This window comes from Mucilaginibacter sp. (assembly GCF_028288205.1).
Classification (GTDB): domain Bacteria; phylum Bacteroidota; class Bacteroidia; order Sphingobacteriales; family Sphingobacteriaceae; genus Mucilaginibacter.
In genome coordinates this window covers 114,799-172,469 of record NZ_JAQBOD010000056.1, presented here as the reverse complement: position 1 = coordinate 172,469, position 57,671 = coordinate 114,799, and the positions used below count along the sequence as shown (strand labels likewise).

The following is a 57,671-nucleotide window of genomic DNA, read 5'->3' as shown; positions in this document are numbered from 1 at the left end:
CTACCATTGATCTGGTAAAATTTAATAAAGCATATTTAGAAAGCATTTTTCTAAACCTGATAACAAATTCTATAAAATATACTAAGCCAAATACATTCCCTGTAATTTCAGTTTATAGTAAGCGGGTAAATGAGACCAACCTGTTAGTTTTAAAAGATGAAGGAATTGGATTTGATATGGAAAAAGTAAAAGATAGAATTTTTGGGTTTAACCAAAAATTTAATAGCAATGAAGACAGTAAAGGAATTGGTCTTTACTTAGTCCATAATCATATAACAAGTTTAGGAGGGCAAATTAATATAGAAAGCCGCGTTAATGAGGGAGCAAAATTCACAATCTCATTTAAGGACTAAATAAAATTGTAGGATGTAGCAGGTGTAGTGCTACACTACACCCTGTTTTTTACTTATGCATAATAGTAAAATAAATCTCTTTCCGGGCAACAAAGCCTGTGCTTTCGTAAACTTTAATGGCTCGTTCATTATCATAACGCACGTGTAGCATCGGGATCTCGCCCGCGGCTTTTATGCGGTTTATATGATGCAGCAGTAGTTGTTTTGCATAACCTTTGCCTGTATAATCCGGGTGTGTACAAACCGCGCTGATCTCTGCATATGGTAAAGGATGCATGCGTTGTCCGGCCATGGCCACTAATTTATCGCCGTCAAAAACACCTTTGTAATGGCCAAAATCTATTGTTTGTGGCCCAAATGGGCCGGGGTTAGTTAATTTGGTAAGAGCCAGCATTTGGGATACATGCTGGTTTGTTAAGGGGATTAATTCCACTTCGTTATATTCCTGAGGTGCTTCTCCATCAAATATCATTTGTAAGCATTTTATCGTATTTGCCACCTTCCATTGTTTTGGTATGTCTATCTCTACCGGTGAAATGAAACCTACGGGGCTACTATGCGAGATCAGGTCATACAGCAATTGGAAACTGTTAGTCGTGTTTTCTTTAAATCCAACAAATGGCGATACTTCTTTATCGAAATATTTTACCTGCTTATTGCCGTTAGCCAAATGCTTGTTGCCGGATATAAGGGCGTTATATGCAGGATTATCTAATACATGGAACATTATTGGCAAACCTATTAAAAAAAGAGTTTTAATTTGCGTCGGGAAAAAGGTTTGTACAAACTTTTACTGTTTAATTACATCCGGTCCATATCACGGCCCTTACTGTATTTACGCTCATAAACTTCGCGTAGGGCTAACCCCATTATTATGCCAAAGGCTACGCCTAAACCCAGGTGATGTAAAGCTATCCCAACTGCAATACCTATAACTAAGCCTATTGCAAATGAAGCATCTTTTTTCTTTTTGAAGTTCATGGGGTAAATGTAGGTATTTCGGAAACTTTTTCTTAGCGCGCCTGCTAACTGTAAAAAGATTCTTATACAAATTAGCAGATCTTGTTTCACGCGAGTGTGAAACAAAATGTAACAAGTGAAACAAGATTTTGACTTAAAATATTGTTTATGAGTGAATTACAGAAAAGTGATGAAACAAAATGTAACAACTTATTCGTCAGTATTTTTAGGCGTGATTGCGAGTTTGTTCATTGATAATCAAACAATTACAAAACACCTATTTTAAAAGTGGTGAAACAAGTTATTGAAACAAACGCCTACTGACCCGTGACATGTTTGGTAACTCTGCGTGCGGAGGCATACTGAGCGTAGAAGTATGAGGGCAAAAACTTACGAAGTTGAAACTTTGTAAGTTTGACCGGTGGATATTTTTTCATCTGAAACAATTTGTAACATTGGAGGCCCGCCACCTTGCATATGACCTTGTGGATATGTACATTCCCAATATCTCCCGTCTTTTGGATCTTGATAAATTTTAGTCCATCCATCGTCTGTCGTACTTGTTTTTTTTAAGTAGCTATCAATTAGCCATGCTATACGTTGGCAGTTATCATCGGCTGTCATTTTCCCTTTACTGTATATCCAACTGCCAATTATAGCTGTTTCAGTTGGCAAGGGTTTTATTAATATACTATCTGAATAATTAGACTCAATATCAATTAATTTTTGAGTCATTGATAAACCTTTATTTTTTATTAAAATAATATTTCCCATGAAAACTAATCCTGTTAGACAACTCAAAATAAATAATAGAAATAAGCCTAAATCGGCATGACCAAAGTCAATGCTAATAAGTTCTCTATTATCTAAATCTCGAACAAAGTAAAATACTCCATTATAATAAGCTCCGATTAATAGTAAGTAGGATGGGATCAATAGAAACAACCACATCCTTTTAGCCATCAACATTACTTTTCTTGCGACCAATGATATTGCTATGAAAATCAGGTATATGATTAACATAGCAATTTTGTCGTTCATTACTATAGTCTTAGTTATCAGCATCTTACCTCATCACCCTACCTAACCCAAACTGGTCGCCGGCTTTAACCGGTTTGCCATCTTTAAAATCAATCTCCAGCAGTTTTTCGCTTGCTACAGTATTGTAATTTTCGTCTTTAAGTACGGTAAGTATTTTACGGGTTTTTACATCTATTACTTCGCCGCTTGATGGGTAGGCATATTTGCCATCTAAAGTAAAGGTAATCCAACCCGGCATATCCTGTACCGGTATAGTGGTTAATTGCTGGTAAGGTTCAACTCCGCTAAATATATGCAGGCGCATGTTAAAGCCATCGCATAACCATATCTCTTTTTCATCAGGCGTTAAACCTATGCCGTGGCTTGGGCAGCCGTGGCGTCTAACAGGGCCTTTATCCCAACCCTCAACTACCACATGGGCTATCTTTTTTCCGGTTGTCAGGTCGCCAACTTCAAAACCCAGCAACTCGTTACAGTTTACAAAAATGCGTGTACCCTTGCCATTAACCGTAAGCGGGCGTATAAAATTAGCAAACGGTCCAACCTCGCCTACAACGGTATTTGTTTTCGGATCGGCAATTTTTACCATTGTATTTTTAAGATCGGCCAGGTAAACACGATCGCCATTTAGGCCATATATGGTATTATGTGTAGCGTTAAACCCATCAATCCGTTTAATAACATTGCCTGTTTCGCAATCAATCACACTCCAATAATGGTTTTCCAACGAGGGCAGATACATGGTTTTACCATCCGGCGCTACAGATAAACGATCACAGCCAAACTCAATTGGTTTCTCCCATACCAGTTTACCGGTTACAATGTCTATCCGCTGCAGGCTCTCAAGTGTTGTAACATATACGCTATGCAACGGGATGCTTACCCCAATACCTTTAATATTTGACGGCAGGCCATTTTTGGGATGCAAGCCGTTAAATGGGATGCGTTTTATAAACTTGTGCCCGTGGTCTATATCAAATATCAGCAGGCCATGCCCGCCGTAGCCTAAATAATCGCGCACGCCCGGTACTGCTACAAATAAATAGCGTCCGTTCATTAAAGGCGCAGCGACCCTTGTTGAGCTTGCCTTAGCTAATGGTTTCCATGCTGCAGCAAAAAGTATAATTGCTCCTGACAGGAGCGCGATAAACAGGCGAATCTGGGTTTTCATAAATTGCTTTATTTGAGGTTATATTGGTGAGGTTAAGATAGGTAGCGATTTTGGAAACTGCAAGAGGTGGTTTGTAACAGGGTGGATATACAGCCGATAGTTTATTTATTATTTGACGAAAGGAAAAATATTCTTCTCATTCAAAAATACTATACATTAATTAAAATATATAGACATAAACTATAACCTATTTAAAATTGAAATATTGTTGTAGTATAAAATGCATTATATTTGCACGAAACTTAAAAAACACATATTATATATGATTACTATAGGAGAAAAATTCCCCGGGTTTTCCAAAACCGCAGTTGTTAGTTTAGAAAAAGGAAAAGAGTTTGAAACATTAACTTCTGATTTTTTGGTTAATGATGATAACGTTTGGACAGTAATGTTTTGGTGGCCAAAAGATTTTACTTTTGTTTGCCCTACAGAGATTGCCGAATTCAATAAAAACTATGGTGAATTCCGTGATCGCGAAACCCGTTTAATTGGCGCTTCTACCGATTCGGAATTCGTACACGCCGCCTGGAGAACACATCATGATGATCTGCGCGACTTGAAATTTCCAATGTTGGCTGATACTTCAAAATCATTAGCCGAAGAATTGGGTATTTTAGAGCCTACCGAAAAAATTGCTTATCGTGCCACTTTTATTATTGACCCTACCGGCGTTGTGCGTTGGGTATGTGTTAATGACCTAAGTGTTGGCCGTAACGTAAAAGAAGTTTTACGCGTACTGGATGGTTTACAAACCGACGAGCTTTGCCCATGCAACTGGGAAAAAGGCCAGGAAACGCTAACCGTTTAAACTTAAAGAATCCCCAATAAAACGGGGATTTTTTTATTAATTATAATTACCATGAGCGAAAGCACAGAAACCATAACCGAATTATTGCAAAGTATAGGTATTGATACAGCTTACCGTACCGCCAGCCTTTCTTTACTTGAAAAAGGCGATTCGCGCTATTTACGCGATTTAAAATTAAATTTTACAAGCACACTAACTTCTGAGCATTTGAGCACTAAAGAATGTGCCTTATTGGGCCTTAGTGTAGCGGTTAATAATAATAACAACCCGTTAATAGCTTTTTACACAAAATATGCCACAGAGCAAGGCGCTAATGATGCAGAGATAGCCGAGGCAGCTGCCTGCGCGTCATTATTGGCATCAAATAACATATTTTATCGTTTCAGGCATTTTACGCAGAAAGAAAAATACAGCCAAATACCTGCACGTATACGTATGCAGATAATGATGAAACCGGTAACCGGCAAAGAGTTTTTTGAATTAATGAGCCTAACTATATCAGCAGTGAATGGCTGCGAAATGTGCGTTAATGCTCACGAAGACTCGTTAATTAAAATGGATGCTACCGAAGAACGTATATTCGATGCTGTCAGGATAGCATCATTAGTAACCTCGGCAGGCACAATTATAAACTAATTACATTACTTGTTTAAGGCATTTACCTGAATAAGTTGTATAATAATTATTTTTGCTGTAATTTGTAATTAATTAGATCAATGACAGTCTGAACAAATAAAGTTTAACTGGTGTTGATCTAATTAATTGCAAGATACCCCGGGTTAAACGGATATCAAATATTATCTCATGGCCGATAAAAAAATAACAGTACTATATGTGGATGACGAAGAGAACAACCTGTTTTCTTTTAAAGCCACTTTTCGTATAAAATATAATATTCTTACTGCTATAAGTGGTGATGCGGCCCTTAAATTGATGGAGGAAAAGCCGGTAGAAATTATTATTACCGACCAGCGCATGCCGGTAATGACCGGGGTGGAATTTTTAGAAAAAGTAATTGAAAAATTCCCGGATCCAATTCGGATACTGCTTACAGGTTATGCAGATATGGGCGCAGTGGTTGATGCCGTTAATAAAGGCAAAATATTCCATTACCTTACCAAACCATGGAACGAAGAGGAACTGGACATGACCATAGGCCGCGCTTACAATGCCTATTTGGTGAAGATGAAATTAAAGGAAGAGAATGAAAAGCTGGGCACCTCTAATGATCAGCTTGAATTTTTGTTGAGGCAAAAGCTTCTTTCTTAAATCTTATTCGGGTAATTGTATGTTAAATTCCTTACAAATTTTATTTAATAGCACAGATAGCGCTTCGGCAGTTATTGGTTTGGTTAACCAGGTTTTGAATGATCTATACGATTTGATGCGATTAATATCAGAGACCTCTCTTGATGATGTAAGCGCCACTATGTAATATTTATCCTGTATATCCGGATGAAATTTCTCAAACTCTTCAATAAACTGGAAACCATTCATGATAGGCATGTAAATATCCAGGAAAACCAGGGTAACTTTTGTACTTGCATCACCCCGCTCTTCAATTATATGTTCAAGCGCAAGGGTAGCATCCATAAAGCTTTTTACATGGGCCGTTTTATGCCTGTTAGTAATCACTCTTTTAGCTATAAAGTGATCAAGCTCGGTATCATCAATAATTATAAATGATAATTCCATGCGTTTATTTACTTAGTAGGGAGAGTTACCTTAAAAGTGGTGCCTTTGTTTAAAATAGAATTAACCTCTATCTGTCCGTTCAATTTCAGCAAAGCACTTTTTACATTATATAATCCAAAACCAGAGCCCGACTCCTGCGAGCTTGCACGATAAAACAAGTTAAATATCTCACCAATATGATTACCTAAAATACCAATACCTGTATCCTTTACCTGTATGGTTGCTACGCCTTTACGTACATCAATTATTAGCTCTACCTCCTTAACGCTATTATGTTTGTTTTGATACTTAAACGCGTTTGATAAAAGGTTATTTAATATAAGCTTTAATGGTGCTACATCATTGCGGAAAGGCTCATGCTGGTTAATGTTTATTTTAAAATTGATGTTAGAAGTATTGGCAAAAGCTGTATAGATATGCTTAAATTCATCAGTCAGGCTATTAAAATCAACATCGCTTATCTGTAATTCGCCACGCTGCAGGCTATAATAGTCATGCATACTCAGAATATAGGTATCCAGTTTTTTAAGGGATTTTTCCATCAGGAAAAGCATCTCTTTCATTTCGGCAATATCATACATTTCGCGGGCCACATTTATTGCCCCTAAAATGCCGGATAGCGGCCCCCTTATATCATGGCTAACACTATAAGCAAATTTATCCAGCTCACTATATGCTTTTTGCAGCTCATCGTTTTTTATAGAAAGCATGGAATTTGCCAGGTAAAATTTATTCGCCTCCTCAATGGCCGAAATTATCTCTGCTTCATCCCATGGCTTCTTAACAAACCTAAAAATATTACCCCGGTTTATTGAATCAATTACAGCTTCTATATCGGTATAACCGGTCAATAATATCCGCATCGGGAGCGGGAAGGTGGTGCGTATCTCTTCAAAAAACTCAACGCCCGTTTTAAGCGGCATTCGTTGATCGCAGAATATCACCTTAATATCCGGGTGGTTTACCAGGTGCTCAATAGCTCCCGGAATGTTTATGGAAGTGAATACCTGGTAATCAAGCCTGAATGAGGCTTTAAAACCGGTGAGATTATCCATCTCATCATCGATATACAGTATCTTAATTTTGTCTGCCATTGTTATGAAGATTTTGTGCAGTATTGCATAAGGGGTCTAATTAGTTTTAATCAGGTGGGCCTGTTTACGATAACTGCGCAAGTTTTGTGTCAAAAACAATCGGTATTTTTAAAATAAACTCAGTTCCCTTATTTAATTCAGATTTGACCGTTATTTGCCCGTTGTGTTTTTTAATGGTATTATAGGCAATGCTCATCCCCAGGCCAGTGCCTTCGCCAACCTCTTTAGTAGTAAAAAATGGTTCAAATATTTTCTTTATGGTTTGCTCATTCATGCCTATACCATTATCTGCTATTTTAATGATAACGCTTTCACCATCACAATCCGTACTTATCTTTATTTCGCCACCTTCTTTATCATCAAATTTTTTATTAATAGCGTATATGGCATTTGATATAATATTTAAAAATACCTGGTTAAGTTTGCCGGCATAGCTTTCAACCAGTGGCAGGTCGCTATATTCTTTAATCACTTTTATTTTATCATTTAGCAGGTTATTAGCAACAACCATAGTTGATTCCAACCCTTCGTTAATATCGGCCCTTTTTAGATCATCCTCATCCAGGCGCGAAAATATCTTAAGGCCCTTCACAATTTCGGCGGTGCGCGACGCGCCTTCGTAAATTCCTTTTATCAGATGCTTCACCTCTTCTACCAGGTAATCAAAATCCAGCTCTTCTTTATAATCTTCTATCTGCTTTTTCTTATCAGCCGGCGATGCATCAGACATGCTTATATTTTCTATAGTTGTCACAGCTTCCAATATCATCTCCACATCGCGTTTTAATGGGTTAATATTGGATGTTACAAAGTTGATAGGGTTATTGATCTCATGTGCTATACCTGCGGTTAACTGACCCAGCGATGCCATTTTCTCTGACTCGACCAGTTGCGATTGCGTTTGCTTCAGGTCCTCCAGTGATTCATTTAGTTCATACGTGCGTTCACTTACCTTTAATTCCAGGATCACGTTTTGTTCGCGGATGATGCGTTCGTTTTCTTTGGCGATGCTTAGCGCCTCTGCCTGCGAAGCATCTTTTTCTCTTTTTAGAATGTTTATTCTATCAGCCAAACCAAATGATAACAAGCCCATTTCAATTGCCGATGCAAATTGCATAGAATAACTGGTGAAAGTATTATATGGCAGTACGCCATAATCTTTCAATAAAAAAACAATTGCCCCAGTTAAAAGTATGGACCAGGCTATAAAAAAATATTTAGCCGGCGCCGATCCTTTTATCATTATCATGAATGATACAGACAACACACCAATAGTTAGCAAGGTAGTACTGGCCTGCATTAACTGGAAACCTGCCATTCCTTTACCTATATATACCAGGAGTATGGCAACAGAAAACACACCTATGAGCAGTGTAAGTGCAATATCAGACTTGGGTGCTGCGTTTTTTGTGCCCAAAAACTTTTTGGTGAACATTAAGGCCGCGATACTGCTCACACAGGCAAACAGCACAACACTTTTAAGTTCGAAAACGGAGTTGGCGGGCCACAGGTATTGAAACGTATAGCCCTTTATTCCTATTTGGGTAAAACCTACAAATAATACATATATAACATAATACAGGTAACTGCTATCCCTTACAGAAAAGAAGATAAACAAGTTATATAATACCATAATTAAAACCACGCCCAGATAAATACCTATAATTAAATTTTCTAAACTGAGGTTTTGCCAAAGACTTTCGGGTTGATTTATGGTGATTGGCAGGATGATCTGCTCGGTGCTTTTTGCCCTTAAATAATAGGTTTGAGTTTGGCCCTTACTAAGGTCAAGGTTAAAAATATAATTTGGGTATTGATACGGTCGTTTATTAAAATCAACAACTTCGCCTAATAACAATGACTTACCATTTGACGTATAAAGCTCAACCTCATCTAATATAGGGTAGGCAACTTCCAATAATAATTTATTATCGCTTTTATTGGTAACGGTAAAGCGGAACCACACACTATTGGTAGAGAACCCCATGTTGGGTACATCTTTATTACCCGCGATAAAATGAGTTGATTTAACTGCTTCGGCAAAGTTTATTTCTTTTCCAGGCTGCAGTGTTTCAAGGTTTTTACCTAATGATATTCTCCCGTTGTCATTTTTAACTATAAGCTCGCCCTTACTTTGAAGACTTGTAAAAATAAAAATCAGGATGTAAAGCCATTTAACCATTATTGATGCGCTTATTTTATAGATGATACAATGACAACGTTTATCGAACAGGCAAAATAGTTTTTGATATCAGCCTCATGCATTGCGTTTATAAAGATTTCTTTTTCTTGTTGATTGATAAAGCCTTCGGTTTCTGCCTCATCAATCATTCGTTCAATCCAAAGGTATTCATTAGCTTCTTTAAGTGTGCGAATAATAAATGGGAATATTTCTATTTTAATATCCTTAAAACCGGCACTATTCATATAAGCGGTTAGTTTTTTGGCAGCTATGCCATTATTTATTTTTTTATCAGTTAAAAAGCTGATGATCTTTTTTTCAACGGGCAAATATTCATTGTAAAAAGTAAGGCTTGCCCAGTCTGTTTCAATTATAGCCAGTGGGTACCCCGGCTTAAGTACCCGGCGCATTTCAAGCATAGTATTTTCAGGCTCTTTTAAATGCTGTATCAACCGCTCGGCCCGTAAGCCTGCTATAGTTTCCGCTTCAAAAGGGATAGTACTTGCCTCTGACTGCAAAAACTGAACGTTTGCCTGGTCGCTGTAAGATGATCTTCCTTTATTTAGCATAGTTTCATCATGGTCAATACCAACAATGGTAACCTTATCGCCCAGTAATTTACCTAAATTACTTACATCCATGCCTGTACCGCAGCCCAGATCAATAACCGTACCTTCACTTATATTGGTAAAAGGGTTATATGAATACTCTTTTAATGTTTTTAAAAACCTACCTGTTTCTTCCAGGTAATTAATATTATAATGTTTACTTGACATATCGTTTTACGTATTTTAAACTATTGGGTATATAATAGTTGCCTTATTCATAATATATTAAGCGGGCTATCGTCTACCTCCTTATTTATATCTGATTTATTAAATGCTGTTATTGTTTGCTTTAAGTTCCATTTTTCAAGATTAGGTATCTTTATTTCGTAATGTATTACTATGGTTTTTTTCCGCAACTGCTCTGTGCGTATAATATTTAGCTCGTTGCGTAACTTAAATATAGCGGCACGCTCTTCATCATCAGCGCTGCTTAAGGTATCAACATCCTGTAATATCATTGATGTTGCCAGTAAATCTAATTTGGGATAATAAAATGTACCCTCATTACCAATACTGGTTTCAATATTATAGCCTACCATTTGTGCCATTTTTACTGTGTACGGGGCGCATAGGGCAAAGAGCGATCGTAGCCCTATTTGTGACGAAATTGCAACCGCGGCCCTAGTTAAAAATATACTTCCAATACCATAGCCCGCTATTTCTCTTGAGTTCCACAAGCCGCATATTTCGCCCGTACCATGTTGTGCATATTCCCAAACCATAGGATAAATAGCAGGGTCAAGCTTTCCTGTTGCCTGCTCTATAGGTAGAGCCTCGGTTCCACCTGCTACATGTACGCGTGCGCCACCATATATTTTTTTTCCGTCTAATGATTCTACAACTATTACAAATACCGCGGGATTATATATCCATTCAATTTTTGAAGAGGTTACTTTAGTTACCCCAATGCTCGTTAAAACATAGGCATGACCCTCAACAAACAGCGCGCAAGTATCCGGTTCATCAATGGCTCTAAATGCCCTGAGCCTAACTTCTGGAATCTCTTTATTTAAACTATCATCCATTTGTTACTATATAAGCATATCAATAGTATTTCTATTAAATTAAAAAGGTAAGCCTTAAAACGATAAAATAATCAGCTATGTTTCATTATAAACCCTTTAAAATTAAACTGGGAAGGTGATCAATTTTAAAGCATATTGCTTGTATAGTTAATTACGGAAATTTACCAATAAATTTTATTAAAAAATTACCTGCTAAATGTAACATTTAAGTAAAAAACAGTCATCAAAATTTAGCATATATTGAATTATTATAATAGATTTTAAGTATTACTTAATATATATTATAATGTGTTAAAAATATTATTAAATAATTTTAATTTTGTATTATACAGTTAGGCAATAAATTAACGTTATTGCATATAATATTTTAAGATACAGTGCGCCTGTTAAAAAAAGAATGAAAAAAAGCTACGCAACCCATACGCTAATTTTATTAGGCTTATTTTTTATAACGCTTTCTGTTTCCTGTAAAAAGGATAACAACCCTGCACCGCCTGTAAATACTATATCAGATCCGGTTAATTTTGCTAAACTTGGCTTATATGAGCAAATTGGTGGTAGTACAAGGCGAATATTTATTGCCGTTTCACAAATGGGTAGCCAGCCATTCGCAAGTCCTTATGGTTTAGTTTTTGATACCGGATCTACCGGAATGACTATTGACGCTAATGGGATATTACCTGCATCAATGATTACTGCAAATGGTTTGATTGTAGCCGGCGATTCTGTAAACGTAAACGGTATTACGGTTACATCGCAACAAGCTCTAATTACCTACGGTGGTGTTGATGGCTCTGTACAGGAATACGGCAACCTGGCTTATGCTACTGTGCAGCTTGGTGATGGCCATGGCAGTATAACTACCCCACGCATACCTTTTTTTCTATACTATAAAATTGTTAATACAACTACAGGTAAACAATTAGCTGCCCACTCTGCCGATGTTTTTGGCGTGGGGCCGGGTGTTAGCTATGCCAGCCGGTTAATAGGAAGCCCGTTAAGTTACTTTAAGCTTGGTGCTAATATTACCAGCGGCTTCAGGTTGGCCGTTTTACCCTCATCAGGGTTTAATGCTACTGCTACTTATGTGCCCAATCTGTTATATATAGGATTAACCCCCAGAGACTTGAGCGGATCAAACTTTATTATGCACCCGCTTACTTACAATGCAATAAGTGGTTATTTGCCAAATATCGAATCAACGGTAACCTATGGTGGAACAAGCATTGCCGCCAGTATATTATTTGATACCGGAACCCCCACAACAAGTATTATTGAAAATAGCGCTGCTACCGCTAATGTGGCAAACTTACCTGCTAACACCGTAGTAAGCTTTACAACCAGCCAGGGCTTTAATTATCAATACACGGTTACCAGCACGGCTAATGCTACAGAGGTTGAAAATCCATCCTACTCGAACGATACAAGAACCATATTTAGCATTGATTTCTTTTTAAATAATGAATACCTGATAGATTATACCAGTCACCGTATAGGTTTAAAAAATAATTAACCAGGCAGGTTAACCACCTGCCCAATAATAATTATAGATGGAAAAGTAAGCTGCTTGCTTTCGGCCATAGCCACCAGATCTTTAACCAACCCTTTAACTGATTTTTGATGCGGTAATGACGCATGCTGAATAATTGCCGCCGGCACATGGCCATTACCGGCTTCGGTATAGGTTGTTGCTATTGTGGCCAGCTGTTTCATTCCCATATAAATTACAACCGTTGCGTTGCTTTGCATAGCAAGTTTCAGATCGGCAGATAGGGTGCCATCTTTTTTGGTGCCGGTAATTATCCATATACCTTCACTAATTGCGCGGTGTGTAAGCGGAATATCTTCAAATCCGGATGCCTGCATACTGGTAATGCCCGGTACAAAATGAGTTTTAATGCCTTGTTCGCGCGCATACAGTATTTCTTCAAACCCCCTGCCGAATATAAACGGATCGCCGCCTTTTAAACGCACCACCTTGCCTTTAGTAAAAGCAAAATGCTTTATCAATTCGTGAATTTCTTCCTGCGGAGTATACTTACCATAAGGTTGTTTACCTACATATATATGCGTGCAATCTTTTGGTGTAATGTCTAATAATTGTTTGTTTGCCAGGTTATCATATAGCACTACGCTTGCGCTTTGCAAAATTTTATAGGCTTTTACGGTTATCAGGTCCGGGTCGCCGGGGCCTGCGCCTACAATAAATAATTCGGGGATGATAGTATCCGGCATCGCATTGGGTTTGTATGTACAAATATAACCAATACATTAAGAGTTGCAGGTGATACGCTCATTCGGTCAGGAATGCAGGAGGCTCCTATGGAGCCAAAAAATAAAGATTATTGTTTGTTATAGAAAAAAATGAAAGAAGACAGGCTCTAAGCGCCCTGTACCGTTAGCTTTAAAAGATTATCGTAATTAGCAATAGAGATGCTTTTGCCTGAAAGGGCAACTAATTTATCATGGACCAACTCATTAATTACACGGAAAACGGTTTCGTAAGTTGCACCTGCAAAAGAGGCAAGGTCCTGCCTGCTTAGGTCAATATTTAAAAACCCCGAGTTTGTTAAGCCAAATTGATTTTTTAGGGTGATAAGCGCCTCTGCAACGCGGCCCTTTACCGGCATGTGGGCAAGATTGCGCATTTTCTTTTCAGATTCGCGCAGCTCTTCGGCAAAAAACTTTAGCAGTTTGTAGGTAAATTCGCTATTTACTTTTAGTGTGGCCTCAAAAAACTCCATGTCAATATAACATACAATTCCATTCTCTAATGCCGTAGCCGATACCGGGTAAACAGCTACATCACCCAATCCGCGATGACCTAATATAGAACCCTCTTTAGCAAAACGAATGATTAGTTCTTTATCGGCATCCCAACGTTTATGAATCTTTACATTCCCAGCATTTACAAAAAACACGCCCGTTACCTGATCGCCTTCTTTAAATATCGTTTCGCCTTTTTTAACCTTAAATGTTTTTTTGTGCTGCAAAACAGAAGGCAACCATTCTTTTAAACAGTTCTTGGTTAAAAAGCAGTTATCCGGATTGCACTCTATTTTTCCCTTTTTCATCAGTTAATAATTAATGCAATATTAATTAAAAAATTAATGTCAAATGCGATTAAGCTTATAAAAAGTATAACATTTTTATAATTACTTTATTTTTAATGCGCTATAAATCATAATTTAATTGATAAAGACGCCAATAATCTAAATTACATTCAAATTTCTCCAATTATTTAAATGCTCTTTTGTGTTAAACGTTAAAAACGACTAAAAAGATTAAGTGATTTTCAAAAAAAATGTGTCTTTATTAAAAATTCGGTCAATTTTTAATAAAGACACATTAATAAATATCGCTATTTTATTATAATAGCGATATTTAAGTGTTGTAATATTAAATCTATCTTAATAAATCAATAACTAAATAAGGGGTTTCTTTATTCAGATCAGGATATATTAGCCCTTTGTTATTGTTGCCAAACAATTCAATAAGGTACATTATATTCCATTTGGGGTTGATCTGATCGGCGGGGATGGTTGCCTGGTAAACATCCTTTTGTTCTGTTGGAAGCATTTGCAGGGTTTGGTAATCTTTGGTTTGATTTACTGCGCGGTAGCGCAAACGCACCCATTTTATTCCGGCAGTTGCGGTAGCCTTTACAGTAATGGTAATGGGTTTGCCAACCGGCGCGCTTAATACCGGCCGGTGGTTAACCGTAAAATATTTATTATTATCGGCATCAGCAGCCACTTTGTAGTTTGGTGATTGCTTTACCGGACCGGTAGCTATAAAGTTTTTACGCTGATTCTGTAGCTTTATCAACCCTTTATTTAAAGCAACCAGTTCGTCACTCCAATGCCCCGAAAGATTTTTGCTGCCAATTAATATATTATCGGCATAAACATCGCCGGCTGCATTAACAATTTGCTGCCATGCGTTAATGGCATTTTGCTCGTGAGCTATTGCCGCGTCTAAAGCCGCCGCATCCTGCGTACGCAAAAACAAGCAGTAACTAACTGCCGCACCTACCCTGCGTGAGTGATAAAGCGCCAGGTTTGATAGCATTTTAAGATCAACCATAGTTGAGTTAAACTCTTTATTATTTTTTGTGCCGATTGTTTTTTCAGCCTCCTCAACTTTTTTATTAATATCTGCTGATAGGTGTGCCAGCCATGCAGCGCTTGTTGAAGGCAGTGTTTTAGCAGTTTCTAAAGTGCCTAACAGCACCTGGGCCTCTTCATCAAAACTGGCAAATTGTTGTATGTCGCTCCCTTCTGCTTTGGCATATAATGGCAAATCGCCCAACCGTTGCTTTTCGGGCCAGGCGCTTGTTGTAGGGAAAAAGCTATAAGGATAACAAGATGCAATAATGCGTGGCATTACCCAACTTGCCTCGTGCAAGGCCGATTCTACAATCGGCGCGGTTTTACTGCCAAATCTATGCTCAAATTCTTTGTCCCATGTATCAGTCGGCGTTTTTGGGTTATAGCCTATCAGGCCAAACATCTGGAAAAAGTTCCAGTAGCGTTCAAATTCATAATCATAGTATTGGTACTGTGGTTTAAGCAATTCAAACGGCTTGGCATCATGCGCCTGTGCTTCCATTTTGGTAGCCAGCGGCTCATAAACTTCGTAGGCATCGCTGTTATAAAAATGCGCGCTTTCTATAAAACGGCGCGTGTATTCCGGGTCTCCCCATAAAAACACGCGGTTGGTACCGCCGTTCCATAACTTCCATAACATTTTATATTGCTGCGGATAGGTTAGCATATCGGCATAGCCATGCCTGCGGTTTTTTTGATCTTCGCGGTTAATGTGCGTAGGGTGATAAGGCAACCCCATTTGCTCCATCCAAAACTTAGGTGCTATCCTGAATTTTATACCCATGTTTATAGCGGCATGTATCAATGTATCGGTTAACCCCTTGGCATGAATATCTACCTGCAAATTTGGTGCGCTCTCTTTAACTGTCCGCAAAAAGTTTAAGCCAAACTCCAGCAGTTCACTGTCTTTTAGGCCCCCTTCGTTATTATCCTTAAATAATATGGCGTCAAGTTTAGGTATCACCTTAACAAATTTATCAAAGGCAGCTTTGGTATATTCTTTCAAATTACCTGCATCAAGCCCTCCAACCTGCCACGGCTGGGGCTGGCCCTCTTTGTAAGCAAAATTCGGGTTACCGCCTGCCTGCACACCGCCTTTATAAATATGATCCCATATACCTAACCGCACGCTTATGCCACGTTCATGCGCCATATCTATTATATGGTTCATGGTGGTCAGGTTGCGCTGCTGCTGTTCGGGCGTAATGTCTGCCATCTTTACATTAGGGAAGCCATCAACATTAAAAAAGTAAGGATAGCAAGGCGCCAGGAAACCGCCATTTTCATAACCGAACATGATCTCAAGCATATTGAACCTATTCTTTGCCATCATATCAAGGTAACGTGTCCAATACGCATCATTATAAAAATGGCTTTCCCAATAGGCGCGATTCATGGTGTATATAGAAAGGCCACGCTCTTTCATATCAGGTTTTTCGGTAATCTCTTTTACATATTGCATGGGGTTTACCTTGCCAGTACTCCAGCCAATACGGTTAGCTACATCTAATAGGCCATACATCACACCTTTGTTGTCATATCCACCAATTACCCAAACCGTTTTATTTTTTTGAACGGTCTTATGGATGGTTAAAGCCTCTGATACCCGGGCAACTGTATAATTTTTAAGCAATTGCGCAGCTGCACCATCACCCGATGCAAGGCCTGTAACTATAATCCACTTACCCTTTGCATTATTTATAGATAAAACCTGCTCAAAAGTTATATGCTTTGAATTAAAAGCATCAATTAATTTAGTTAGGCCATGGGCATAAGGTGCGCCCCGCGTTTTATCAACCACTAATGATACCTGCGGAACTATGGCAGTGTAGCCCGGTAAATTGGCTGTCGAAATAAATAATACAGTAATTAAAATTGCACGTTTGGCAAAATTTAGCAGGTTCTTCATTATAATACAGATAAGAATTTGATTTTATTGGTTAGCACTAATATAGGCTAATTGTGCAACTGCCATAGGTAATTAACTCAAAAGTTACATTGCAAAACATTAAGTGATAATCTTTTATATTGCTTTAGAGAAATTTAAAACTATCTTTAGCACTTTAAATTAAAAATATAATGCAAGGAACAGTAAAATTTTTCAATGAAAGCAAAGGCTTCGGATTCATTGTACCAAGTGACGGTAGCAGCGAAGTTTTTGTACACGCCTCAGGCCTTATCGACAATATTCGTGAAAACGATAGTGTTACCTACGATGTAGAACAAGGTAAAAAAGGGGTAAATGCGGTGAATGTAAAAGTAAGCTAACGCTATCATAAACAATCGTATCAAGCATCCGTCATTTTGACGGATGCTTTTTTATACCCTGATTTTAGAATTTTATCCGCGCAACGGGCCTATTATAAGTTTTAAAAATTATTATTAAAGCTATAATGTCATAAACAAAAACATTTGCTCATTGTTATCGTTATATATGGCTTCACACTTTACCATTTTAGTACATGAATAACGATAAGCGTAAGATCATTATATTTGATGATGATGAAGATATCCTATCCATTTGCAATTATATTTTAGAAGAACAGGGATGGGAAGTACATACTTTTACAGATTGTAATGGCATTACCGATAGAGTAGCGGCTATTATGCCCGATGTTATTTTGATGGATAACTGGATACCTGATGCCGGCGGCATTATTGCTACCCAGACCTTAAAAAAGGTAAATGATCTTAAAAATATCCCTGTTATTTACTTTTCGGCAAATAGCGATATCCAGCTCCTGGCAAACCATGCCGGTGCCGAAACTTATTTAGCAAAACCTTTTGACCTGCAAGAGTTAGAGCGGGTTATAAACACGGTAATATAATAAAACACCTAAAAACAAAACCCCCATGCTGCTAATCAGATGAGGGTTTTGTTTTTATAGTGTAGTATTATTGGCCGCCGCCAAATCCGCCACCACCGCCACTATTACCGCCGCCGCTATTACCGCCGCCGCCACTATTACCACCACCGCCGCCGCCAAATCCGCGGTTTCCACGCCCGCCGCCATCTCTTCCGCCGCCGTCTTGTTGTGTTGGCGCCCGGCCGGCAAATTTTTGCAGGCGTAATGAGAAGGTTAGCATATAATAACGACCAAGCCTGTTGGTATTGGTTTGTACAACACTGCTACCGGTAGTACTGGTTGAAAAGCCTGTATTTTGATTAAATAAATCAATCGTTGCTAATCTTACAGTTGCCCTGTTTTGTTTCAGGAACCTGCGCTCTAAATATACGTTCAGAATATTAGGGTTGGTTACATTAAGGCTGCTTGCATAACCATAGTTATATAGCTTGCTGTATTCATAGTTAAATGTCCAGTTACCAAAATAATTTTTACCGGTTAACCCTAAAGTCAACCCCCTGATGTTTGTATTTTGATTAAATACTCCGCCCGACAAAGAGTTGTCTGTTTTACTTACAGAATAGGTTGCAATGGCCTGTGCATCAATAACATTGGTCACATCTACTCTAAAACGTGCATTAGGGCTAAGCGTAAGTGTTTTTGCAATGTTTTTTAGCATTGGTCCGGAAACGTTGTTGCTATCAACAGTTGTTGCAAAAGCAGGGGCTACAGCATAACCGGCAGCAGCTCCAAAAGATAAGGTGTATTTGCGTTCTTCCCATGGTTTTGAAATTAATCCTTGTAAGGTAGCGCTGTAATAACCATCAGTATTTAAATATTTAGTGAGGATGGTATTTTGATAACGTGACAGCTCAGGATTAGCCAACAATACCCCTTTTGTAAATTTAGGGTAAGTGATCTGGTTAGATGCAACATAATTATTAATTGATGAGTATGACGCGTTGGCAAAGAATATGTTTCCTGAGGCAATACCGAATGACTGGTAGCGCATAGAGAAGTTATTGGTAAACTGCGGTTTCAGATCAGGATTACCTTGTATTAAATACAACGCATTAGAAAAATCTGTAACGGGTTGTAACTGGCTAAAGGTTGGCTGGCTGCTTGTTCCGTTATAGTTAGCGCTAAATGATTCATTACGGGAAAAATTGTAAATATAACGAGCCGCAGGTATAAAATTAAATTGAGTAGAATGTGTGTGCAAACCGGTAGTTATTGATTGCCCGTCTAAAACAGAGGGTTGCACGCCTACACCCAAAGTATAATTGTATTTAGCAGCAATTACACGGTAGTTTAAACCAACCTTATTAGTGGTAAACGTAAAGTTGTAATTATTGCTTAACAAAGCATAATTATTAAAAGTATTAGCGGCTGATAAGGTATCTGTTTCCTTATCATTCGAAGTATATGAATGATTAAAAGTATAATTAAATTCCAGGTATGATATTTTACCAATTGGCTCCAGGTATGAAAGGTTACCCCCAACAGTTGTAGTACGGTTATTAGTATTAATTACCTGGTGGGCCGGCACGTTTGATACACCAACGGTATAAGTATTTACCGGGCTATCGTATGAAGTGGTTTGCGCAGTGTTTGCATTTAAGTAAATGCTTAAGTTACGGCGGTTAGGAAACCTGTGGTTATATAAGGCATTTACACCAAAACTTGGTGAACTTGAATTATTAACGTCAACTGTTGAGTACTTCTTTGCTACAATACCACCAACTGTATAAAGTTCATTATCTAATGATGATGAATTGGTACTGGCATAAATGAATGTGGGTGTTATTTTAAGGTAGTTAATGGTATCGGGCTTGTACTCAATATTAAAGTTAAACCTGTGATTTATAGGGTTATCTTTTGATTGCTTATCAGAGCTACTTGCAGTACCCGAGCCGCTGTTGGTTGTTAAAGATGTTGTAGTGGTTAAAGTTGAATTATCAGAGAAGCTGTAACTGCCATACACAGATGTATATTTTCCCCATTGATCGCGGTAGTTGGTGCCTATAGCATGCGCGTTGGTAATACCATCTTTAGTGCTGGCTAAACCGTTGCCGCCTCTTTGACCACCCCGGCCACCGCCGCCATTTCCACCACCGCCGCCGCCATTATTTCCACCACCACCATTGTTACCGCCACCGCCACCACCGCCAAAATTGAAGGTATTTGTATTGGTGTTATTAATATTGCCTAAAATGGTTATTTGCCTGTTGCCTTTAAAATTAAAAGCATTTACAGACCCTATATAGCGGTTGCTATTAACAACTCCCGGCGCTTTAGGTAAAAAATCTTCCCCATCACCCGCGGTAGCCTGTAAAGAATAACCGTAGTTTTTATCGGCACGTATAGTAAAATTTAATATTTTGTTGGGTTCGCCAGTTTTAACACCGGTTAAATTGGCCTGGTCTCCATAATCATCAATTACCTGTACGCTTTCTAATATATCAGCAGGTAAATTTTTTGTAGCGGCCTGTACATCGCCACCCATAAAATCTTTACCGTTAATACGCACTTTTGTTATTGTCTTTCCCTGTGTAGTAACATTACCGTTTACATCAACATCAACTCCCGGAAGCTTCTTTAATACATCTTCCACAGGTGCATTTTCACGTACCGGGTAAGCTGCAATTTTATAGTTAACGGTATCCTCGGCAAACTTAACAGGGTTAACGCCAACTATTACTACCTCTTTAAGCTGTTTGCTTTCGCTTTTTAGCATAATAGGCGGAATAGTTAGTACGCGGGCAGTATCGGTAGGTAAAAAACTAAAATGCTTCTTTACTCCTGTGTAGCCAAACGATGAAAGGTATAAAGTGAATTTATTGCCCTTAATATTCAAAAAAGAGAATTTTCCGTTAATATCGGTCATAACAGTTGTACTGTCAATATCTGTTACTATTTTAACAGAGCTGCCTGGCAATGTTTGTTTTGTAGTGTCAATCAGCGTTCCGTGTATCTCACGGCTTATTTGTGAATAAGATTTACCGGCAAAAAGAAAAAGAAGAATTAAAGGAGTAAAAATATATTTCATAAGTTTATTATGCTCGAATTATTTATAGATAATTATTAGGTTTAAAAGCAATTAGATGCAAAGGTTCAATTTATATTACAGTTAATAATTAAATTTAATACTATTGTTACATTATTTAAGGGCCGTATATTAGATAATACCACAATTGTTACATTTATCAGTCTATAAATCAATTATATCTGTTTGCAACAAGGCGCGTTTTAACATTTAACACACAATTAACACAACTAAAATTGTTTACGCTGTTAATTAACTAATATTGATATTTGCCATTTGTAAGCACATATAGCTATGACCCGATTATCTGTAAATATAAATAAGATAGCAACGTTACGCAATTCGCGTGGTGGTAATAACCCCAACCTTATACAAGTGGCCAAAGATTGCGAAAGATTTGGCGCGCAGGGAATAACTGTGCACCCTCGCCCGGATGAAAGGCATATCCGCTATAATGATGTTTTCGAACTTAAAAAAGTAGTAACTACCGAGTTTAATATTGAAGGCAATTGCCAGGAGCAAAAATTTATTGACCTGGTACTGGCCAACAAACCAGAACAAGTAACGCTGGTGCCTGATGCTTTGGGGCAAATAACATCTAATCACGGCTGGGATACTATTAAGAACCAGCAATATTTAAAAGACATGATAGCGGTATTTAAAAACACAGGCATACGTGTCTCTATTTTTGTTGACCCGGTTGTAGAAATGGTTGAAGCAGCAGCCACAACCGGAACTGACCGTATAGAATTATATACCGAGGCTTATGCCCATCAATATCTTAATGATAAAGAAGCGGCTATTGCGCCCTATATTAAAGCAGCCGAAACTGCGCAAAAAGCAGGGCTGGGCATAAACGCGGGCCATGATCTCGATTTGAACAACCTGAAATATTTTGCCGATAATATTCCGGCATTGGCAGAGGTAAGCATAGGCCATGCCCTGATAACTGATGCTTTATATTATGGATTGGAGAATACTATACAAATGTATTTAAGGCAGTTGGTTTAATTCATCATTTCTAATTTAGATTTTCGGCATACGAAAAATGCTTTTGCTTGCCAAAAGGCTCATTTTATTTTGCTTTAAACACTACTAAACAAATTTAATTTCCTATATAAAATTAAGATTAGATAATTGTTTATCAATTGATAGTCAATAGGTAAAAATGTACCTTTGCACCAACAAAATAACGGATACTTTTTTCATGACATTAAACACCGCTTACCAGGAAAAATTTGAGGGCAGGCACATAGCGCCTAATGCGGCAGATACCGCAGAGATGTTACAAACCGCCGGCGTTAAAACCTTAGATGAATTAATAGCGCAAACAGTACCGGCAAAGATAAGGCTGAAAAGCCCGCTAAACCTGCCGGCAGCTAAAAGCGAATTTACCTACCTCAATGACCTGAAGCAAACTGCATCAAAAAACAAAGTTTACCGCAGCTATATTGGCCAGGGGTATTATGATGTTATTGTGCCGGGTGTTATCCAAAGAAACATATTAGAAAACCCTGGCTGGTATACACAATACACGCCTTACCAGGCCGAAATTGCACAGGGCCGTTTACAAGCCTTGTTAAACTTCCAGACCATGGTTATTGATTTAACCGGGATGGAAATTGCCAACGCATCTTTATTAGATGAAGGCACCGCGGCTGCCGAGGCGATGTTTATGCAATACAGTCTGCGTAAAAAAGAAGAAGCCAAGGTGTTCTTTGTATCAGAAGAAGTCTTCCCGCAAACTATAGATATTTTAAAAACAAGGGCAGAGCCTTATGGCATACAACTGCAAATTGGCGACCACCGTACCGTTGAGTTAACTGATGATATGTTTGGCGCCATAGTACAATACCCTGCCGGCCACGGCGCTGTATATAATTATGCTGATTTTGCCACTAAAGGTCACGAAAAAGGCATTAAACTTACTGTAGTTGCCGATATTATGAGCTTAGTGCTCCTAACGCCTCCGGGCGAGTGGGGGGCTGACATTGTGGTAGGTTCTACCCAGCGTTTTGGCGTACCTATGGGCTTCGGCGGTCCACATGCTGCATTTTTTGCAACTAAAGAAGAATATAAGCGCTCTTTACCGGGCCGTATAATTGGTGTTACTATTGATAGCGCGGGCAACTATGCTTTACGTATGGCACTGCAAACCCGCGAGCAGCATATCCGCAGGGATAAGGCTACCTCTAACATTTGTACCGCGCAGGCATTGCTGGCTATTATGGCTGGTATGTATTCAGTCTATCATGGACCTAAAGGCTTAAAGCTGATAGCTGAAAGGATACATGGCTTAGCCGTACTTGCAGCTAAATGCTTAACGCAATTAGGCTTTAAGCAATTAAACGAGGCTTATTTTGATACCTTAAAGTTTGATCTGGGCGAATTGGTTGGTCCAATCCATGCCGAAGCTTTAAATAACGAGCTTAACTTGCATTACCAGGGCAGCGTAGTTACCATCTCTATTGATGAAACGACTTTGCCTGAAGATATAAAAACATTAGTACGCCTGTTTGCCAAAGTAAAAGGCAAAACGTTGAATGATGTTAATTTTGATGAACTGCAGACTGGTGTAACCACGGTTATTCCTGCTGATCTGCAACGCTCTTCGGCTTACTTGACACATGGCATCTTCAACACGCACCATTCAGAACATGAAATGCTGCGTTATATTAAATCGTTAGAGACCAAAGATCTTTCGCTTTGCCATTCCATGATCGCGTTAGGTTCATGTACCATGAAGCTAAATGCTACTACCGAAATGGTGCCCGTTACCTGGGCAGAGTTTAGCCGCATGCACCCTTTTGCTCCGGCCGACCAGGTAGGCGGCTACATGCAGCTATTTGATGAGCTGAACCGCTGGTTAAGCGAGATAACCGGCTTCGCGGCTATGAGCCTGCAGCCTAACGCGGGTGCGCAGGGCGAGTATGCCGGCCTGATGGTTATCCGCGCCTATCATCATGATCGTGGCGATCATCATCGTAATATTGTATTGATCCCATCATCGGCACATGGCACAAACCCCGCATCGGCAGCAATGGCGGGCATGAAAATTATTGTTGTAAAGTGCGATGATAATGGTAATATTGATGTAGCCGATCTGCAAGCCAAAGCAGAGCAATATAAGGCTGAACTTTCCTGCTTAATGGTAACCTATCCATCAACTCACGGTGTTTTCGAAGAATCAATTATTGATATCTGCCAGATAATTCATGATAACGGCGGCCAGGTATATATGGACGGCGCTAACATGAACGCACAGGTTGGGCTAACCAGTCCGGCCAATATTGGTGCCGATGTTTGCCATTTAAATCTGCATAAAACATTTTGCATACCGCATGGCGGTGGTGGCCCGGGTATGGGCCCTATCGGTGTGGCGAAACACCTGGTTCCTTATCTTCCGGGACATGCCGTGGTTGATATTGACAATGGCAAGGCCATACACGCGGTATCAGCAGCCCCATGGGGTTCGGCATCTATATTGATCATATCACACGCTTACATCGCTATGATGGGTCCGGATGGCTTAACAAACGCTACCCGTTACGCTATATTGAATGCTAATTATATCAAGGCAAGGTTAGAGAGCCATTACCCGGTATTATATACCGGCAACAATGGCCGTTGCGCGCACGAAATGATACTGGATTGCCGCTCGTTTAAAGCCTCGGGTATTGAGGTGGTTGATATAGCCAAACGTTTAATGGATTATGGTTTTCACGCGCCAACCGTATCGTTCCCGGTTGCGGGTACGGTAATGATAGAGCCTACAGAATCAGAACCCAAACATGAGCTTGACCGCTTTTGCGATGCCATGATAGCTATCCGTAAAGAAATAGCCCAGGTTGAAAATGGCTCGGCAGACAAAGCAGACAACCCGCTTAAAAACGCGCCGCATACCGTAACTGTTGTTACCGGTAATGATTGGGAGCATCCATACAGCCGCCAAAAAGCAGCTTTCCCGCTGCCTTATGTAGCGGCTTATAAATTCTGGCCGTCAGTGGGCAGGGTTAATGATACTTATGGCGACAGAACGCTGATATGCTCATGCCCGCCATTAACCGATTACGAGTTTGAAGAAAGCGAAGTAACAACTCCCGAATACGGAACATAATCGATGTGCAGATATGCAAATACGAAGATGTGCAGATGATTGAATAATTGTCTGCACATTTTTTTAGTATGTTATGGTATGAGGCGCAAGGTGAGACTATTACCGCCCCGCACGATTTCCAACAACATATTTTTCTGTATACCTGTTAAATTCCTCTTCTGATATAATCGGGTTTAGTTGCATAGCTAACAATATACGGGTTAAAAGCTCCCAGCTCTCTACAGTCGCATACATAGTTGCACCAAAACGTCTAATGCGTTCCTGGTTCGCCATCATCTGTTGTTTTAAACGGCTGTATATTTCAATAGTGGTAAGGCTATCCACATCTTTTACAGGCTTAAGTGTGCTAAATTTATCGTAATACGCTTTACTGAAATAAGTAAGGGTAAAACGCGCCCCGGGGTCAAAATTCAATTCCTTACACTCCTCAAGCGATGTATGCGAATGTGTTTCGTATGCAACATTTAGCTTTTCACCGTCGGGCAATAATTTATACCCAACCAATGCATAGGTATTGCCAATGCGCGATCCTAACATACTTACTTTATGTTCTGTAACTACTACATAAATACTAAACCCGTCTTGTTTGCGTAAAAAATAAAGCTTTTGCTTCATCTCTGGGTCGGCGGGATAAGCATCATACCTGGTATTTTGAGTGTATAGGGTATCGTTCTTTATTTGTATGATAAATTTTCTTTTAAAGCTTGGGCAGTAGAACGCTTTACCTATAAAAGGCGGCTGGGCGAAGGCTATTAATTCGGCCATTACTAAAACTAACAGGAAAAGTCTTTTCATTCTCAAATATAGCGACTAAATTTATCCCTTAAAGTATAAAACTATGATCGCCCAAACCCCACAAACCCCCTATTACGCTGTAATATTTACTTCGATAAGAACCGAAGGCGATGACGGCTACGCTGCTATGGCAGACGCTATGGACAAGCTGGCCACTCAACAGGAGGGCTATCTCGGCATTGAATCGGCACGGAACGAAATAGGCATAACCGTGTCCTACTGGCAATCGTTAGAGGCGATAAGAAACTGGAAAGCTAATGCCGACCACCTGATGGCGCAAAAATATGGCCGCGAAAAATGGTATGCAAGCTATAAGGTACGCGTTTGCAAAGTAGAGCGCGATTATGGGTTTTAATCGCCCCGTCTAATTTATATAATCAGATCTATCCCCCCTTTTTTCATTATTAGCGTATTTATCATATAAATATGAAAATACTGCTTTGCCTTATTTTGTTTTTTGCCTGCTTTGAAACAAGGGCACAGCAATACTATGCTATAAATGGTATAGTAAGTGACGAAAAAGGAAAAGCCATTGCAGGTGCAACCGTTTTTATAACTAATTCAAAACATGTTACGGCCACTAACGATGAAGGAAAATTCAGTTTCAGTAACATACAAGCCGGATCTTATGAAATAGTTATTAAAATGCTGGGATTTAATCCCGCCATTCAAAACATAACCATAAAAGACAAACCGATCAGGCTATCGGTTACCTTAACCGAAAGTAACATTACGCTTAATACCATCAATATAACTGCAAACAGAAATACTACATCGGCGGCAGAAAGGGAAAACTACCTGGCGGCATTTATGAAATTTTTTATCGGCGAGACTGTTAATTCGCAGGCTTGCAAAATATTAAACCCCAGCGTAATAACTTTTCATTTTGATAAAGATAAAAAAATCCTTCGCGCAAGCGCAGATGAGTTGCTGGAGGTAGAAAATAAAGCGCTGGGGTATAAAATTAAATACCTGCTTACAGATTTTGAACTCAATAATGAGACCGGCATGTGCACCGTAGGCGGTTCGCCTTATTTTGAAGAAATGAGGGGCGGTTTTCCGCAACAACGGGAATGGAACGTTAAAAGGCGATTAGCTTACCTAAGTTCCGACAGGCATTTCTTTAATGCGGTAATGGACAATAGAGTGACTGAAGAAGGTTTTATAGTTTATAAAATAATAGATAAGCTTATCTATTTTAGTGAAAGAGGAAAAGATGATTTTTTAATCCACGCTTATGACACGCTTAAGTTTACCGGGATTCATGTTTTACATATTGATTCGCTATTTGTTCCGGATAGTAAAGACGCAAAAACACTGGTATCATCCCGTAAAATAGTTGGCAAGGACACATTTGGAATAGCGGCCCTTTATATAGTTTATACAGGCGCGAAAGAATCGCCATTGTTTTACAAAACAGGTGGCCCGCTTAAACTTTTAAACGTTGCACTTTCTCCATCCCAAAAAATAAAACCAAAGCAAATATCACAAATACAGCCCCTTGCCAATAAAATAACGATTGACAGAAACAGTGGCCTGACGCCTGTAAATGCTTTTAAATATTCGGGCTATTGGGCTTGGCTAAAAATAGCAGACTTAACACCATTGGATTATAGTATTGACCCCAGCGATGAACAACGCACTGTTAATAGTTTAGAAAGCATAAAATGAAAAAGTTTGTAATCATATTAGTATTTGTTTTGTTATCCATTACTGTTATGGCCCAGGTAAACAGCGGCTTGTTAACTACGCTATCGTCCATAGCTGGCATGCGCGACCGGATGCCGATTGAAAAGCTGTATTTGCAGTTAGATAAACCTTACTACGCTTTGGGCGATACCCTACGTTTTAAAGCTTACCTGATGAATGCCGACTTTTTAAAGCCATCAATTAAAAGCGGGTTGCTGTATGTCGAGCTGGATGACAACACCAATAAATGTATAAAACGTATTATGGTGCCGGTAGCATCGGGACTGAGCTGGGGCGATATCGCGCTAATTGATAAAGACTTTCCCGAAGGAAGTTATACCCTGCGTGCCTATACTAACTGGATGCTGAATTTTGGCGAAGATTATGTGTTTAAGAAAAGCATAAATATATCCGCATTAAGCGGCTCTACGCTGGTCAAAGCAGTATTTAAAGCCGATAAAGGAAAGATACAGGCTAACCTGCGGTTTACGGGATTAGACAAGTCGCCTTATAGATTGAAGGATATGCAACTACGGGTAATGAATGGTAAGCATAGCCTATTCAAAAACACAGTTAGCACCGGCATGGATGGCAGTATGGATGTAAACTTCGATCTGCCCGAAAATGTAAGTATAAAAGATATTTCCATACAGGCGCAGGAAATAAAAAAAGGAGTTGGGTTAATAGCACAGGAAGCAGCTACTTTAGTTATACCCGTAACTTTAAACAGACCCGAGAATACCGATGTACAGTTTATGCCCGAGGGGGGTAATATGGTTAATGGTATTAATACAAGGGTTGGCTTTAAAGCGATAAGCGAAGATGGGAAAGCAGTTGATATCAGCGGTAAGGTATTTAACAGCAAAAATATTGAAGTAGTTACTTTCAAATCAACCCATAAAGGCATGGGCAGTTTTGAGCTGACCCCTGTTGCCGGAGAAAGTTATAATGCTAAAGTTACCCTTGCGGGGAATATTGCTAAAAGCTATCCATTACCTGCCATTAATACAACCGGCACTACATTGCGTATAGAAGCTAAAGAAAAAGAACTGGAAGTAAGCATAAACGCAACGCCAGACGTATTAAGCTCAACAAACACTTACTACCTGATAGCACAAACAAGGGGCCTGATATGCTACACCGCAGCCATCAGCTTTAAAAATGGGCCGGTTAAAAAAACAATCGGTAAAGACCTGTTCCCTACCGGGATAGCACATTTTACTTTGTTTAATAGTGCTAATCAGCCTTTAAATGAACGGATAGCTTATATCAGTCATAATGATAATTTGCAGATAAGCGTAGCTGCCGGCAAGCCCGTTTATTCAATCCGGGACAGCATCGCGTTAGCCATAACCGTAAAAGATAATGCGGGCAAACCCGTTAGGGGTAATTTCTCTTTAGCCGTAACCGACGATTCGCAGGTGCGGGCAGATAGCATCGGAAGTAATATCATCAGTAACTTATTAATGACATCAGACCTTAAAGGAACCGTTGAAGAGCCGGGCTGGTATTTTGAAAAGAATACACCCGAACGTATTATTGCCTTTGATAACCTGCTGCTTACGCAGGGTTGGGTGGGTTATGATTGGAAGGCGATATTCGGCGCTAAGCCGCCACAACCCCAGTTTGCTGCCGAGCCGGAATTTATTGTGCAGGGTAAGGTGACCAATATATTTAATAAAGGAGTAGAAAAAGCGGGCATGGTACTCTTTTCGCGCAAGCCTGAATTTGTAAGGGATACGGTGACAGATAAAGATGGCAGGTTTACATTCAGGAAACTATTCCCTATTGATACCGCCGAGTTTAAAATACAGGCCCGGAATAGAAGCGGCAAGAGCTTTAATATAGGAATTGAGGTGAATACGTTTATACCGCCAAGGTTTAAACCAAATGGATTGATTATGTCCTGGTATGTAAATAGTGATACCGTATCACTAAGTAACTCGGCAACCAAGGCGGCTCAACAGCACGCGCAGGCTATTTTGAAGGGCGAGGGGCATATGCTGAAAGAGGTAGTGATCAAAGAAAAGAAGATCGTTAAAGAATCGCATAACCTGAATGGGCCCGGCGAGGCCGACCAGGTGTTTGACGAGCAGGATCTTTTGAAAGCGGGTAAAATGACGCTGGGCGACCTGTTAAAAGAAAAGGTGAAAGGGTTTAATGTTGGGCCATTCGACATCGATGCGCCGCTTTTTGATAACGGCATGACGAACCAAAAACCTAAGATAGATATTAAATCAAATCCCCGAAAAAGAGTTAGTTACCGAATTAATGAAAAAGAAATGCGCCTGATAATTGACGGGACAGATGTGGACCAAATAGATGGCTATGACACGGGAGACACGCCCACCGGTCGATTCATTTTTATAAAACACTTCATGGATTATTTTTCTGCAGAAGATATTAAAGGGATAGAGGTAATGTTTAATTCGGCTTATAATAGTTCGTATGGCATTCAATTTTTAGGGAACGGACTACTTGCCAGTACTAAATATCCACATGTATGGGATTGGGGCTTTATAGAAATAACCACCCGCAGCGGCAAAGGGCCATTTATGAAAACTACAACCGGCACCTATCTGTACAAGCCCCTGCCTTTTACCCTTGCCAAACAATTTTACCGCCCGCGGTATACCATCAAAAATGCAATTATCGCTATGGGTACAGACCTGCGCTCTACTATCCATTGGGCGCCAAGTGTGGTTACTGATAAGGAAGGTAAAGCTACCGTATCATTTTTTAGTGCCGATAAACCTGCCAATTACACGCTTATTTTAGAAGGCACAGACTTAACCGGCGCCTTTGGCTACAACAGGGAGAAAATAAAGGTGAGTAAGAAGTAGTATTAAAAATATTCGGCTTTGATGGTGACACTGTTTTGCCAGTGTATACGGGTGTATACAGTGTATATGGTGTATACGCTTACCGTATACACATACACTTTACTATTTAGGATACAGTTAACTCGCCGCGCAGGTCAACCTCCATCAGGCGTTTTACTTCTTTAACATCATCAACCTGGCCCAGCAGGTACATCATTTTGGTTACGGCTGCCTCAAAGGTCATATCATAACCATTGGCTACGCCAATATCTTTTAATATTTTGCTGGTTTCATATCGGCCCAGCTCCACCGTACCCACTTTACATTGCGAAATATCTACTATCACTTTACCGCTGTCTATCGCGTTTTTAAGCATATCAATAAACCAGCTATCGGTAGTAGTATTGCCCGCGCCAAAGGTTTCCATTACAATGCCCCTTACATCGGCACCCAAGATGCTTTCTACAACTTTTGGGCCAATGCCGGGATATAACTTAAGCACACCCACATCATTCACTAAATTTTTATGGCTGATGAGCGGCGCGTCGGCAGGCTGCCTTATATCATTCACACTAAAACGAAGGTGTACGCCAGACTCGGCCAGTATAGGGCAGTTTGGCGAACGGAATGCTTCAAACTTGGATGAATTATATTTAAATGAACGGTTACCCCTGAATAGTTTATAATCAAAATAGATACAAACCTCGGGTACGCGAGCGCGGTCGTTCTTTTTAGCATTGGCAATTTCGATGGCGGTCATCAGGTTTTCCTTCGCATCGGTGCGTATGGCACTAATAGGCAACTGCGACCCGGTGAATATTACCGGCTTGGCCAGATTTTCCAGCATAAAGCTCAAGGCCGATGCTGTGTAGGCCATGGTATCTGATCCGTGCAGAATTACAAAACCATCAACATCATCATAATTAGCCTCAATTAATCCTGCAAGCTCACTCCATATCTGGGGATTCATGTTAGATGAATCAATGATCTCCTCGAACGAGTGAACTTTAATTTTACAATTAAGCTTTTCTAATTCGGGCACATTATCCATTATCTGCTCAAAGTTAATGGGCTTTAGTACCTTGGTTACAGGGTCGGTCATCATACCTATTGTACCACCGGTATAGATGATGAGTATCTGGCTCATTAAATTGGGATTATGCTAAGTTTTAAATTCTTCCTGTTGTTCACGCACCAAATATTTGTTTTGAGTTAGCTGTTGTTATATTAGCTACAGTTTGTATATCTGTTTGATAAACTTCGGCCACTTTTTGAGCAATATAGATCAAATAAGAACTTTCATTGGGTTTACCCCTGTGTGGAACGGGGGTAAGATACGGAGAATCTGTTTCTAAAACGATATGGCTTAAATCAATTAAAGGTAAAATTTTATCTAAACCGGCATTTTTATACGTAACCACACCGCCTATCCCTAAATAAAAGCCGAGGCTAATAACCTTTTGGGCCTGTTCTGCAGTACCCGTAAAACAATGAAATATTCCACGTAAATTTTCATCCCGCTCTTGCTCCAATACTTCAAATACCTCATTAAAAGCATCGCGGCAATGAATAACTATAGGCAGCTTAAGTTCTTTTGCCCAGGCAATTTGCTGTTTAAATGCTTGTACCTGTATACCAAGCGTTGTTTTATCCCAATACAGGTCTATACCTATTTCGCCTATGGCATATATTTTATGTTGTTGTTTGCTTTCGCGGATAGTGGCCAGCTCATCTTCCCAACCATCCTTTACAGAACAGGGATGTAACCCCAGCATTGGAAAGCACATGCCGGGATAGGCGCTTACCAGGTCATACACCTGCGCAACAGAGGCCGCATCCACATTTGGTAAAAATAGCCGGTCGATACTATTATCCTTACACCGTTGTATAAGCGCTGCCCGCTTTGAGCTATCTTGTTCATAATATAAATGGGTGTGCGTATCTGTTAGTATCATACTGCAAAATTAAAAAGCCTTCCGGTTTATGGGAAGGCTTTTTTAAGTTTATTATTTCTTTGCGGGAGGCAGACCCGGTGCTGACCGTGTAGGGTCAACATCTTCGCCGTTTGAATGCATAATGTCAATTACTTCTATATTAAAAACAAGCGGGGTAAACGGATCTAAAGTTTCATTGCCGTGCTCGCCATAAGCAAGGCTTGAAGGAATTATAAGGGTGGCTTTTGCGCCTTTATTTAATAATAATAGGCCTTGTTCCCAACCTGCCATTACCCTGTTTTTCCCCAATGGCACACGAACAGGCATATACGGGCGCGGGCCAGCAGGAAGCTTAGCTTTTTCGGCATCTTCTTTAATATTGGTGTCAAACACTTTACCATTTAAAAGGCTACCGGTATAATTTACCACAACAAGGTCGCCTTTTATTGCCAATGGGCCGGTTCCTTTTTGGGTGATGGTATAATATAAACCCGAGTCGGTTTTAGCAACGTTTAGTTTTTTATCACCAATATACTTTTTAATTTTTGCCGGTTCAGCATTTTTAAGTGCGAGCTGCTCTGCCTGCAAAAAGGTGGTAACCTTTGTTTCAAATTCCATTTCGCTCTGTGTTCCTTTAGGAATCAGTTTTTCAATTTTTACGGTATAGGTAATATATTTACCTTTAAAAATTGGCGGTTTTGGCCCGCTTTTAAATATGCTATCAACAGAAACCTTAATGGTTGCACTATCCCCTTCGGATAGCAATGGAAGAGCCGACAATACATCTCCTTTAGTTGACGATTTAGCTACAAGCAGCGGCCTTGCACCGCCCTTTTCATAAGTATTTGATATTATAGAATCGGCATCATTTTTTACTATAATGTTTGCAGTAACAAAATCACCTTCCTTTATTTTAGGACCTGTTTTGCCGGTATATATTCTATACAGTATACCGCTCTCGCCGGTTTGGTATCCACCATTGCAGCTTGCCAGGCCCATCGCCGCAAGCGCCAAAAACATAAATATCTTTCTCATTTAATTGTGATAGTTTATAATTGGATAAAAGTAGTTTTTAATTTCTGATAATAAAAAAGCCTTCTTTTATTATCAGAAGGCTTTTTGTTTAATTTTTCTTTTTGGCAACCGCCTTTTTAATTGGTGGCTTGGCTACCGGTTTGGCCGACTTAGTTCCGGTTGCTTTTACCGGCACATGTTTACCGGGTTTAATCTTCACCAGCTCTATATCAAATAATAAAGTGCTAAATGGTTTAATATCTCCCGATCCTTTTTCGGCATAAGCCAGTTTAGACGGAATTATAAATGTAGCTTTTGATCCTTCATTTAATAAAAGCAATCCTTCATCCCAGCCTGGTATTACTTCGTCATGGCCAACAACCATTTGTAAAGGCTGGTAGGAATCTGCGGGCCTTTGTAAACCGGCCTTTGCGCCTTCGGCTGCAATGCTTGAGTCAAATACTTTACCATCCAATGTGCGGCCTACGTAATTTACCAGTAAGGTATCGCCAGCTAAGGGCTTACGTTTAACAGAGGCTTTGTTAATTTTATATTTTAATCCCGAGGTGGTGGTTTTAAGTATCAGTTTATTAGTTGCTATATACTTATCTGTATTAGCTGTTTCATCTGCCTGGTATTTGGCTATCAAAGCTTTTCCTTCGGCAATTTCCCTGTCTCTTTCGGCCATGGCCTCTGTAAGTGATTGTACCTTTATTATTTTCATTAAAAACAGCAAGTTACTGCCCTTAGGTAAAAAAGCCGGCCGCTTATCTTCATGTCCATTAAAAATAGTATCGGTAGGTACCTTAATTAACACACTATCTTTTAAAGTTAATAACGGGAATATATCCATTAAGTCGCCGGTGGGCTGTATTTGTGCCTGCGCAGGCCTGCCGGTTGTATAAGTGCTAAAAAGGATTGAATCCTTATCGGTTTTTTGAACTACCTGGAAAGTAATTACATCATTTACTTTTATCCTGTCGCCGGGATTGTGAGTAAGCATTCGGTATTCTGTACCCTTAGCAGTACGCTGAAAACCGTTTTGCGCACTGGCTTTTGTAGCAAATGCGGCAACTAAAAGAAATACAAAATATTTTTTCATAATTAAAAAAGCCTCTCCGCATTAACAGAGAGGTTATGAGTTATATTATTTTTTTAGCGGAACCGATTTAACAGGCGGCAAAGCTACCGTTGGTTTGGTTGCAGTTAATTTAGGATGAACAATATCTACCAATTCTACATTAAATGCAAGAGGAGTATAACCGCCTATAGGGCCATTGCCACGTTCGCCGTAGGCTAAGCTTGACGGTATTACAAAAGTAGCTTTTGCACCTTTGTTTAATAATAGTAAACCTTGGTCCCAACCGGCAATAACTGCTTTACGACCAACCGGTACGCGGATAGGAGCAAACGAACGCTGAGCAACATTAGGCAATTTGCCTTTAATAGCATCAGCTTTTATATTGCTATCAAACATTTTCCCATTAAGTGTGGTGCCTGAATAATTAATAACCGCGGTATCGCCCGGCATAATTGTAGGGCCGCTGCCTTTTTGAGTGATAACATAATATAAGCCCGAGTCTGTTTTAGTAACGTTAAGCTTATTGTCAGCTATGTATTTTGTAATTTTTGCAGGCTCGGCATTTTTATTTGCGGTACTAAGGCCCGTCATGTAAGTAGTAACTGTTGATTGGAATATCTGGTCGGTCATTTTTCCTTTAGGAATTAACTTCTCAACTTTAACATCATATATTACATACTTGCCTTTAAAAGTAGGTGGTTTAGGTGATTTTTTAAATATACTATCGGCGCTAAGTTTAATAGTAGCGCTATCGCCTTCGGCTAATAGTTTTATACCGTCAAAAAGATCGCCATGGAACTGTGGTTTAGGTACCAGCAATGGTTGCGGATGGCCGTCTTCATAGGTGCTGAACAATACAGAATCAGCATCATTTTTTACAACCAAATTTACCATTACAAAGTCGCCTTCGTTTATTTTAGGACCCGATTTGTCAGTATATTTATTATATAACAATCCGTTCTCGCCTTTTTTGAATCCACCATTGCAACTTGCTAATCCTACAGCTGCAAGTGCCAAAAACATCAGATTTTTTTTCATTTTTATTGAATTAATAGTTTTTTATATTCGGGTAATATGTGTTTAAATTGAGCAATAACTTCTTGTAAACTGGCCGATGATTGCCCGCCTGCAGCATTACGATGACCGCCGCCGCTAAAGTACAGTTTACAAATTTCATTTGCAGGAAAATCTCCTTTCGAACGTAGTGAAAGCTTTACTTTGCCCTCTCTTTCAACTATAAAAGCCGCTAAACGTATGCTGGCAATTGATAAAGCATAGTTTACTATACCTTCTGTATCGCCGGTATTAACGTCATATTTTTTCAGATCGTACTTATTTACGGCAATAATTGCTGTATTAAACTCCGGCAAAATTTCCATACAATTAGTTAGGCAATGTCCCAAAAAGCGAAGGCGATTTTCGGATGCGCTATTATAAACCAATTCATGTATACGCCAGTTAACCGCGCCTGCGTCTATCAAATCGGCAACCACACGGTGTACGGTTGATGTTGTATTGGGCAATCTAAATGATGCCGAATCTGTCATTATACCAGTATACAAACAGGTAGCAACATCTTTATTAATCAGTGATCTGTTGTTTAATGTATTAACAATAAAATCATACACTAATTGCGCGGTAGCGCACGCGTTAATATCCCAGTGGCGGTAATCATCAAAATCCTCTGGTTCAAGGTGATGATCTATCATTATTTTATAGGCTTTGGCTGCGCGCACCAATTCGCCCATATCATTAATACGGTTAAGTGCGTTAAAGTCAAGGCAAAAAATCAGGTCCGCATCAGCTATTAGATCAGCTGCCTGTTGTGTGTTTTCTGTATAGATAATAACTTCGCCATTGCCCGGCATCCAGCTTAAAAACTCAGGATAATCTGTAGGGGCAATAACTTTAGCATGATGCCCCTGCTGTATTAAATAATTATATAAACCTAATGACGAACCCATAGCATCCCCATCAGGTTTGTGATGCGTAGTAATAACTATTTTTTGAGGCTGAGCCAGTAGATTATTAAGCGAGGCTGTATCTAACATTAATTTTAAAAAAAGAGTTGCAAAGCTATGTAAATAAACTTAATGCATTCATAAATTAATGAAAAAAGCTTGAGCGTTCGGTTGCAAAAACCTACTTTTGCACAATTATATACAAAAGGTGGAATTTTTATACGCTGATAACGGCTCCCATCGCAAAAAACCAACAAATGGAAAGTAACAAAACCTTTACAATGATTAAGCCCGATGCAGTTGCCAATGGCCACATCGGTGCAATTTTAGATAAGATTATTGGCAACGGCTTTAAAATATTGGCATTAAAATACACTGCTTTAAGTGCAGAAAAAGCGGGTGAATTTTACAGTGTACATAAAGAACGCCCTTTTTATAAGGACCTGGTTTCATTTATGTCATCAGGACCAATTATAGCTGCTATACTTGAAAAGGATAATGCAATTGAAGATTACCGTAAACTTATAGGCGCTACCGACCCATCAAAAGCCGAACCGGGTACAATACGTAATTTATTTGCAAAATCTATTGACGCTAATGCGGTTCATGGATCAGACTCTGATGAAAATGCAGCGATAGAAGGTAACTTCTTTTTCTCTGCCTTTGAAAGATTTTAAACTACCCTGCTTAAAAAAGGTTTCCAAAGGTTTCAACATTTGTTGCTTTTTGGAAACCTTTTAAAATTATTGCTTTTATCCATTATTAATACTATAACTTTCCCAGAGGATGGGTGCATTAGGGATGAATGCTTTACAGAAGGCCAGCAATGCGTTAGATTAGAGAAAGATAATCTCGTCAATTAACACACTCTTAGCTTCATTATTAATCTTCTCTATTATTTGAGTACGCATTAGCGTAAGTTCATTTTTTATTACTGATGATTCAATACGCAGAAAGAGTTTTTTATCATGTATAAATAACTCTTTTGTTCGGTTAGCTACTGATTTGCCTACCAGATTGGGCCAGGTAGCAATGATACCGGTTTCATCAAACTTGCGTTTAATTTTATAAACCTGCATCATTTGCTCAATTGCCTCCTTGAGCGATTTGTCGTTAGTCTTACGCATCTATCTCTCCTGCTTTTACTTTAAATAATTTTATAGGCACGCCCATATGCGTAAATATATTCTTTACCCGTGCATCGCTGGTATCGGTAATAAATACCTGTCCAAAATCATGGTTTGATACCATTTGCATTAGTTTGGTTACACGCTGGTCATCCAACTTATCAAAAATATCGTCCAGCAACAACAGTGGTTTAAAGCCCTTTTGTTGATCTAAAAAGCTATACTGCGCTAATTTTAACGCAATTAAAAAAGATTTTTGCTGCCCCTGCGATCCGAACTTTTTCATGGGCATGCCATGTATAGCAAACTGCAGGTCGTCTTTATGTATGCCTGCGGTAGTACGTTCAAGCGCGCGGTCGCGTTCAATATTCTTTTTAAGCAGCGTAGCAAAATTTTCATTAAGCAGCTGCGATTCATAAATTAGCTCAACCTGCTCGGCATCATCACTTAAAAACTGGTAGTGCTTATTAAATATAGTGGTAAATGCTTCCATAAAAGCTTTACGCTTTTCAAATATGCGGCTACCGGATGTTATTAATTGCTCATCCAATATCTCTAACAAACCAGGATCATATCTGCCGGTATCGGCAATCATTTTTAAAAGCGCGTTGCGGTTTGCCAATACCTTATTATAAGTTATTAATTCATCAAGATACAGGTTATCGGTTTGCGATATCACATTATCAATAAACTTGCGCCGCTCTTCACTGCCTTCTATAATAATACTGATATCATAAGGCGAAACCATTACCAGTGGTAATAGGCCAATATGGTCTGCCAGGCGTTGATAGTCTTTTTTATTGCGTTTAAACTGCTTTTTTTGATTGCGCTTTACAGAACAGGCCACTGCTTCCTGCTTATCATTTTTACTAAATGTACCTGTTATGATAAAGAAATCGGCCCCTTGTTTTATTTGCTGACTATCAATTGGGTTGAAATAGCTTTTACATAATGATAGGTAATGTATAGCGTCTAACAGATTGGTTTTACCGGCGCCATTATTACCTAAAAACGCGTTTACACCTTCGCTAAACGTTAGCCCGGCTTCTTCGTAGTTTTTAAAGTTGATAACTGATAGCTGTTTTAAATACATATGGATGCATCAAATTTAGCAATTACCGCATTGCTTTTGGGGTTATTATATATTAAAAAAAATAGCCATATTTATTAAAATAAAAAGCAGTTGCTAAAACTTTTTAAAAAATGTAGTTTTGCAAACTTTAATTTAGAATAGAAATGTCAAAAACCCACGAGAATACTACTGCCCACCTAAAAGATGACAACTTTGGACGGATAAGCAAATTTACACGTGAGAATCAAAAGAGCTTAGTTTTTATAGCTTCGGCTGTTATTGCAATGATTCTTGTGTATGTTCTTTACCAAAAATTATACCTTGCTCCAAGAGAGGTTAGTGCTGCAGATCAAATGCACGTAGCGCAGGATTTTTGGAGTAAAAAAGAGTGGGACAAAGCAATTAAAGGTGATGCCGGTTACCCGGGATTTGAAAAGATCATTACCGATTATAGTAATACCAAAGCCGCCAATCTTGCTAATTTTTATTTAGGCGTTGCTTATTTAAATAAAGGCGAATACCGTAAAGCCATTGATAATTTTAATAATTATAGGGGCGACGATGTAATGGTTGCCGCTGAAGCCTATGGAAATACCGGTGATGCTTATGTAGAATTGAAAGACTATGATAAAGCGGCAAGCTATTTCAAAAAAGCAATTGATAAAGCAAAGAATAATTTTTTATCGCCGCTTTATTTAAAGAAACTGGGCTTGGTTTATGAAGCGCAAAACGATAACAAATCTGCAAGCGAGGCCTATAAATCAATTAAAAGCGATTATCCAACCAGTGCCGAAGCACAAAATATAGACGAATATATTGCACGCGTAGACGCGAAACTGTAATTGAGTTATTAAAGATTGAAGATTGGTTGAATACGCAAATCTTCAATCTCTAATCTTTAATCTTCACAACCATGGCTACACAGCTAAAAAACTTATCAGATTTTTCGGATATTGAAGTGCCGTCAGCAGCACCGTATAGTTTTGGTATTGTGGTTTCTGAATGGAACACCGAAATTACTAACGCCCTATACCAGGGTGCTCGTAAAAGCCTGTTAGCTAATGGCGCACTGGCTTCTAATATTAGCACCTATACAGTACCCGGTAGTTTTGAATTAACATCAGGGGCAGATCTATTATTAAAAAATAGTAAATTAGACGCGATAATTTGTTTAGGCTGTGTTATACAAGGAGAAACCCGGCATTTTGATTTTATTTGCAACGCCGTGGCCAATGGGTTAACTAACGTAGCTGTAAAGTATTCAAAACCTGTTATATTTGGTGTGTTAACAACCAACGATCAGCAGCAAGCAATGGATCGTTCGGGCGGTAAACATGGCAACAAAGGAGATGAAGCAGCTATAACAGCCATAAAAATGGCTCACCTTGCTACAACCTTAATAAGATAGCTTCCGTATAACGGATATATTTATAAATATTAGGAAGATGAGAAACGTAATTTATATAGTACTTATAGCATTAACAATAGGAACCATCACCTCTTGTACAAATAAACTTTGCCCGGCTTATAACTCTTATCCTCGAGGACGTAAATAATCCCGTCATTTTCTTAAACTTGCTTAAAACAAATATTTGTTTGACGTTGTAATTACTTAGAACGAAATAAGCATGCTTACCTTTGCGCCATATGAAGTGGACATTATTAGAAACGACAGATCAGCTTACCCGAATTAAAGAACAACAAGGTTATAGCTTAATTTTTAAACACAGCACCCGCTGCTCCATCAGCATGATGGCTAAAAGGCGTTTTGAATTAGATTGGGAAAACTTACCCGAAAATATGCCGCTGTATTTTTTAGACCTGATTCAGTACCGCGATATATCTAACCATGTAGCACAGCTATTTAGTGTGCACCACGAATCACCGCAATTATTATTAATTAAAGATGGCGAATGCATTCTTGATCAATCGCATGGTGAGATATCTGTGGATGAGACTATGTCAGAGATTAATTAATTATAGGTTAAAAATCAGGAAAGTTTATAACGAACAAAAGCCCTGCAAGTATTTCTTGCAGGGCTTTATATTTTGACAGGCCTAATCTATAATTAACCAATCTCTAATCACTAAACCCTACCACCCAAAATCAACTGTTTTTTTAACATCAGGATGCAGGCTTACGTAAACCGGGCAGGTAAGCGCTGCCAGTTCTAATATTTTCCTTTCCTTATCATCATATGTTGCCGGGAATTTCAGATTGATAACTATCTCGGCTACACGGCGGGGGTTGGCGGCCATTACTTTAGTAACCTCGGCACTGGTATTATCTATATCGAAGCCATGCGTATCAGCAGCTATACCCATTGTAGTTAACATGCATCCGGCTAACGATTCGGTCAACAGATCGGTTGGCGAAAAGGCTTCTCCTTTTCCTTTGTTATCAGTAGGCGCGTCAGTAATTAATTTAGTTCCGGATTGTAGGTGAGTTGCCTCGGTTCTTAGTCCGCCAAGGTATGTTGTTTCAATAGTTGCCATGATTTGATTTTTATAAAAGATATTACAAATTTAAAACTTTATTAATTTGTGTTAGCATCAACTTACTGTAATATTTGTTCTGGCCGTTTATTGGGTTAGCAGGTTTTTAACTACTTTTGTTCCATGATAGAATTGCCGGTAGTTCCAGCTAATCAGCCACAACGCAAGCCTGATTGGCTAAGGGTAAAACTTCCCGTTGGGAAAGAATATGCCCATGTGCGAAGTTTGGTTGATACCCATAAGTTGCATACCATTTGCGAAAGTGGCAATTGCCCTAACATGGGTGAGTGTTGGGGTGCGGGTACTGCAACCTTCATGATATTAGGCAACATCTGCACACGCTCCTGCTCATTCTGCGCGGTGGCAACCGGCAGGCCGCTTGCTGTTGATGTAGATGAACCTAACCGTGTGGCAAACTCGGTTAAGCTAATGCAGGTAAAGCATTGCGTTATTACTTCTGTTGATCGTGATGATTTGAAAGATGGCGGTTCGATAATTTGGGCCGATACTATTAATGCTATCCGCCGCGAAAGCCCCGAAACTACTTTAGAAACCTTGCTGCCCGACTTTAGAGGTGTATGGGATAATTTGGCCAGGGTTATTGAAACCCGCCCCGAAGTAGTATCGCATAACCTTGAAACCGTAAGGCGCTTAACAAAGGAAGTACGTATACAAGCTAAATATGATCGCAGTTTGGAAGCACTGAAGCAAATATCGGCTTCGGGATTACGTACCAAATCAGGCATCATGTTGGGTTTAGGCGAAAAGGAAGAAGATGTTTTAGAAGCAATGGACGACTTGCTGGAAGCCGGCGTACATATATTAACCTTGGGTCAATATTTACAGCCAACGCGCAGTCATCACCCGGTAATTGATTGGATACATCCAGATCAATTTGCTTTTTACAAACAAATTGGGCTTGATAAAGGTTTTAAGTATGTAGAGAGCGGACCGCTGGTTCGATCATCATATCATGCTGAAAAACACCTGTTCGAAATCTGAAATCCCTTCATATCTTCACCCGTTTGAGCAAAAAGAAAATATCTCTTTCAGAAGAAGAACTGGTGCTGGCGTTGAGGAACCGTGAAAAGATCGCCATAGAAGCATTGTACGATATGTACTCCCCATCTCTATTTGGTGTAATTGCGAGAATCATTATAGATATCCCCACCTCAGAGGATATTTTACAAGAAGCTTTTGTAAAAATATGGCATTCGTTTCCCAGTTACAGTGCCGAAAAAGGACGTCTATTTACCTGGATGGTAAATATTGCGCGCAACCTATCTATTGATAAATTAAGGTCAAAAGAATTTAAGAACCTCGGCAAAAACCAAGAGTTAGAAAATAACGTAACTTCTATTGACGAACAAAGACATACAGTTTATAAGCCTGATTTAATGGGCATTAAAGATTTAGTACAAACACTAAAGCCCGAGCAAAAGTCTATTCTTGAGCTGGTTTATTTTAAAGGTTATACCCATGTAGAAGCAGCCGACGAATTAGGCATTCCGCTTGGAACCATTAAAACCCGGTTACGAATGGCAATTATAGAACTTAGGAAAAATTTTAATTGAGCCGAAGGTGGAAGATGTAAAAGCATACATTGAATCGGGCATTTTGGAGCTTTACGTTCTGAGGTATATACTCCCGGAAGAAAAGCTGCAGGTGGAAGCAATGATTCAAAAACATCCGGTAATAAAGGCGGAGATTGTGGAGATGGAAAAGGCACTGGAACAATATGCAATTGCCAACGCGATTGAACCTTCAAAAAATCAACGTAATAAAATATTAAATAGCCTGGTTACCAATTTAGCACACGTTTACTACCTTCGGTAGTAAAAAACAAAAAGCTGCTATTGTTTACCCAATGCATTTGAAGTAACCGTGGCCAAGAGGCGGCAGTACTAACCCAGCCATGAGCGAAATGATGCTTATTGACGAGTTTTGACATATAGGTCAATAAATTCAAATCCTGTATCATTTCAATTGAGATTTCATCAAAATTTACATTTTTTAACCAAAAATGTAAATTTTTATGGATTTTACTTGAAAAATGCCATAAAAACAAAAAAAGGGGCATTGCATGCCATTTTATACCCATAAAAATTTACATTTTTGGTTAAAGTGGTTAAAAAAAGTTAATTTTTACAAAAAATGCGTTTTTTAACAAAAAAAGTGCTTTTTTTGTAACTATTCAAGACTGCCTGCGTCTTATCAATAATTTTCTCAGAGTATTAGTTCTTTATAAGATCAGTTAATAAGTAGGAAAAACGGATGCATAATACTTGCTCCGTTTTTTTATGCCATTAATTTTGCCATTGTAATGGGTAAATGTTTGGCCAGTTGCCCAGGCAAAACAACATTTAAGCGATTGGGCATCGCCAGTTCATCGCCCGCTTTTCCATGTATAAATACCCCAATAAGGCAAGCTTCGCGGGGAGAATATTTTTGCGCCAATAAAGAGGTGATAATACCTGTAAGCACATCGCCCATACCACCGGTTGCCATTGCAGGATTACTGGTGCTGTTAAAATAAACATTTCCATCGGGGGTGGCTATCAGTGTGTAATCATTTTTTAAAACGATATATATATGATGCTGCTTTGCCTTTTCTAAACTGCTTTGCAGGCGCTGCCACCAGTTGGCATGTTTGCCAAACAAACGGTCGAACTCTTTCATATGCGGGGTTAATATACTTCCAGCGGGTACTTTTTCCCAAAGCTCAGGATTGCTTGCCAGCAGGTTAAGCGCATCCGCATCAATAACCACAGGCTTTTTATAGTTTGCAAAAATTTCGGTTATTAGTGCTAAGGCATTTTTATCTTTTCCTAAACCCGGGCCTATACCTATGGTAGCAAACTGCTCCCATTCAATTTGGGGTGGTTCATCTCCCTTTCTTACAATTGCCATAATCTCAGGCAGGTAAGTATTTAAAGCAGTAAGACCGCTTTCGGGTACGCAAGCCGTGGTTAAGCCCGCTCCGGCATATGCACATCCTGCCGAACTTAATAAAGCGGCCCCCATAGTTTCTGCCTGGCCGGCCACAATTAAAGCATGCCCGTAGGTTCCTTTATTGCTGAAGTTACGGCGTGGCTTTAGCAGTTTCTTTATGTCCTTTTCCTCAATAAACAGGTAAGGTGATTTAAGCGATGCTATAAACCCCTCATCAATGCCAATATTTACCGCCTCCCAGCATTTAATGTGCGGGGCAGATTCGGGCAGCAGAAAATTAATTTTAGGTTGTTGAAAAGTAATTACCAGGTCGGCCTTTATAACAACAGCCTCGCTATCAATTTCGCCATCAGTAAAAAAACCGGTGGGTACATCAACAGCAACAACTGGTTTTTTTAATTGGTTAATGTATGTTGCCAGCCTCTTATAATCGCCACTTAATGGCTTATTTAATCCACTGCCCAATAAGGCATCAATAATAATGGCGCTATTTTCAGTAGGAAATTCTGCATTGGTTTTAAGTTCGTGTAAGTTAAGGCCCATTTGCTGCAAACGGTGCAGGTTGATATTAAAGTCGTCGGTTGCCTTATCAGTATATCGGGCAATTTTAATATCTAAATTTAAGTATTTATGATCGTGCAACATACGGGCTATTGCCAACCCGTCGCCACCATTATTGCCTGTGCCGCAATAAACTGATATGACCAGCCCCTTATCCGGAAAACGATTAATAAACCAACCAACAAATGCCTTCGATGCCCGCTCCATCAGATAAATGGAAGTAATAGGCTCATTAGCTATTGTGTGAGCATCCGCTTCGCGGATCTGTTGGGCGGTTAATAGTGGCAGCATACGGTATAAATTTAAATTTAATACCTTTTGTTTTATAATACTTTTAAATCTATCTGTTTTAGTATTATTACTTAATGAAAAAAATTTGGTTGTTAATAATATGCGTTTGCCTGGGTTGCACAGCAAATCCACCTAAAACTACCATACATATTAGCCTGGTCAACAACAACCAATCTTTAAAAATAACCGGGATCGACCCTGTTATTATGCATGATATTAACAGGGATACAATAAATGCCTGGCAAAGTTTATTCGCTGTTTACCGCATGCCGGCAGATACTGCCATGAAGGATTATCAACCCATACAGCCCGGGCAGTACCAGCTTAAAGACAGCATACTTGTATTTACTCCGGATACCCCATTTACCAAACAACAAAGCTATTTTGTACGCTATTATAATTACGCGGGCAATAAAAACATATGGGATTATATTAAAGGCAATGCCCGCATTGGAAAATTACATTTTACTGATTTGATTTTTAAGCGATAAGCTGCTTGAAAATCAAATATTTTAGTATATTTGCATCCAAATTAAGAAAGAGGGGGCCATTTGCCCCCTCTTTTAGTTTACCAATCATTCCGGTAATAGCGGAAAAGAAAGGCGGATATGAACATTGAAAAAAGGGTTGTTGAACTGGTTGAAGAGAAGATTTCCGAAATTGCGCGGCCTGATCTGTTTTTGGTGAGTGCTAAATTACAACCGAACGGAAAACTGATTATACTGGTTGATGGTGATAAAGGTATTGGGATAGCCGAATGTGTGCAGATAAGCCGTTATGTAGGTTTTAAACTGGAAGAAGAGGATGTGATAAAAACACCTTACAATCTTGAAGTTTCATCGCCGGGTATTGATTTACCACTAACTATGGTAAGACAATACACCAAAAACATTGGCAGGGACCTGGCTATAAAAATGGCTGATGGTAATAAAAGAGAAGGTAAGCTAACGGCAATTACAGAAGACGCCGTACTGATTGAAGAAAAAATAAAAGAAAAAGGGAAAAAGGCCGAAATTATTGAAAGCGTTATCCCGATAGAGCAAATAACAGAAACAAAGGTTTTAATATCATTTAAGTAAGAAAAATGAGTAATATTAATTTAATTGATTCTTTCCAGGAATTCAAAGATTTCAAAAACATCGATCGTCCAACGATGATGAGCGTGCTGGAAGACGTTTTCAGAAGTATGATCCGTAAAAAATACGGAACCGATGAAAATTGTGACGTAATTGTAAATACAGATAATGGCGACTTAGAAATTTGGCGCACACGTGTGGTTATGGAAGATGGTTTTAGTGAGGACGATGACCTGGAAATTGAATTAAAAGAAGCAAAAACGCTTGATCCGGATCTGGAAGTAGGTGATGACTATATCGAGTTGATCACTTTAGAGAGCTTTGGTCGTCGTGCTATATTAGCTGCCCGTCAAACACTGGTATCTAAAATATTAGAACTGGAGAAAGACGAGATATTTAAGAAATATAAAGATCGCGTTGGTGAGATTGTGACAGGTGAAGTTTACCAGGTATGGAAAAAAGAGACATTAGTACTTGATGATGAAGGCAATGAACTTTTATTGCCCAAAACAGAGCAAATACCTGCCGACTACTTTAAAAAGGGCGATAGCGTAAAAGCTATTGTTTATAAGGTAGATATGTTGAACAGCAACCCTAAGATCATTATATCGCGCACAGCGCCTGAGTTTTTACAGCGCTTATTTGAGCTGGAAGTACCTGAAATTTTTGATGGTTTAATAACTATCAAGAAAATTGTACGTGAGCCGGGCGAAAGAGCCAAAGTAGCGGTTGAATCATACGATGATCGTATTGACCCGGTTGGTGCTTGTGTGGGCATGAAGGGATCGCGTATACATGGTATCGTTCGCGAGTTGAAGAACGAAAATATCGATGTAATAAACTATACTAATAATATTCAGTTATATATACAACGGGCATTATCGCCGGCTAAAATCACATCTATTAAACTGGATGATGAGAAAAAAACAGCAGCAGTATATTTAAAACCCGACCAGGTATCATTAGCGATAGGCCGTGGTGGGCATAACATTAAACTGGCCGGTAAATTAACCGGTTATGAAATTGATGTTTACCGCGAGGCTGATGAACATGATGAAGATGTGGATATTGAAGAATTTTCAGATGAAATTGAAAGCTGGATCATTGATGAATTTAAACGTATTGGTTTAGATACAGCAAAATCAGTTTTAGCTTTAACTGTAGGCGAATTGGTAAAACGTACCGATTTAGAAGAAGAAACAGTAAAAGAAGTACTATCAGTTTTACAAGCAGAATTTGAATAAAAAAAATAAGCAAAATTAAAATCGTATTTTTGCACTAAAATAAAGCAGAGAAAGAATTAATAAATGTCAGAAGACAAATCAATAAAATTAATAAAAGCAGTAAAAGAGCTTAACATTGGTATGGGTACCATTGTCGACTTTTTGGCTACAAAAGGCTATAAGGTTGACAAACAACCTATGGCAAAGCTGGATAACGACATGTACGGCGCATTGTTGAAAGAGTTTGCTATTGACAAAAGTATTAAGGAAGAAGCCAAGCAGATAAGTATCGGCAAGATACGTAAAGATGAGCCCGGCATTACTCCTGATAAGCCGGTTGAAACTAACCGTCGTTCAAGGGATTTTGAGAATGAAGAGATTCTGATAAAAAATGCCGGCAACTACACAGCGCCATCTGCCCCGGTTGAAATACCAAAGCCGGCACCTGCTCCTGAGCCTGTAAAGGCAGAAGAGCAAAGTAGTGATTCACTTCCGGGTGTAAAAATTGTTGGGAAAATAGACCTGAATAATTTACATGCTAAACCAACCGAGAAGATTGAAAAAGAAGTTGTAAAGCCAGAGCCAGTTGCGCCAAAAGCAGAACCAATAGAAGAAATAAAACTACCAGAACCCGTAGCTGAAATTAAAAAGGAAGTTGCACCCGAGCCTCCAAAGGCTGAAGAGGTGAAAAAAATAGTAACTCCGGTTGTAACACCTGTTGCTGCTGAACCTAATGAAGAAGGTGGCGACCCTGATGTTATCAGGGCTAAGGCCGCGCGTTTAAGTGGACCGAATATTGTTGGCAGGATAACTTTACCTGTTGTGCCAAAACGTAACCCGGTAGCTTCATCATCAAACACTAACGCGGATCATAAACGCAAAAGAAAACGTAAGGATAATCCACCTCCAGGACAAAGTGGCGGCAACACCAATCAGCAGGGGGCTAACCCGGCCGGCGGTGGCACAGCTCCACAAAGTGGCGGTAACAATAATGCTAACCGTCCCGATTTCAGGAACAGGCCTCATAATACCGGTGGTGGCTATCAAGGCAATCGCCCTAATAGTAACTTTAACCGTAATGCTCCGGCAAATACCGGCCCTAAAGAAGAGCCTTCAGAAAAAGATATACAAGACCAAATTAAGGCAACCCTTGCCCGTTTAAGTGGCGCAGGTAAATCTGGCAAGTTTGCACAGCGGGCTAAATTCCGTCGTCAAAAACGTGATGATGTAGCTGCAAATGCTGATGAGCTGGCGTTAGAGCAAGATGCGCAATCAAAAGTATTGAAGGTTACAGAATTTGTTACGGCTAACGAGTTAGGTATAATGATGGATGTGCCTGTAACGCAGATCATATCAACCTGTATGAGCCTGGGTATGTTTGTATCCATTAACCAACGCCTTGATGCAGAAACATTAAGTATTGTTGCTGATGAATTTGGCTACCAGGTTGAATTTGTAAAACCACAGGACGAAGAATTTATCCTTGATCAGCCGGATGCTCCTGAAGATCTGATCCCCCGTGCACCTATTGTAACTATAATGGGCCACGTAGATCATGGTAAAACCTCATTGCTTGACTTTATACGTAAAACAAACGTTATAGGTGGCGAAGCCGGCGGTATTACCCAGCACATTGGTGCCTATGAGGTAACATTGCCGGATAATAAAGGAAAAATAACATTCCTGGATACACCTGGTCACGAGGCGTTTACCGCTATGCGTGCAAGAGGTGCGCAGGTAACAGATATTGTAATTATTGTAATTGCTGCTGATGATAGCGTGATGCCGCAAACCCGCGAGGCTATAAATCACGCGCAGGCTGCAGGTGCCCCTATTATATTTGCATTCAATAAAATTGACCGCCCGGGTGCTAATGCCGACAAGGTGCGTGAGCAACTATCGGCCATGAATATTTTGGTTGAAGAGTGGGGTGGTAAATATCAAACACAAGAAATTTCGGCAAAAACAGGCTTAAACATCGATCTTCTTTTAGAAAAAGTGTTGCTTGAAGCCGAATTGTTAGAGCTTAAAGCTAACCCTAAAAAACGTGCCGTTGGTACTGTTATTGAGGCTGCTTTAGATAAGGGCCGTGGTATTGTTACTACTATATTAGTACAGGCAGGCACGCTAAGGGTAGGTGATCCTATTTTAGCGGGTTGTTACAGCGGTCGTGTAAAAGCATTGACCAATGAGCGTGGCCAGCGTGTTGAATCTGCAGGGCCATCAACACCGGTACAGGTATTGGGTATGCAGGGCGCGCCAACAGCCGGTGATAAATTTAACGTGTTAGAAACCGAGGTTGAAGCACGTGAGATTGCCAATAAACGCTTACAATTACAACGCGAACAAGGTTTACGTACACAAAAACATATCACCCTTGATGAAATTGGCCGCCGTTTGGCAGTTGGTAACTTTAAGGAGCTTAACATTATTGTTAAAGGTGACGTGGATGGTTCAATTGAAGCGTTATCCGATTCATTGTTGAAACTATCTACTGAGCAGATACAGGTTAACGTTATATCAAAAGCGGTTGGGCAGATATCAGAATCTGACGTATTATTAGCTTCGGCCTCTGACGCGATAATTATCGGTTTCCAGGTTCGCCCTTCAGGTGGCGCACGTAAACTGGCCGAGGCTGAGCAAATTGATATCAGGCTTTACTCTATCATCTACGATGCGATAAACGAGATCAAGGCTGCTATGGAAGGCATGCTTGCGCCAACTTTCGAAGAGAAGATTGTTGCTAACGTAGAGATACGCGAAACCTTCAAGATCAGCAAGGTTGGTACTATTGCAGGTTGTATGGTATTGGATGGTAAGATTACCCGTAACAGCAAAATACGTATAGTGCGCGAAGGTGTGGTTATTTATACCGGCGAACTGGCTTCTTTAAAACGCTTTAAAGACGATGTTAAAGAAGTATCTGCGAACTACGAATGCGGTTTAAACATCCATAATTTTAATAACATTGAAGTAGGCGACATTGTTGAAGCTTACGAAAATGTAGAGGTTAAACGCAAGCTTTAATAGTATAAACTTTATATACACAAAAGGCTCCCTGGTTACCAGGGAGCCTTTTTTATGTTCCATTACTTATTACATTTTGCTGCAAAAAGATCTTGGTGTTTAGCCTGTTTTCGTGAAGCATTTTTATAAAATCATTATTTACCTGCTTATACAATTCGGGCACTGATGTTTGCAAATCGGCGCTCTTTAATAATATCATAGATACATACAGTTTAGGAAATTTATAGCCAGATTTATCAGCAATGGCATTAATACTTTTCATTTCGGTAACGATATGAGTTGCACGTGGAGTGTTTATTAAGGTTTTAACTTTTAAGTTATGAAACAAAATTTTCATATAAGGCGTTAACCGGTTTTCGCTCTTTTTATAAGCGTTAGAAATAGCGTAATATATTTCTGCTACCATTGTACTATTACCCAGATCATAATAAGCATCGGCAGTTATAATTTTTAAAAAGAATCCATATTGCGTTGTGTTATCACCAAACAAATCGGGTTTATAATTTTTCTTCAAAAATTCAATAAACCTGATTGTTTTTTTAGAGTTATAACATAACAACATAGTATTTAATCCAAGTAAATACAACAGGTCATTTGATGCACATTTTTTAAACCCGGTTCTGTCTGCAGGCGGGTTAAATGATAATTTAGTCAGATCGCGCAGAACTTCCCGTTTAATAATACCATATTTTAAATGATAGTATAAGGCATCAAGGCAGTTTAATGGATTAATGATAAAGGAATCATACGCAGTTTTTTGGAAAGCTTTTAAATTTAAAAGGCAAGCCTCCATCTCATTTAAATCAAGCTGAATAGCTGCTATTATACCTAAAGTAGTATGAATTAATATCTTTTTTTTGGGTGAAAATTCAAACTTTAATAAAACATTCAGCACTTTTTTATAGTCAGGATTAATAAGCTCAAATCCGAAAAAATAATCAAATATTTTTTCACTAAAAGGCTGCTTAAAATACTGCACCAGGGCTTCATTGTTTTTTACTGATAAGGATTCTTTCTCTAACAATTTGCCCAAAAATATAATCAACTCTAATTTTTCATTTGATCCCAGGCACGCTTCTGTTAATTGGTCAATATTTCTTAACTGGCCCGAGTTTATAGCATGCATTATGCACCACTTTAATACTTCTACTTTCCGCGAGCTATTAGCCAGTAAAGTGTTTATTCTTTTAATCAAATCAGCATCAAACAAGTTACTATTTTCATAAAGTAACACCCTGGCAATACTATACTCCAGGAAATTATCATTGCCAAATACAATGCAGGTATTATAATGGTAATTACTACTTTCATTGGCTTCTCTTAAAAAGCCGATGCTTAATAACTCCTGGTAAGCGTGGCTATATTGTTTTATAAGATTATTCGCCTGTAATCTATCTACCCGGTAAATATCATTTTCAAAATCAAGTTCTTCAACAAATTTTTTAATAAACAATAGTTTTTCTGCCGCATAACTACCCAGAAAAACTCTATGTACAATAAATGTAGAGATCAATTCATACATAGAAAAATGATCAATATTGTTTAATGAGAAATTTACTTTGTTAAGTTTATAATAAAATTGCAGGTATAAAGGATGATTAAGACTTTCGGCTGCCTCTATAGAAATAACGCTTTCTACTACGGGGTTTATCTTATGGCAAAGCTTTTTAAGCTCTTCTATATTAAACAATGGCACATTACTATAACTATCATTTCCAACCCCCGTAAACCATGTGCCATTACCAATTTCCATAGTCTGGCTATTATTTATCCAGATAGCAGAGCGCGTAGTTAAAACAAGTTTAAACCAATCGTGCGATTGGTAAAGCGAAAAAATATCAATTAGTTGGTTTAAAGTAATCTTGAATTGCTCATTTTTAAACATAAACTCATCAAACCCATCAACAATAAGGTAAAACTTACTATCCTTCCTTTGCTTAATATCTAATAAAACATTAATATCATTATCAATACTATACCCAAGTAAAGTAAGTATCCAGTCGTTCAAACCTTTGCCACTTAGCAAAACGCTCATTAATGCACTGCTGCTAAATAGTAGTATAATGTCATTAGTGCCATTAGCTGCATCTGCAGCCATTTTTTCTTCAATCCAATGGCAGAGTGCTATGGTTTTTCCATATCCGGCAGGTGCAGTCAATAGTGTGCCTGTACAACCAGAGTTTAAAAATTCATCAAAATGATAATCAATAAAATCCCTTTTAATAGTTTGATTATATGGAATGCCCGATTTGTTTTTTAGGGCCTGTAATGTAAATGCAGTTATTTTATGAGCATTTTGCTGCAATAATTGCCAGTCTAAATCTTTATTCTGATTTTTTATTAAACTATTACCCTCTTTTTCACAAAAATCCCGCCATCCTTTATGATCACAATATTTTGCCAGTATATCAAGCGTAAACAATGATGGCATAAACTTACTATGGGCAAAACCATATATACGTTTAAAAGTAGTTTCACTAATTCTATTACCGGTTTTTTTTGATACACGATGTGATAGTACCTTACATTCTGCTGGTAAAATATGGCTGATACCGGCTGTTACAAGTATTCTTTTTTTTAATTGTTCGTATCGATGTAATGAAATCGTGTTCATTATCATTGTCCTGATTGTTTTTTATGCATTACATCATTACTAACTCAATACACTGTTTAACAGTAAGATTTTCTGATATACTATCCGGCAAAATCAATTTCCCTGTATTGTATTGGATTGCTATTGATTGTAGCCTGTCTTCTAATATTTTACAATGTGGAAAGTTGCTGTATCCTAAGGTAAATAAGGGTGTAAATCCATTTAAATTATAAGGTTGTGTTGAAGCTAAGCCCCCAACATTTAATATTTCTAACTTAACATGATTTGTTATATATATTTTATCCATAGTGATTATATATTATTCAATAATTAAATACAAGATATAATATTGTACGAATAATTACGATTTAGTGTTTTAAGTACACTCAAAAACTTATTAACATAGTTTTACTCAGCTTGTCCATTTTTCTTTACAATGTTTTTATTTAACAATAAAGAAATAGAAATTCAAGACATCTTAATTTAATAGAAATTAATTGGTTCCTTCAAGCAAAAGCAAGTATAAATACCTGTTTTTAAAAATGGGTATTTATACGCAATAGGAAACAGCTACTTTGAGATGATAAATAAGCCATACTTTATAGCAAACAATACAAGGCCCGCCGTATTTCGGCAACCGGTTTTAGTTAGCAAATTAATTCTATGTCCCTCAATTGTGCGCGGGCTTAAGTAGAGTTTTTGGGCCATTTCTGCATTATTGTGTTCTTTACAAACAAGCTCAATTATTTGCTTCTCGCGATGGCTTAATTTAACTGGTAAATTATCAAGCATTGTTTTAGCAAAGGCTTTATTGTTGGTATTATTCTGTATGGCTTTAAGTACTTTTTTATTAAAATAAAAACCGGTTTTATACACAGATTGAATTGCCATTATCAATTCATCTTTATCGCAATTTTTTTCTAAATACGCCGATGCCTTGGCATGTATCATTTGAGCAATAAGCGATGGGTTAATATGTACCGAAAGAATTATAACCTTTATTTGCGGATATTGATCATGTAAAATTTCATTTAACTCAATGCCATTCATTCCCGGCATATCTATATCTACTATTGCAATATATGTACGGTTTTCAATCACATCCGGCAATTTTTGTATAAAAGAATCGCCGCTTTCAAAATCACCCGAAAGCACAAATTCATCAACACTATTAATTAATAATGAAAGGCTTTGCCTGAATAAATTTTGATCGTCGACAATAAAAACGTGTATCTTCTCCATTTTTAAATTGCAATCGGGCCAGTATATATAATATTTATAAAAAATCCATTGCCGGGCGATGTTGTAATTTCATGAGGCGCATTTATAACCGTTAGCCGGCTTTCAATGTTATGCAGTCCTATCCCTTTATTTATCAATCGGGTGTCCATTCCTACTCCATCATCCTGGTATTCAATAATCAGCACATTCTTATCTGCTGTAAAATTTAATATCGCGTTATATGCGCGTGCATGTTTAATGGTATTATTAAGCAATTCTTCTAAAACTCTGTATAATGCCGTCGAAACCGGTAAGCTTAGCTTTTCCAATAATTCCGCTGCTTCATTATTAAAGGCAATTTTTACTTTTCCCGATTGATTAATGATTGCGCATTGTTCCTCAATCGCAAACCCAAGTCCGTAGTAGGTTAATGTTGTTGGCGATAAATTATGAGAAATATGACGAACATCAGTCATCATTTTATCAATTATGTTTTTGCTTGATTTTAAAAATGCCTGGTAATTATTATCAGCTACTGCCGGTTTAAACATTTCGATGATCAGCCTTAAGCTGGATATGGCTGCCCCTACATCATCATGCAGATCACGCCCTATACGTACTCTTTCATCTTCCTGCGACTCAATTATTACCTGCAATAGCTCTTTTTGATGAGCCAGCGCTGCCTGCTGCAATTGCTGACGCTGTTGTAACAATTTATTTTGATTGCGTATATAAATTAATATAAATGAGGCTACCATTAAAAAGATAGCGGCTGTAGCTATTATAACTAATACAAAGATATTATCGGTTGTTTCCGGCATTTATAAAAAGCTATGGCAAATAAAATATTTTCTAATATTATAATTGTATCGTATGTGCTCCAAACTACTGTAATAATATGCTTGTTGGCGTTAAGCAAATAATTAGAAAACATAAATATAAAAAAGCTGCACGAGTAAAAAATCAATAAACCTGTATTGATCCAATTAAGGCTTAAGCTTCCCCATTTATATTTAGAATTTGTTTGCATTTGTTTATTAAAAAACATTACACAATAACCAATAATTATTACAGCTTCTAATGAACGTGTATAGGTGTTAAATTCAAGTTTTTTTTGAATATAAAAAAAATTTATTACACATAAAACTGCAAATGTTAATACCATCGGCGGAATAAGTTTATTAATAAGCCCCTTAAATTGAAGGCTATAGAACCAAGATACAAAGGCAAATTCAAAAATGGCATAAAAATGGAAAACAAATAAATTAGGAATATATTGGCTTGATAAAATCATATTTACTGTTTGCAGCACTGCCGAAAAAACAAGAAAGTAGAGTATGACTTTTAGTGGCATACCCAAAAGTTTATAATTAAAAAGAGCGATAATTATAGGAATTAAAATGCTTCCGGATAAAAAATATCTTTCGTAAAAATGAAGAAAATGCATAGGCTATAGGTAGTTTATTTAAGCCTAAATTATAACAAACTTATAACAAACACACTAATTAAAAAATTATCCATCCAATTCCCCGCCGGTGCCACAGTATGGCGGGCAAGGGGCTGACAGATCATAAACATTGCTGCCACTATCGCCCTGAACCATGTTATCAGTTTGAACATAGGGTTTTTCGCGGCCATTAACAATAGGCACAAGCAATAACTGGCTTGTAGTAGGATCAGCAGGGTCTGTTAATCCTATATAAGCTCTTACAGCTTCTGCATCAGGATTATTCAGAAGTAAATTCTGATAAGATATAATAGGAATTAAATAAGACCGTACATTAAATGCCTGCCCGGATGATGCAAGATAGGTTCTCCAATTATCGGTCATCTTCATCGCTTGCGGAACAGGGACGGTTTCTTCAGAACCAGTGTTTGATAAATCATTAGTGCTCATGAATAATTTGGTTTAAGTTGATAAAAGTTATATACAATAATATCAAGCATAAATAATAACGTTACATCAATGAACAAAATGAACAAGGATTTTACAAAAATGATCTGGCTGCATAAGTTACCTTTCTTTTACAGGTATATTGCAATTTATTATTCCCTTTCTAATTGCAGTGCCCTGCAAATTTTTACCTAAAAAATCTACTATATTAAACGTGTTTTAGCGATTAGATTTTGTGGGAATAAGTTTAAAAAATATAAGAAAAAGTCATGGGCACCATTGAAAATCAACATCTTAATAGTATAAATTCTCGCACAAGCGCTATTAATCTGTTGATTTTAAGTGAATTGTGATTTTGAGTGTACCAAGGTGTACATGTACAGTAATAACATTTAACGCGTATAGGTTTATTGCTGCATTTGCTTACTTCACGGGGGAACTAATTTTTTATATCGATTTTATCACTAAACGCGCTAATATTAATAGTCGTTTTATTTATAAGCAATACCCATATTAGTGGCAATGGTTTGTATACTGGCCAGGTGCTGTCTTAACACAGGCAAAGTTGTTCTTATAAATGCTTTTACCTCCGGATCGGGCACATTAACGGCAGCTGTTTCAAAATAAGCAACAGCTTTTTTGTGATCCTGTACCATCATCTTTACATAGTTTTTATCGAAATTATTGCCTAAGCTACGGGTTAGCATATCATCAGGAGCTACATCGGCAGCAGCCGGCGGCGGTACTTGCCAACCTTTTGATTTAATTATCTGCATCAACTCATTATTCGCTTTAGTATGGTCTGCAACCATCCTGGTGCCAAAGGCTTTAACGCCAGCGCTTTTAGCTTTGCTAATGGCCAGTTGCCCGGTATGTACCTCTTTCATATTGCTTAAGTTAGCCTGATTTACAAACATTAAAGTGGCCGAATCCGGATTGGCCACCATTGGGCTTTGGGCAAAGGCTGTAATGTTGCCCAACAGCATTAATAGTGTGATTAACTTTTTCATAGTTATAGTGTTTATTGGAGTTTATTATTGCTAATTATTAGTAAGCTCATTTATAGCAGCTTATAGCTATATAATACAACACCCGGGCTTTAGTAAATGTTCTGATAATATTTGATAAGGGAATATTTAGCAGTATGATCGTTAATGCAATGTGATGGGATAGTTTTATGAGTTAGAAGCTAATGATCTAAAGTGTGCTTGCCGGTCTTACTGTATGGCTGTAAGATTCCTTCACATTATTTTTTAGCAACTGATTATTAGGGTTAATCTTTATGCCTTTTTTTCCAATTTCTATAGCCTTATCCCCACCGCCCCAATTTATTATAGGTGGCACAAATATTATTATAGGTATAAGCCAGATTCAACAATAACAGAAATTAACTTAACTATTAAATTGCCTTAGATGATGGTCTGCATGTTTATATACTAAACACCCAATTTGTTCTTTGGTCATTTTGCCGAAAAACCAATGTACAAAATCAGGATTTGAAAAATGTGCATATTCTTCAATCAGGGCAATCCATTTCTTTTTCTCGGATGCTATATCACCATTTTTTTCACTCACCTTAAAATCAGCACTTGTGGGCGCATTTTTACCCATTGGAGTTTCATCTTTTGTTAAATTTTTTAAAGCCATTTTACCCAGCAGCCGGCCAAGAAACATCCGTTTATAATTTTTCTTGCCCAAATACATTTCATCGGCTAATATGCAATGTTTAAGCATTTGGTAAATATTCATTTGGCCCCATTCGGGCGTCCTACTTTCATTAAGTGTTT

At 38.6% G+C, this 57,671-nt stretch carries 55 protein-coding genes (2 of these 55 only partly in view); 23 read left to right on the top strand and 32 right to left on the bottom strand.

Annotated features, from left to right (window positions below):
* Nucleotides 1-353, top strand: the 3' end of a protein-coding gene (locus JWR23_RS13735; protein WP_299516739.1) for a PAS domain-containing sensor histidine kinase. 739 nt of this gene lie to the left of the window's left edge; the window shows 353 of its 1,092 coding nt (coding positions 740-1,092); the start codon falls outside the window, past its left edge; its stop codon occupies nt 351-353.
* 49 nt (nt 354-402) lie between these two features.
* Here the strand turns inward: JWR23_RS13735 and JWR23_RS13730 are convergent, their stop codons facing one another.
* The 4 genes from JWR23_RS13730 to JWR23_RS13715 all read right to left on the bottom strand — a co-directional run bounded on the left by JWR23_RS13730 (nt 403) and on the right by JWR23_RS13715 (nt 3,525).
* On the bottom strand, nt 403-1,080 hold the full coding sequence (locus JWR23_RS13730; protein WP_299516738.1) for a GNAT family N-acetyltransferase: 678 nt from the start codon (nt 1,078-1,080) through the stop codon (nt 403-405).
* 74 nt (nt 1,081-1,154) lie between these two features.
* A complete protein-coding gene (locus tag JWR23_RS13725) occupies nt 1,155-1,334 on the bottom strand; it encodes a hypothetical protein (protein WP_299516737.1) in 180 nt (59 codons plus the stop codon).
* Between the two features lie 369 nt (nt 1,335-1,703).
* A complete protein-coding gene (locus tag JWR23_RS13720; RefSeq protein WP_299516736.1) occupies nt 1,704-2,354 on the bottom strand; it encodes an Imm27 family immunity protein in 651 nt (216 codons plus the stop codon).
* A gap of 25 nt (nt 2,355-2,379) precedes the next feature.
* A complete protein-coding gene (locus JWR23_RS13715; protein WP_299516735.1) occupies nt 2,380-3,525 on the bottom strand; it encodes a hypothetical protein in 1,146 nt (381 codons plus the stop codon).
* A gap of 262 nt (nt 3,526-3,787) precedes the next feature.
* On the opposite strand from JWR23_RS13715, the gene JWR23_RS13710 reads away from it, so the two are divergent.
* The 3 genes from JWR23_RS13710 to JWR23_RS13700 all read left to right on the top strand — a co-directional run bounded on the left by JWR23_RS13710 (nt 3,788) and on the right by JWR23_RS13700 (nt 5,602).
* Entirely contained in the window at nt 3,788-4,333 is a 546-nt protein-coding gene (locus JWR23_RS13710) for a peroxiredoxin (protein WP_299516734.1), read from the top strand.
* A 51-nt stretch (nt 4,334-4,384) separates the two neighbouring features.
* A complete protein-coding gene (locus JWR23_RS13705; RefSeq protein ID WP_299516733.1) occupies nt 4,385-4,969 on the top strand; it encodes a carboxymuconolactone decarboxylase family protein in 585 nt (194 codons plus the stop codon).
* 168 nt (nt 4,970-5,137) lie between these two features.
* A complete protein-coding gene (locus tag JWR23_RS13700) occupies nt 5,138-5,602 on the top strand; it encodes a response regulator (RefSeq protein WP_299516732.1) in 465 nt (154 codons plus the stop codon).
* Nucleotides 5,603-5,605: 3 nt separating this feature from the next.
* Here the strand turns inward: JWR23_RS13700 and JWR23_RS13695 are convergent, their stop codons facing one another.
* The 5 genes from JWR23_RS13695 to JWR23_RS13675 all read right to left on the bottom strand — a co-directional run bounded on the left by JWR23_RS13695 (nt 5,606) and on the right by JWR23_RS13675 (nt 10,937).
* On the bottom strand, nt 5,606-6,028 hold the full coding sequence (locus JWR23_RS13695) for a response regulator (protein WP_299516731.1): 423 nt from the start codon (nt 6,026-6,028) through the stop codon (nt 5,606-5,608).
* Nucleotides 6,029-6,036: 8 nt separating this feature from the next.
* The gene (locus JWR23_RS13690; RefSeq protein WP_299516730.1) at nt 6,037-7,122 is read right to left on the bottom strand and encodes a hybrid sensor histidine kinase/response regulator; all 1,086 of its coding nucleotides are present in this window, start codon (nt 7,120-7,122) and stop codon (nt 6,037-6,039) included.
* A gap of 64 nt (nt 7,123-7,186) precedes the next feature.
* A complete protein-coding gene (locus tag JWR23_RS13685) occupies nt 7,187-9,304 on the bottom strand; it encodes a 7TM diverse intracellular signaling domain-containing protein (RefSeq protein ID WP_299516729.1) in 2,118 nt (705 codons plus the stop codon).
* 11 nt (nt 9,305-9,315) lie between these two features.
* Entirely contained in the window at nt 9,316-10,080 is a 765-nt protein-coding gene (locus tag JWR23_RS13680) for a methyltransferase domain-containing protein (protein ID WP_299516728.1), read from the bottom strand.
* Between the two features lie 47 nt (nt 10,081-10,127).
* Nucleotides 10,128-10,937 (bottom strand): hypothetical protein, encoded by an 810-nt coding sequence (locus JWR23_RS13675; protein WP_299516727.1) that lies wholly within the window; start codon nt 10,935-10,937, stop codon nt 10,128-10,130.
* A 397-nt stretch (nt 10,938-11,334) separates the two neighbouring features.
* Between JWR23_RS13675 and JWR23_RS13670 the strand changes: the two genes are divergently transcribed.
* Nucleotides 11,335-12,450: a hypothetical protein gene (locus JWR23_RS13670; RefSeq protein ID WP_299516726.1), complete on the top strand. Its 1,116-nt coding sequence runs from the start codon at nt 11,335-11,337 to the stop codon at nt 12,448-12,450.
* Here the strand turns inward: JWR23_RS13670 and cobA are convergent.
* The 3 genes from cobA to JWR23_RS13655 form a co-directional block, all read right to left on the bottom strand.
* Nucleotides 12,447-13,172: a uroporphyrinogen-III C-methyltransferase gene (gene cobA, locus JWR23_RS13665; protein ID WP_299516725.1), complete on the bottom strand. Its 726-nt coding sequence runs from the start codon at nt 13,170-13,172 to the stop codon at nt 12,447-12,449. The two genes, JWR23_RS13670 and cobA, sit on opposite strands and share 4 nt — an antisense overlap.
* Before the next feature lie 146 nt (nt 13,173-13,318).
* Nucleotides 13,319-14,011, bottom strand: a complete 693-nt coding sequence (locus JWR23_RS13660; protein ID WP_299516724.1) for a Crp/Fnr family transcriptional regulator — start codon at nt 14,009-14,011, stop codon at nt 13,319-13,321.
* A 331-nt stretch (nt 14,012-14,342) separates the two neighbouring features.
* A complete protein-coding gene (locus JWR23_RS13655; protein ID WP_299516723.1) occupies nt 14,343-16,955 on the bottom strand; it encodes a hypothetical protein in 2,613 nt (870 codons plus the stop codon).
* A gap of 167 nt (nt 16,956-17,122) precedes the next feature.
* On the opposite strand from JWR23_RS13655, the gene JWR23_RS13650 reads away from it, so the two are divergent.
* Both JWR23_RS13650 and JWR23_RS13645 read left to right on the top strand, forming a co-directional pair.
* Nucleotides 17,123-17,314 (top strand): cold-shock protein, encoded by a 192-nt coding sequence (locus tag JWR23_RS13650; protein WP_299500130.1) that lies wholly within the window; start codon nt 17,123-17,125, stop codon nt 17,312-17,314.
* Between the two features lie 194 nt (nt 17,315-17,508).
* Nucleotides 17,509-17,874 carry a response regulator gene (locus JWR23_RS13645; RefSeq protein ID WP_299516722.1) on the top strand — a complete coding sequence of 122 codons (366 nt, stop codon included), beginning with the start codon at nt 17,509-17,511 and terminating at the stop codon, nt 17,872-17,874.
* A gap of 67 nt (nt 17,875-17,941) precedes the next feature.
* Here the strand turns inward: JWR23_RS13645 and JWR23_RS13640 are convergent, their stop codons facing one another.
* Entirely contained in the window at nt 17,942-20,941 is a 3,000-nt protein-coding gene (locus JWR23_RS13640) for an outer membrane beta-barrel protein (RefSeq protein ID WP_299516721.1), read from the bottom strand.
* Between the two features lie 291 nt (nt 20,942-21,232).
* Here JWR23_RS13640 and JWR23_RS13635 point away from each other — a divergent pair, with 291 nt between their 5' ends.
* Nucleotides 21,233-21,949, top strand: coding sequence for a pyridoxine 5'-phosphate synthase (locus JWR23_RS13635; protein ID WP_299516720.1), 717 nt, complete (start codon nt 21,233-21,235; stop codon nt 21,947-21,949).
* A gap of 196 nt (nt 21,950-22,145) precedes the next feature.
* Complete coding sequence (gene gcvP / locus JWR23_RS13630) at nt 22,146-25,055, top strand: aminomethyl-transferring glycine dehydrogenase (RefSeq protein WP_299516719.1); 2,910 nt, start codon at nt 22,146-22,148, stop codon at nt 25,053-25,055.
* Nucleotides 25,056-25,154: 99 nt separating this feature from the next.
* Here the strand turns inward: gcvP and JWR23_RS13625 are convergent, their stop codons facing one another.
* Nucleotides 25,155-25,850 carry a hypothetical protein gene (locus JWR23_RS13625; protein WP_299516718.1) on the bottom strand — a complete coding sequence of 232 codons (696 nt, stop codon included), beginning with the start codon at nt 25,848-25,850 and terminating at the stop codon, nt 25,155-25,157.
* A 43-nt stretch (nt 25,851-25,893) separates the two neighbouring features.
* On the opposite strand from JWR23_RS13625, the gene JWR23_RS13620 reads away from it, so the two are divergent.
* From JWR23_RS13620 to JWR23_RS13610, 3 genes are all read left to right on the top strand, one after another.
* Complete coding sequence (locus JWR23_RS13620) at nt 25,894-26,205, top strand: antibiotic biosynthesis monooxygenase (protein WP_299516717.1); 312 nt, start codon at nt 25,894-25,896, stop codon at nt 26,203-26,205.
* Between the two features lie 71 nt (nt 26,206-26,276).
* The gene (locus JWR23_RS13615) at nt 26,277-27,521 is read left to right on the top strand and encodes a carboxypeptidase-like regulatory domain-containing protein (protein WP_299516716.1); all 1,245 of its coding nucleotides are present in this window, start codon (nt 26,277-26,279) and stop codon (nt 27,519-27,521) included.
* The gene (locus tag JWR23_RS13610) at nt 27,518-30,382 is read left to right on the top strand and encodes a carboxypeptidase-like regulatory domain-containing protein (RefSeq protein WP_299516715.1); all 2,865 of its coding nucleotides are present in this window, start codon (nt 27,518-27,520) and stop codon (nt 30,380-30,382) included. Before JWR23_RS13615 ends, JWR23_RS13610 begins: the two co-directional genes overlap by 4 nt.
* A gap of 106 nt (nt 30,383-30,488) precedes the next feature.
* Here the strand turns inward: JWR23_RS13610 and JWR23_RS13605 are convergent, their stop codons facing one another.
* From JWR23_RS13605 to JWR23_RS13580, 6 genes are all read right to left on the bottom strand, one after another.
* On the bottom strand, nt 30,489-31,508 hold the full coding sequence (locus tag JWR23_RS13605) for an asparaginase (RefSeq protein WP_299516714.1): 1,020 nt from the start codon (nt 31,506-31,508) through the stop codon (nt 30,489-30,491).
* Between the two features lie 40 nt (nt 31,509-31,548).
* On the bottom strand, nt 31,549-32,316 hold the full coding sequence (locus JWR23_RS13600) for a TatD family hydrolase (RefSeq protein WP_299516713.1): 768 nt from the start codon (nt 32,314-32,316) through the stop codon (nt 31,549-31,551).
* Between the two features lie 51 nt (nt 32,317-32,367).
* Nucleotides 32,368-33,330: an FKBP-type peptidyl-prolyl cis-trans isomerase gene (locus JWR23_RS13595; protein ID WP_299516712.1), complete on the bottom strand. Its 963-nt coding sequence runs from the start codon at nt 33,328-33,330 to the stop codon at nt 32,368-32,370.
* An 88-nt stretch (nt 33,331-33,418) separates the two neighbouring features.
* The gene (locus JWR23_RS13590) at nt 33,419-34,411 is read right to left on the bottom strand and encodes an FKBP-type peptidyl-prolyl cis-trans isomerase (RefSeq protein WP_299516711.1); all 993 of its coding nucleotides are present in this window, start codon (nt 34,409-34,411) and stop codon (nt 33,419-33,421) included.
* A 45-nt stretch (nt 34,412-34,456) separates the two neighbouring features.
* Nucleotides 34,457-35,428, bottom strand: a complete 972-nt coding sequence (locus tag JWR23_RS13585) for an FKBP-type peptidyl-prolyl cis-trans isomerase (protein ID WP_299516710.1) — start codon at nt 35,426-35,428, stop codon at nt 34,457-34,459.
* Nucleotides 35,429-35,430: 2 nt separating this feature from the next.
* Nucleotides 35,431-36,441 carry a DHH family phosphoesterase gene (locus JWR23_RS13580; RefSeq protein WP_299516709.1) on the bottom strand — a complete coding sequence of 337 codons (1,011 nt, stop codon included), beginning with the start codon at nt 36,439-36,441 and terminating at the stop codon, nt 35,431-35,433.
* A gap of 167 nt (nt 36,442-36,608) precedes the next feature.
* Here JWR23_RS13580 and JWR23_RS13575 point away from each other — a divergent pair, with 167 nt between their 5' ends.
* Complete coding sequence (locus JWR23_RS13575; protein ID WP_299516708.1) at nt 36,609-37,028, top strand: nucleoside-diphosphate kinase; 420 nt, start codon at nt 36,609-36,611, stop codon at nt 37,026-37,028.
* 159 nt (nt 37,029-37,187) lie between these two features.
* On the opposite strand, the gene JWR23_RS13570 is transcribed toward JWR23_RS13575, so the two are convergent.
* Nucleotides 37,188-37,478, bottom strand: coding sequence for a DUF721 domain-containing protein (locus JWR23_RS13570; protein WP_299516707.1), 291 nt, complete (start codon nt 37,476-37,478; stop codon nt 37,188-37,190).
* Complete coding sequence (locus JWR23_RS13565; protein ID WP_299516706.1) at nt 37,471-38,571, bottom strand: DNA replication/repair protein RecF; 1,101 nt, start codon at nt 38,569-38,571, stop codon at nt 37,471-37,473. The genes JWR23_RS13570 and JWR23_RS13565 overlap by 8 nt, the downstream gene beginning before the upstream one ends.
* 143 nt (nt 38,572-38,714) lie before the next feature.
* Here JWR23_RS13565 and JWR23_RS13560 point away from each other — a divergent pair, with 143 nt between their 5' ends.
* The 3 genes from JWR23_RS13560 to ytxJ all read left to right on the top strand — a co-directional run bounded on the left by JWR23_RS13560 (nt 38,715) and on the right by ytxJ (nt 40,527).
* Nucleotides 38,715-39,392: a tetratricopeptide repeat protein gene (locus JWR23_RS13560; protein WP_299516705.1), complete on the top strand. Its 678-nt coding sequence runs from the start codon at nt 38,715-38,717 to the stop codon at nt 39,390-39,392.
* A 71-nt stretch (nt 39,393-39,463) separates the two neighbouring features.
* Nucleotides 39,464-39,958, top strand: coding sequence for a 6,7-dimethyl-8-ribityllumazine synthase (gene ribH, locus JWR23_RS13555; protein ID WP_299516704.1), 495 nt, complete (start codon nt 39,464-39,466; stop codon nt 39,956-39,958).
* 239 nt (nt 39,959-40,197) lie between these two features.
* The gene (gene ytxJ, locus JWR23_RS13550; RefSeq protein ID WP_299516703.1) at nt 40,198-40,527 is read left to right on the top strand and encodes a bacillithiol system redox-active protein YtxJ; all 330 of its coding nucleotides are present in this window, start codon (nt 40,198-40,200) and stop codon (nt 40,525-40,527) included.
* A 117-nt stretch (nt 40,528-40,644) separates the two neighbouring features.
* Here the strand turns inward: ytxJ and JWR23_RS13545 are convergent, their stop codons facing one another.
* Nucleotides 40,645-41,046 carry an OsmC family protein gene (locus JWR23_RS13545; protein WP_299516702.1) on the bottom strand — a complete coding sequence of 134 codons (402 nt, stop codon included), beginning with the start codon at nt 41,044-41,046 and terminating at the stop codon, nt 40,645-40,647.
* Between the two features lie 123 nt (nt 41,047-41,169).
* Between JWR23_RS13545 and lipA the strand changes: the two genes are divergently transcribed.
* From lipA to JWR23_RS13530, 3 genes are read left to right on the top strand one after another with little or no spacing between them, the layout of a single operon-like run.
* Nucleotides 41,170-42,048: a lipoyl synthase gene (gene lipA / locus JWR23_RS13540; protein WP_299516701.1), complete on the top strand. Its 879-nt coding sequence runs from the start codon at nt 41,170-41,172 to the stop codon at nt 42,046-42,048.
* Between the two features lie 23 nt (nt 42,049-42,071).
* Nucleotides 42,072-42,620 carry a sigma-70 family RNA polymerase sigma factor gene (locus JWR23_RS13535; protein ID WP_299516700.1) on the top strand — a complete coding sequence of 183 codons (549 nt, stop codon included), beginning with the start codon at nt 42,072-42,074 and terminating at the stop codon, nt 42,618-42,620.
* A 7-nt stretch (nt 42,621-42,627) separates the two neighbouring features.
* Nucleotides 42,628-42,882 (top strand): hypothetical protein, encoded by a 255-nt coding sequence (locus tag JWR23_RS13530; protein ID WP_299516699.1) that lies wholly within the window; start codon nt 42,628-42,630, stop codon nt 42,880-42,882.
* Nucleotides 42,883-43,344: 462 nt separating this feature from the next.
* Here the strand turns inward: JWR23_RS13530 and JWR23_RS13525 are convergent, their stop codons facing one another.
* The gene (locus JWR23_RS13525) at nt 43,345-44,850 is read right to left on the bottom strand and encodes an NAD(P)H-hydrate dehydratase (RefSeq protein WP_299516698.1); all 1,506 of its coding nucleotides are present in this window, start codon (nt 44,848-44,850) and stop codon (nt 43,345-43,347) included.
* Between the two features lie 74 nt (nt 44,851-44,924).
* Here JWR23_RS13525 and JWR23_RS13520 point away from each other — a divergent pair, with 74 nt between their 5' ends.
* The 4 genes from JWR23_RS13520 (at nt 44,925) to infB (ending at nt 50,176) form a co-directional block, all read left to right on the top strand.
* Complete coding sequence (locus JWR23_RS13520; RefSeq protein ID WP_299516697.1) at nt 44,925-45,341, top strand: hypothetical protein; 417 nt, start codon at nt 44,925-44,927, stop codon at nt 45,339-45,341.
* Nucleotides 45,342-45,458: 117 nt separating this feature from the next.
* Nucleotides 45,459-45,929: a ribosome assembly cofactor RimP gene (rimP, locus tag JWR23_RS13515; protein ID WP_299516696.1), complete on the top strand. Its 471-nt coding sequence runs from the start codon at nt 45,459-45,461 to the stop codon at nt 45,927-45,929.
* A 5-nt stretch (nt 45,930-45,934) separates the two neighbouring features.
* Nucleotides 45,935-47,170, top strand: coding sequence for a transcription termination factor NusA (gene nusA, locus JWR23_RS13510; protein ID WP_299498088.1), 1,236 nt, complete (start codon nt 45,935-45,937; stop codon nt 47,168-47,170).
* Nucleotides 47,171-47,233: 63 nt separating this feature from the next.
* Nucleotides 47,234-50,176 (top strand): translation initiation factor IF-2, encoded by a 2,943-nt coding sequence (infB, locus tag JWR23_RS13505; protein WP_299516695.1) that lies wholly within the window; start codon nt 47,234-47,236, stop codon nt 50,174-50,176.
* A 52-nt stretch (nt 50,177-50,228) separates the two neighbouring features.
* Here the strand turns inward: infB and JWR23_RS13500 are convergent, their stop codons facing one another.
* The 8 genes from JWR23_RS13500 to JWR23_RS13465 form a co-directional block, all read right to left on the bottom strand.
* Nucleotides 50,229-52,790 carry a hypothetical protein gene (locus JWR23_RS13500; RefSeq protein WP_299516694.1) on the bottom strand — a complete coding sequence of 854 codons (2,562 nt, stop codon included), beginning with the start codon at nt 52,788-52,790 and terminating at the stop codon, nt 50,229-50,231.
* 28 nt (nt 52,791-52,818) lie between these two features.
* Entirely contained in the window at nt 52,819-53,076 is a 258-nt protein-coding gene (locus JWR23_RS13495) for a hypothetical protein (RefSeq protein ID WP_299516693.1), read from the bottom strand.
* Between the two features lie 263 nt (nt 53,077-53,339).
* Complete coding sequence (locus JWR23_RS13490; RefSeq protein WP_299516692.1) at nt 53,340-54,011, bottom strand: response regulator transcription factor; 672 nt, start codon at nt 54,009-54,011, stop codon at nt 53,340-53,342.
* Nucleotides 54,012-54,013: 2 nt separating this feature from the next.
* Nucleotides 54,014-54,811, bottom strand: coding sequence for a histidine kinase (locus tag JWR23_RS13485; RefSeq protein WP_299516691.1), 798 nt, complete (start codon nt 54,809-54,811; stop codon nt 54,014-54,016).
* Nucleotides 54,778-55,437 (bottom strand): hypothetical protein, encoded by a 660-nt coding sequence (locus JWR23_RS13480; RefSeq protein WP_299516690.1) that lies wholly within the window; start codon nt 55,435-55,437, stop codon nt 54,778-54,780. Before JWR23_RS13480 ends, JWR23_RS13485 begins: the two co-directional genes overlap by 34 nt.
* Nucleotides 55,438-55,503: 66 nt before the next feature.
* On the bottom strand, nt 55,504-55,887 hold the full coding sequence (locus JWR23_RS13475) for a hypothetical protein (RefSeq protein ID WP_299516689.1): 384 nt from the start codon (nt 55,885-55,887) through the stop codon (nt 55,504-55,506).
* Between the two features lie 488 nt (nt 55,888-56,375).
* On the bottom strand, nt 56,376-56,894 hold the full coding sequence (locus tag JWR23_RS13470; protein WP_299516688.1) for a DUF4142 domain-containing protein: 519 nt from the start codon (nt 56,892-56,894) through the stop codon (nt 56,376-56,378).
* A 382-nt stretch (nt 56,895-57,276) separates the two neighbouring features.
* Nucleotides 57,277-57,671, bottom strand: partial view of a DUF1569 domain-containing protein gene (locus tag JWR23_RS13465; protein ID WP_299516687.1) — the 3' portion only. Its footprint extends 52 nt past the window's final position; only the last 395 of its 447 coding nucleotides appear in the window; the start codon falls outside the window, past its right edge — the gene reads right to left on this strand; the stop codon is at nt 57,277-57,279.

Coding starts and splice junctions, on each gene's coding strand:
- JWR23_RS13730 (WP_299516738.1), bottom strand. CDS start 1,080: ATGTTCCATGTATTAGATAATCCTGCATATAACGCCCTTATATCCGGC.
- JWR23_RS13725 (WP_299516737.1), bottom strand. CDS start 1,334: ATGAACTTCAAAAAGAAAAAAGATGCTTCATTTGCAATAGGCTTAGTT.
- JWR23_RS13720 (WP_299516736.1), bottom strand. CDS start 2,354: ATGAACGACAAAATTGCTATGTTAATCATATACCTGATTTTCATAGCA.
- JWR23_RS13715 (WP_299516735.1), bottom strand. CDS start 3,525: ATGAAAACCCAGATTCGCCTGTTTATCGCGCTCCTGTCAGGAGCAATT.
- JWR23_RS13710 (WP_299516734.1), top strand. CDS start 3,788: ATGATTACTATAGGAGAAAAATTCCCCGGGTTTTCCAAAACCGCAGTT.
- JWR23_RS13705 (WP_299516733.1), top strand. CDS start 4,385: ATGAGCGAAAGCACAGAAACCATAACCGAATTATTGCAAAGTATAGGT.
- JWR23_RS13700 (WP_299516732.1), top strand. CDS start 5,138: ATGGCCGATAAAAAAATAACAGTACTATATGTGGATGACGAAGAGAAC.
- JWR23_RS13695 (WP_299516731.1), bottom strand. CDS start 6,028: ATGGAATTATCATTTATAATTATTGATGATACCGAGCTTGATCACTTT.
- JWR23_RS13690 (WP_299516730.1), bottom strand. CDS start 7,122: ATGGCAGACAAAATTAAGATACTGTATATCGATGATGAGATGGATAAT.
- JWR23_RS13685 (WP_299516729.1), bottom strand. CDS start 9,304: ATGGTTAAATGGCTTTACATCCTGATTTTTATTTTTACAAGTCTTCAA.
- JWR23_RS13680 (WP_299516728.1), bottom strand. CDS start 10,080: ATGTCAAGTAAACATTATAATATTAATTACCTGGAAGAAACAGGTAGG.
- JWR23_RS13675 (WP_299516727.1), bottom strand. CDS start 10,937: ATGGATGATAGTTTAAATAAAGAGATTCCAGAAGTTAGGCTCAGGGCA.
- JWR23_RS13670 (WP_299516726.1), top strand. CDS start 11,335: ATGAAAAAAAGCTACGCAACCCATACGCTAATTTTATTAGGCTTATTT.
- cobA (WP_299516725.1), bottom strand. CDS start 13,172: ATGCCGGATACTATCATCCCCGAATTATTTATTGTAGGCGCAGGCCCC.
- JWR23_RS13660 (WP_299516724.1), bottom strand. CDS start 14,011: ATGAAAAAGGGAAAAATAGAGTGCAATCCGGATAACTGCTTTTTAACC.
- JWR23_RS13655 (WP_299516723.1), bottom strand. CDS start 16,955: ATGAAGAACCTGCTAAATTTTGCCAAACGTGCAATTTTAATTACTGTA.
- JWR23_RS13645 (WP_299516722.1), top strand. CDS start 17,509: ATGAATAACGATAAGCGTAAGATCATTATATTTGATGATGATGAAGAT.
- JWR23_RS13640 (WP_299516721.1), bottom strand. CDS start 20,941: ATGAAATATATTTTTACTCCTTTAATTCTTCTTTTTCTTTTTGCCGGT.
- JWR23_RS13635 (WP_299516720.1), top strand. CDS start 21,233: ATGACCCGATTATCTGTAAATATAAATAAGATAGCAACGTTACGCAAT.
- gcvP (WP_299516719.1), top strand. CDS start 22,146: ATGACATTAAACACCGCTTACCAGGAAAAATTTGAGGGCAGGCACATA.
- JWR23_RS13625 (WP_299516718.1), bottom strand. CDS start 25,850: ATGAAAAGACTTTTCCTGTTAGTTTTAGTAATGGCCGAATTAATAGCC.
- JWR23_RS13620 (WP_299516717.1), top strand. CDS start 25,894: ATGATCGCCCAAACCCCACAAACCCCCTATTACGCTGTAATATTTACT.
- JWR23_RS13615 (WP_299516716.1), top strand. CDS start 26,277: ATGAAAATACTGCTTTGCCTTATTTTGTTTTTTGCCTGCTTTGAAACA.
- JWR23_RS13610 (WP_299516715.1), top strand. CDS start 27,518: ATGAAAAAGTTTGTAATCATATTAGTATTTGTTTTGTTATCCATTACT.
- JWR23_RS13605 (WP_299516714.1), bottom strand. CDS start 31,508: ATGAGCCAGATACTCATCATCTATACCGGTGGTACAATAGGTATGATG.
- JWR23_RS13600 (WP_299516713.1), bottom strand. CDS start 32,316: ATGATACTAACAGATACGCACACCCATTTATATTATGAACAAGATAGC.
- JWR23_RS13595 (WP_299516712.1), bottom strand. CDS start 33,330: ATGAGAAAGATATTTATGTTTTTGGCGCTTGCGGCGATGGGCCTGGCA.
- JWR23_RS13590 (WP_299516711.1), bottom strand. CDS start 34,411: ATGAAAAAATATTTTGTATTTCTTTTAGTTGCCGCATTTGCTACAAAA.
- JWR23_RS13585 (WP_299516710.1), bottom strand. CDS start 35,428: ATGAAAAAAAATCTGATGTTTTTGGCACTTGCAGCTGTAGGATTAGCA.
- JWR23_RS13580 (WP_299516709.1), bottom strand. CDS start 36,441: ATGTTAGATACAGCCTCGCTTAATAATCTACTGGCTCAGCCTCAAAAA.
- JWR23_RS13575 (WP_299516708.1), top strand. CDS start 36,609: ATGGAAAGTAACAAAACCTTTACAATGATTAAGCCCGATGCAGTTGCC.
- JWR23_RS13570 (WP_299516707.1), bottom strand. CDS start 37,478: ATGCGTAAGACTAACGACAAATCGCTCAAGGAGGCAATTGAGCAAATG.
- JWR23_RS13565 (WP_299516706.1), bottom strand. CDS start 38,571: ATGTATTTAAAACAGCTATCAGTTATCAACTTTAAAAACTACGAAGAA.
- JWR23_RS13560 (WP_299516705.1), top strand. CDS start 38,715: ATGTCAAAAACCCACGAGAATACTACTGCCCACCTAAAAGATGACAAC.
- ribH (WP_299516704.1), top strand. CDS start 39,464: ATGGCTACACAGCTAAAAAACTTATCAGATTTTTCGGATATTGAAGTG.
- ytxJ (WP_299516703.1), top strand. CDS start 40,198: ATGAAGTGGACATTATTAGAAACGACAGATCAGCTTACCCGAATTAAA.
- JWR23_RS13545 (WP_299516702.1), bottom strand. CDS start 41,046: ATGGCAACTATTGAAACAACATACCTTGGCGGACTAAGAACCGAGGCA.
- lipA (WP_299516701.1), top strand. CDS start 41,170: ATGATAGAATTGCCGGTAGTTCCAGCTAATCAGCCACAACGCAAGCCT.
- JWR23_RS13525 (WP_299516698.1), bottom strand. CDS start 44,850: ATGCTGCCACTATTAACCGCCCAACAGATCCGCGAAGCGGATGCTCAC.
- JWR23_RS13520 (WP_299516697.1), top strand. CDS start 44,925: ATGAAAAAAATTTGGTTGTTAATAATATGCGTTTGCCTGGGTTGCACA.
- rimP (WP_299516696.1), top strand. CDS start 45,459: ATGAACATTGAAAAAAGGGTTGTTGAACTGGTTGAAGAGAAGATTTCC.
- nusA (WP_299498088.1), top strand. CDS start 45,935: ATGAGTAATATTAATTTAATTGATTCTTTCCAGGAATTCAAAGATTTC.
- infB (WP_299516695.1), top strand. CDS start 47,234: ATGTCAGAAGACAAATCAATAAAATTAATAAAAGCAGTAAAAGAGCTT.
- JWR23_RS13500 (WP_299516694.1), bottom strand. CDS start 52,790: ATGAACACGATTTCATTACATCGATACGAACAATTAAAAAAAAGAATA.
- JWR23_RS13495 (WP_299516693.1), bottom strand. CDS start 53,076: ATGGATAAAATATATATAACAAATCATGTTAAGTTAGAAATATTAAAT.
- JWR23_RS13490 (WP_299516692.1), bottom strand. CDS start 54,011: ATGGAGAAGATACACGTTTTTATTGTCGACGATCAAAATTTATTCAGG.
- JWR23_RS13485 (WP_299516691.1), bottom strand. CDS start 54,811: ATGCCGGAAACAACCGATAATATCTTTGTATTAGTTATAATAGCTACA.
- JWR23_RS13480 (WP_299516690.1), bottom strand. CDS start 55,437: ATGCATTTTCTTCATTTTTACGAAAGATATTTTTTATCCGGAAGCATT.
- JWR23_RS13475 (WP_299516689.1), bottom strand. CDS start 55,887: ATGAGCACTAATGATTTATCAAACACTGGTTCTGAAGAAACCGTCCCT.
- JWR23_RS13470 (WP_299516688.1), bottom strand. CDS start 56,894: ATGAAAAAGTTAATCACACTATTAATGCTGTTGGGCAACATTACAGCC.